Origin of the sequence: Chimaeribacter californicus (genome assembly GCF_002858675.1) — a bacterium.
Taxonomy (GTDB): domain Bacteria; phylum Pseudomonadota; class Gammaproteobacteria; order Enterobacterales; family Enterobacteriaceae; genus Chimaeribacter; species Chimaeribacter californicus.
In genome coordinates this window covers 1-56,581 of sequence record NZ_PJZF01000011.1, presented here as the reverse complement: position 1 = coordinate 56,581, position 56,581 = coordinate 1, and the positions used below count along the sequence as shown (strand labels likewise).

Below are 56,581 nucleotides of genomic sequence, written 5' to 3'. Positions count from 1 at the left end.
TGAGCAGCACCCGCAAGAGACGCCGGAAGCGATCAGCGCCGAACAGCTGGAGAAGACCTTCCGCACTAACTTCTTCTCGATGGTTTACCTGGTGCAGGCGGCGCTGAAGCACCTGCCGGAAGGCGGGGCGATCATCAACACCAGCTCCATTACCGCCTATCGCGGCAACCCCAAACTGATTGACTACTCCTCCACCAAAGGGGCGATCACCGCCTTTACCCGCTCGCTCTCCACCAACCTGCTGGAGCGCGGCATCCGGGTGAACGCCGTGGCACCCGGCCCGATCTGGACACCGCTGATCCCGTCTACCTTTGATGAGGAGCACGTCTCACAATTTGGCCTGGAAACGCCGATGAAACGCCCCGGCCAGCCCTCTGAACTGGCGGCGGCCTACGTCTACCTGGCCTGTAAAGACTCTTCTTACGTCAGCGGCCAGACGATCCACATCAACGGCGGCGTCGTGATTAACGGCTGACGTCATGATCAGCGGCCGATCGCCGCAGGCATAAAAAAGCCGGGCCATAACGGAGCCCGGCTTTTTTGTGGCCGCCGGTTACGGGATGCGGTTTTTCAGGGCGTCGTGCTGTTTGTCCTCTTCGCGCTCGCGTTCGGCCAATGCCTCAAACGCGGTGGCGGTGGCCGGGTCAAACAGTGACAGCGTCTCGATCTGGTTGAGCATGATCACCTTGCGGAAATAGAGCGCGGAGATCGGCTCAGAATCCGGCAGAATGCCGTGCTGCTGGTAGTAACTGGCGTAGTTGTGCTCTACCTGCATCTTCTGGGTTTCCGGGTCGCGGTAGCCGCTGACCATCGGGATCAATACCACGTTGTCCGTGGAGCCGCTCTCGCAGCGCAGGGTATGCACCATGCCGATGTAGACGCGGCGCGAACGCAGCGTAATAAATACCAAATCGCCCTGGTCCATACACTGATAGAGCAGCCCTTCCACGCCGTTGGAGCGTGTCAGCTGCTGGTAGAGGCTTTTGCGCCCGGCCGGGTCGAGCTGCATACTGCGTGACCACGAAGTGCAGGAGAGGCACAGCAGCACCGAGACCGCCAGCATGATCACCACCGGGGCCTGAATCCCCAAGAAGCTCCACATGATGAAGTCACGTTGCAGCTGGAGGTCATGCCCGATTATCCACGGGAACTGGTTCATCAGCCCGGAGAAGCCCCACAGCAACAGGTAGACGACGGCGATCACCAGCAGCCCCTGCAACACGAAAATACAGCCGTACAGCGCCACCACGAAGTAGACGTCCCAGCCAAAGGTGCGCTTGAGTTTGAAACGCGAAGAGACATCGCGGGTGGTGTACCAATAACCGCACACCATCAAAACCATAAAAATTGCCGTTGCCATCAGTGCGCGCCCTCCCTGTTTCCGGCACGAACCGGTAAGTCACATGGCGCGGGTAACGCTCTTTGCATAGATCCTCCTTGTTGTCTGGCCCATCATGGGCAAAGCTGTCATCAACCCCTGAGTGTGACGCCGAAAACCGGCCGGGGTTGCCCCGGATTAATCCGGAAGTGACCGCCTCCGCCGGGCGGCTCCCGGTTAAGCATAGCTAACTCACTGGATAAACGGCGGATTTTCTGCCCACTCTGCGCGCGTCCGGCCGTTGGCTGCGCGATCTCACCTTGTCCTTTATCCCTCACCGGGGTAGTTTTATCTCCGGGATGAATGATTTTATGTCTAGAATTAACAGAGATATCCGCAGTTAACCGGCATTCAGGAGGCGTGGCAATGGCATTGCAACAAGAGATTATCGAGGCACTCAAGGTAAAACCCCAGATTGACGCGCAGGAGGAGATCCGCCGCAGCGTTGACTTCCTGAAGGAATATCTTCAGGCTAACCCGGCACTGAGGGCGCTGGTGCTCGGCATCAGCGGCGGCCAGGACTCCACCCTGACCGGCAAACTCAGCCAGATGGCAATCACTGAACTGCGTGAAGAGACCGGTGACGACAGCTACGAATTCATCGGCGTGCGCCTGCCGTACGGCAACCAGGCGGACGAGGCCGACTGCCAGGACGCTATCGCCTTTATCCAGCCCAACCGCGTGCTGACGGTGAACATCAAAGAGTCAGTGGTTGCCAGTGAAGCGGCGCTGCGCAAGGCCGGCATTGAGCTGTCGGACTTCGTCAAAGGCAATGAAAAAGCGCGTGAACGGATGAAAGCGCAATACAGCATTGCCGGCATGTCGCGCGGGCTGGTGGTGGGCACTGACCACGCGGCTGAGGCGGTCACCGGGTTCTACACCAAATACGGCGACGGCGGCACCGACATCAACCCGATTTTCCGCCTTAACAAGCGCCAGGGTAAGGCCCTGCTGGCGGCCCTGGGCTGCCCGGAGCACCTCTACAAGAAAGTGCCGACGGCTGACCTGGAAGAGGATCGCCCCGGCCTGCCGGATGAAGTGGCGCTGGGTGTCACCTACGAGATGATTGACGACTACCTGGAAGGCAAACCGGTGGAGCCGAAGGTCGCGGAGATTATCGAGCGCTGGTATACCCGCACCGAGCACAAACGCCAGTTGCCGGTCACGGTCTTTGACGACTTCTGGAAAACAACCTAAGCGCAAGGTGCCGCTGCCGGCACCCCCCGCTCTGTGATTGACGCGCCGCCTGTTATGCGGCGCGTTTCTTTTGCCGGTTACGGCACGATGATGATGAGGACGTTATTCTTACGCTATGCAAAAATTTTTACTGCTGCTGCTTTCGATTGTCTTGCTTGGCCCTCTGGGCATTGATCTTTACCTGCCGACCATTCCTGCCATTGCTGCCGGGCTGGGCAGCCCGCAGGCGGTGATTCAGGCAACGATTTCCCTGTTTATCCTGGTGCTGGGCGCCGGGCAACTGGTGGCCGGGCCGCTGGTGGACAACTATGGCCGCAAACCGGTGGCGCTGGCCGGGATTGCCCTCTACCTGGCCGGGGCGGCGCTGGCGGCGCTCTCCGTCAGCCCGGCGATGTTTATCGCCTCCCGGCTGGTGCAGGGACTGGCAGTCTGCTGTACCGCCGTGGTGGCGTTCAGCGGCATCCGTGACCGCATGAACGGCGAAGAGGCCGCCCGCGCCTTCGGCTTCCTGAACGGCACGCTGAACATTGTGCCGGCGATGGCCCCGCTGCTGGGTGGGCTGCTGGCGGAGGCGTTTGGCTGGCGTGCGCCGTTCTGGTTCCTGGCCGGCTATGCCGCCGTGGTGTTTGTGGTGATCGCCACCCTGCTGCCGGAAACGCGCCCGGCAGACACCCAGCCGGTACGCGGCCTGCCGCTGCGGCAATACGGCGCCATCCTGCGCGATCGCCGTTTCCGCACCTTCAGCCTGGTGAATGCCGGGGCGATGGGCATGGCGCTGACCTACGTCTCGCTCGCCCCTACGGTGCTGATGGGTACCGGCGGGCTGTCGCCGCTGCACTTTTCGCTGGCGTTTGGCGCCAACGGCTTCTGGATTTTGTTTGTGAGTTTCTTCGCCAACCGCGTGATCCATAAACTCGGCCGCCCGGTCTGCCTGGCGGTCGGCAGCCTGCTGATGCTGCTGGGTGCGCTGGGGCTGGTGGCGGGCGTGCTGCTGTTGCCGCAGGCGGTGCAGGTGCAGTGGTGGGTTTACATGCTGCCGGTGGCGGCGGCCTGTGCCGGGCTGGCGTTTATGATGGGGCCGGCCACCAGCTACGCGCTGGAGCCGTACGGCAGCGAGGCCGGAGTCGCCTCGGCGCTGGTAGGCTTTGTGCAGATGGCAGGCGGCTCGTTGCTGGGGCTGGCGGCGATGGCGCTGCCGCTGTCACCCAAGCTGTCGCTGGCGGTGATGATGCTGGCCGGTTGCCTGCTGGCGCTGCGTGCGCGCCTGCTGAGCAAGCAGCTGCGCGGGACGTTAACCTCCCTGACTAAACCATCCTCCCCAGACCAGGGCGCGTAACCGCGCCCTCTCCTTCAGCGGGTGCCTGCATCAGTTTTCGTAGCGGAAAGGCACCCGCGCCGTGACCGCCGTCAGCAGTTCATAGCCCAATGTGCCGGCGGCGGCAGCCACCTCATCCACCGGCAGTTGCGCCCCCCATAACTCCACCGGCGTGCCGATCCCGGCCTGCGGGCATGGGGTCAGGTCCACCGCCAGCATATCCATGGAGACGCGCCCCAGCGTGCGGGTCATCACGCCGCCCACGCAGACCGGGGTACCGGTCGGCGCGTGCCTGGGGTAGCCATCCGCATAGCCGCAGGCCACCACGCCCAGGCGTTGCGGGCCGGTGGCGGTGTAAGTGGCACCATAGCCGACGCGGTCACCGGCGCTCAGCTGTTGCAGGCCGATTATCTCACTGGTGAGGCTCATGCCCGCTCGCAACCCGGCCGGGGCGATATCCTGCGCCACGCCGCTCGGCGACGCGCCATACAGAATGATGCCCGGCCGCACGGCCGCGTGGTGGGTGTGCGGGTGCCAGAGGGTGGCGGCCGAGTTGGCGAGGCAGCGCGGCAGCGGCACCTCCGCCCCCACCCGCTCAATCACCGCGTACTGCCGGCTGACGCCTTCCGGGCCGTCAGCCACGGCGAAATGGCTCATCAGCGTTATCGCGCCCACCTGCGGCAGCGCCCTGAGCTGCTGCCAGGCCGCCGCCAGCTGTTCCGGCGGGAAGCCGAGGCGGTTCATGCCACTGTTGAGTTTCAGGTAGACATCAACCGGCGCATCCAGCCGCGCTGCGGCCAGCGCCTCAATCTGCCAGGCGCTGTGCACGGCGGTGGTGAGCCGGTAACGATCCAACAGTGCCAGATCCGCCGCGTGGAAAAACCCCTCCAGCAGCAGAATCGGCCCCTGCCAGCCCGCTTCCCGCAAGGTTATCGCCTCTTCATAGTTGAGCAGCGCATAACCATCGGCCTGATCAAACGCCTGCCACATCCGGCGCAGGCCATGGCCATAGGCGTTGGCTTTGACCACCGCCCAGAGGTGGGCGGACGGGGCGTGGCGGCGTACTGCGGACAGGTTGTGACGCAGGGCGTCAAGGTGCACGGTGGCAACGATCGGACGGGGCATGGCAAGGCTCTCAGTTAACACTGCTCGATAAATAAAAAGGGGTAAACCGCCGCGCGCGGGCACGCGCGGCAAGGCACCGGCTCAGCTGACCGGGTGAATGCGGGGGCGGCCCGGCGGGGTACCGGCCGCAAAGCCCTGCTGATAACGCGCCACCGACAGATCCTCGCAAGGGATCGCCGGGGTCACGCCGGAGATAATATCCGCCAGCAACTGGCCGGAGCCGCAGGCCATGGTCCAGCCCAGGGTACCGTGGCCGGTGTTGAGGTAGAGGTTTTTCAGCGGGGTTTTGCCGACAATCGGTGTGCCGTCCGGCGTCATCGGCCGCAGGCCGGTCCAGAAGGTCGCCTGCTCCACGTTGCCGCCGTGCGGGTAGAGATCTTTTACCACCATTTCCAGCGTCTCGCGCCGCGCTTTTGCCAGCCCGGTGTTAAAGCCGACAATCTCCGCCATGCCGCCGACGCGGATGCGGTTATCAAAGCGGGTAATGGCAATTTTGTAGGTTTCATCCAGCACCGTGGAGTATGGCGCGGCATCCGGGTCGGCGATCGGGATGGTCAGCGAGTACCCTTTCAGCGGGTAGACCGGAATCGACACCAGCCCTTCCAGCAAGGCGGTGGAATAGGAGCCAAACGCCACCACATAGCTGTCGGCGGTGAGGATGTCATTGCCGCACTGCACGCCGCGCAGGCTGTTGCCCTCCACCAGCAGGCGATCCACACTGCGGTTAAACAGGAATTTTACCCCGGCCTGCGTCGCCATCTCCGCCAGCTGGCGGGTAAAGAGCTGGCAGTCCCCGGTTTCATCATTCGGCAGGCGCAGGCCGCCGGTCAGCTTATGCGCCACGCCGGCCAGCGCCGGTTCCACGCTGGCGAGCCGGGCGGATTCCAGCAACTGGTACGGCACCCCCGCCTCCTGCAACACGGCGATATCTTTGGCGGCGTTCTCATACTGCTGGGCGGTGCGGAAGAGTTGCAGCGTGCCGCCCTGCCGCCCTTCATAACGGATGCCGGTGTCACGGCGCAGCGCTTTCAGGCAGTCGCGGCTGTATTCGGACAGGCGCACCATGCGGCCTTTGTTGGTCTGGTAGTGGCGCATGTCGCAGTTACGCAACATCTGCCACATCCAGCGCAGCTGGAAGCTGCTGCCGTCCAGGCGGATCGCCAGCGGCGCATGGCGCTGGAACATCCACTTAATCGCCTTGAGCGGCACGCCGGGCGCCGCCCAGGGCGCCGCATAACCGGGGGAGATCTGGCCCGCGTTGCCGGCACTGGTCTCCTCCGCCGGGCCGGGCTGGCGGTCTACCACGGTGACCTCATGCCCCGCTTTCGCCAGATACCAGGCGCTGGCCACGCCCACCACGCCACTTCCTAATACCAAAACCCGCATAGTGACTCCACCTCAAGGCATTAAAAGCACAATCTTCTGTTAACGTTAAATTAACTCAACAGAAATGACCGTCCAACAATATCCGCAATAGTCGTGATAATTTTCACAAATATTTATCCTTTATCCCCCCGGCTTTTTCAATAGGCGTCATGAAATAGCGATAAGATCCCGTGAAACGGCCACTCGCGCAGAAAAATCCCCGCTTTTTGACAGCAATGACAGCATTGCCCGCACCAAACAGATCGGGATGCCCGGCCCCGCGTTTCACCACAGATAGTGCTGGGTGATTTGCTTAACGACAGAATGAAATGCTGCCTCTGCGCGCTAATTCCCCACACTTCATACCCGTGCCGGTGGGCAGCCGGCCGGTGAAGGGCGTAGGATAGGCTCTGGCCCGGCCGGGCGCGGGCTGCCGCGCCGTGGGCCGGAAGCCTGCCGCCGCAGTAAATGGCTGCTTTTGCACGGCAATCACGGGCCGAATGGCTGGTTTACCGGCAGGCGGCCTGCCCGATGCATAAAGTTTGAGCTACGATTGATAGGAGGCCGGACGATCAGGCCTGACAACAATGAGGGTGCGCTGATGACTATGACGCAAGAGCAGATTAAACAGGAACGCCTGAGTGATGGCCCGGACTGGACGTTTGAACTGCTCCAGACCTATCTTGAGCAGATTGACCGGGTTGCCAAACATTACCGGCTGGATACCTACCCGCATCAGATTGAGGTGATTACCTCTGAACAAATGATGGATGCCTACTCCAGCATCGGGATGCCGATCAACTATACCCACTGGTCGTTCGGCAAAAAATTCATCGAGACCGAGCAGCGTTACAAACATGGCCAACAGGGGCTGGCGTATGAGATCGTGATTAATTCCGATCCCTGCATCGCCTACCTGATGGAAGAGAACACCATGACCATGCAGGCGCTGGTGATGGCCCATGCCTGTTACGGCCACAACTCCTTCTTCAAAAACAACTACCTGTTCCGCAGCTGGACGGATGCCGGCTCCATCGTGGATTACCTGCTGTTTGCCCGCCACTACATCAGTGAGTGCGAGGAGCGCTACGGCGCAGTAGAGGTGGAGAAGCTGCTCGACTCCTGCCACGCGCTGATGAATTACGGCGTTGACCGCTACAAACGGCCGCAAAAAGTCTCCTTGCAGGAGGAGCGCGCCCGGCAGAAAAGCCGCGAGGAGTACCTGCAAAGCCAGGTGAATTCGCTGTGGAAAACCCTGCCGCGCCGCGAGCGCGAGGCGATCCCGGAGGTGGCGCGCCGCTTCCCGGCTGAGCCGCAGGAGAATTTACTCTACTTTATGGAGAAGAATGCGCCGCTGCTGGAGCCGTGGCAGCGTGAGGTGCTGCGCATCGTGCGCAAAATCAGCCAGTATTTCTACCCGCAGAAACAGACGCAGGTAATGAACGAGGGCTGGGCGACTTTCTGGCACTACACCATCCTTAACCATATGTATGACGAGGGGCTGGTCACGGAACGCTTTATGCTGGAGTTCCTGCACAGCCACACTAACGTGGTGTACCAGCCACCCTACAACAGCCCCTATTACAGCGGCATTAACCCCTATGCGCTGGGCTTCGCGATGTTCCAGGACATCAAACGCATCTGCCAGACCCCGACCGAGGAAGACCGCTACTGGTTCCCGGACATCGCCGGTTCTGACTGGCTGGACACGCTGCACTTCGCGATGCGTGACTTCAAGGACGAGAGCTTTATCAGCCAGTTCCTGTCACCAAAAGTGATGCGTGACTTCCGCCTGTTCACCGTGCTGGATGATGACCACAACAACTTCCTGGAGATCGCGGCGATCCACAACGAAGAGGGCTACCGCGCCATCCGCCAGGAGCTGTCAGCACAATACAACCTCAGCAACCATGAGCCGAATATCCAGGTCTGGAATGTTGACCTGCGCGGTGACCGTTCGCTGACGCTGCGTTACATTCCGCATGAGCGCGCGCCGCTGGACAAGAGCCGCCGTGAGGTGATGAAGCATATCCATCGCCTGTGGGGGTTTGACGTGTATATGGAGCAGAAAGGCGATGACGGCAGCATCGAGCTGCTGGAGCGCTGCCCGGCGCGTACGACACCGCTGTGACAACGACACCGTTGTGACAACCACACCGCTGTAACGCGGAGCATCGCCCGGTATAAAAAAAGGCACCCCCGGGTGCCTTTTTGCTGTTTAACGTGCCGGACGTAACACTCAGCGGCGGGTTTCGGTCGTCAGCGTGCTTGGCATGGTGCCCTGCATACTGTGCCAAATCGCCCCGCTCTCTTTGCCGTAATTACGCACACACTCCATCACCTGATCGTAGAGTTTGTCCTGGCTCAGCTCCGCCAGCCGGGCATAAAACGCCAGCGCCAGTTTGCGCGCCTCCGGGTTGGAGAAGTAGTAACGGCCGACGCGCATATACAGCCCGCGCAGCCCGTTCAGAATCAGGCCGTAGATCGGGTTGCCGGAGGCGAAAGCCAGCCCGCGGAAGATGCCGTAATCCAGCTCGCTGAAGGCGTCTGCATGGTCATCCACGCTGCCGGCCTGCGCCAGGATTTCCTGGGTTTTTTCCGGGTGCTGACGCACCGCGGTGCGGATAAAGATCGAGGCGATGTTGGTACGCACCGCCAGCAGGTTATCAATCAGCTGCGGCACGCTGTCATGATCCAGCCGGGCCAGCGTCTCCAGGATGTTCAGCCCGGAGGTCTCCCAGAAATTATTGACCCGGGTCGGTTTGCCGTGCTGGATGGTCAGCCAGCCATCACGGGCCAGACGTTGCAGAACTTCGCGCAGCGTGGTGCGGGTGACCCCGATCAACTCTGATAACTCACGCTCCGCGGGCAAAATAGAGCCAGGAGGGAAGCGATTATTCCAGATACTTTCGATAATGTACTCTTCCGCGAAACCGGCAGGACTTTGCGCCTTAATAACCATGTGTTTAACGTTCCGTAGCGACGAATGTAAGCCATAAAATTCAGCTCATCATACCAGACGTCTTTGGCCGGTTATAGCACCAAAAGCTAACATTCAGGCAACCTGTACAGTCACTGCCCGATTTTGTGCGGTCACGCTTTCTTTTTGTGGCGCAGCACACTGGCTGGCGGCCTCACCTTCCCCGCTTTTTACGCATATTTGCTTTGCGGTAGCTGGCAGCGCGGCTGAATTGGTTTACACTGCCGATCAGGCATTTACTGCAGGGATAACCACGATATGTTGCAATTTCTTAACCAATGCTCACGCGGGCGCGGTGCCTGGTTACTGCTGGCGCTGACGGCTCTGGCGCTGGAGCTGGCCGCGCTCTATTTTCAGCATGTGATGCTGCTGAAACCGTGCGTGATGTGTATTTACGAGCGCTGCGCCCTGCTGGGGGTGTTCTTCGCCGGGGTGGTGGGCGCGCTGGCCCCGGCCACACCGCTGCGTTATGTGGCGCTGCTCGGCTGGATCTACAGTGCCTGGGAAGGCCTGCGCCTCGCCTGGGAACACACAATGATTCAGCTTCACCCTTCCCCCTTTACCACCTGTGATTTTGCCGCCCGCTTCCCCAGCTGGCTGCCGCTGGACAAATGGGTGCCGGGGATGTTTGTCGCTACCGGTGACTGCGCCGAGAAGCAATGGGAATTCCTGTCACTCGGTATGCCGCAGTGGCTGGTGGTTATCTGCGCGGCTTATCTGCTGGTGGCCCTGCTGGTGGTGGTGGCGCAATTCTTCCCACCGCGCAAACGTGACCTTTTTGGCCGCTAAGCCGCAAAACACCCCCTCTTACGGCACCTTCAGGGTGCCGTTTTTATGGCCGGTGTTCTCTGCCTGCCGGCGGGTTGATTAAAGCCGCCTATTAAATCAATAGCGTTAACCGATTTACCTCTTTAGCAAAAATATGACAATCTATTTCCAGACAGCAACGAAACGCGATGTCTGCCCCACACCAGGTATTATAAAAAAAGCAGTAATATAAAAAAATAACCCGCCTATGAGCGGGTTTTTACTTTCCTTTTCCCCTCCCGCAAAAAATTCAGCCATGAAAAGCAAAAAAAAGCCGGATTTATCCTAAAAATCCATTATTTTCAAAGCGTTATTGATTTAAATATCACATGCGTTATTATTTCGCGGTGATTATTACCCCCCTTTAATAATCACGCTATAGGAGCCTCTTGTAGCGGATAATTTTCCGGCCCGCCCCGATGGCGGGTTTTTTTTGAGATTTCTGCCAGTTTCAATCTCCGGGTAAGCTGTCTACTATCAAGGGGTGGGCGCAGATCCACGTAATGATCGGTACTATCCCTACGCCCGCTCTCCGTTGTGGGCTTTTTTTCGCCTGCATTATGCAAAGGTATTCCCCTGATTTTCCCCGCTTAACGCAAATTACTTTCCCTGCCAGCAAAGCTTTCTAAACAAACGCTTAACATACGCAAATAAACCGCCTGCCGGGGCTGATTTTACTCACGTTACTGAACTATCACGCCGATACCCTTGTTGTCACCTGTAAGGATGACGCCATGACCAGTACGCAGGGCCGGCGAAGAAAGGATGCGTTTGCGTCCAACAGGCGCCGCCTGCCCTGCGGGTATCCTGAGAGACAGACGCTGTATCCGGTATGGACCTGCTCTCTTTTTGCGCTCTAATAAATAGGTAACACCATGGGCATTATGCCGACACCCCGCACCCGCTCTGATTTTCTCGGCTCGCTGCTGCCCACAGGGCGCAGCCGGCCGGCCAGCGGTGTTTTTGATTGCGGCGCGTTACCCGCCTCACTCAGTGCACTGGGCCTGCCCGATAAGGGCGGCCTGTTAATGACCTTTACCCCACCAGGCGCGGATTTCCCCCACGTCAATGCGGCCTGGCAACGCCTGGCCGCGCCCAACCGCACCGTGCTGGCGCTCTCCTCCTACGGGGCGCTGGGCAACCAGGCGCAAGGCTCCACCTATTGTGACCAGAACAGCCGCCAGGGCAGCTGGCTATGGCTGCCGCAGAGCCTGATCACCCGCCATGAAGTGCATGTGGTCGATTTGCAGGTCCGCAACGGGCTTTCGGCCCGGCAACGGGTCACGGCCATCCGTGGCGAGCTGGAGCGCGTGCGCGTCAGTATGCCGCTCTCCGCGGACCGGACGTTTGCGATGGTCTATTGTGACGGCCTTTCCGCCTCGGAAGGCTTCCTGATGCAGGCCTGGTACGCCTCCGGCCGTTTCCCTTGCCTGGCTATCGGCGGCTCGGCCGGGGGATCGCTGGAGTTTGACGGCACCTATATCGGTACCGGCAATGCCGTGCTGCAAGGCAAAGCGGTGATTGTGTTCTGCCAAATCGCGGAGGGGAAATCTTTCGCACCGTTCAAAAGCCAGAACTTTGAGCCGACCGCGCAAAGCTGGCTGGTCGCCCAGGCTGACCCGGTGGCCCGTACCCTGAGTTCGGTATTTGATGCCGATGGCCGCCCGCAACCGATCCTGGAGGCGCTGGCCGCCTATTTGCGCTGCGCGCCGCATCAGGTCAGCGAACGGCTGACCGGGCTGACGTTTGCCGTGAAGGTTGACAATGAATATTTTATCCGTTCCATTGCCACCTTCCAGCCGGACCATCTCACCTTTTTCTGCGATCTGGAATTTGGTGACCGGCTCTATCTGCTCAAGGCCACGGACTTCAAAGGCACCACCCGGCGCGACTGGCAGGGGTTTGTCAGCCAGCACGGCAAACCCTCCGCCATGCTGCTGAATGACTGTATCCTGCGGCGCGTCGGGAATACCGCCGAGCTGCCCGGCGCACGTTTTTTTGAGGATGTGCCGGCAGCCGGGTTCTCCAGCTTTGGTGAGATTCTGGGGGTGCCGATCAACCAGACGCTCTCTGCGCTGGTGTTCTTCGATCATCAGGTCAATGCCATGACCCGTTTCCCGATAGAGTACGCCAACTACGCGGCACACTATACCCAGCGCGCCTTACGCCGCTGGGAGGCGCTGCACGGGATCCAGTCGAAGGTGATTGGCCGGGTGGTGGAGTACCAGCATGGCCTGGCCCCGTTGATGACCACCCTGCCGCAGCTGGAGCATGCCACCGTCAGCCAGAGCGAGACGCTGTCGCTGGCGGAGAGCAGCATCCGCGCCATCAGTGATGCGGCGATTGAAAGCCGGGAGGCACAAGGCCGGCTGGAAAGCGGGCTGAACGATCTCGAGCAGATCTCAGCCGGGATCACCACCATCACCGGCGGCATCAGCACCATTGCGTTCCAGACTAACCTGCTGGCGCTGAATGCGGCGGTCGAAGCGGCCCGGGCCGGTGAGGCCGGGCGCGGGTTCGCGGTGGTGGCCGGTGAAGTACGGCGGCTGGCGCAGTCTGCCAAAGAGCAGGCTGACGCCACCCGCAAGCACATCAATGAGGCCGTCGTGACCATCTCCCGCATCCGGTCCGTGGCCACCACCACGGTGGAGACCACCCAGGGGATGGCCGACCAGAGCATTTCAGCCGCAGACCAGATTGCGGCGATGAGTGCCGATACCGGCCGCGAGCGTAATGACATTGCCGCTAACCTGGGGCAGCTGAAATCGCTGGCCGGGGGCATGGATGCGATGGACGAAGCCGTTACCCAGTTGACGCTGTTGCAAAAACTGGCCTCCAGCTAAGCGTTACCCTTCCCAAACCGCCGTCAGGCGGTTTTTTTTCGCCTGCCTGCACCGGCATATTCTTTTCTGCTGCCGCCCGACGCCTAAGCTGCTGAATTTACGCCACTCTACCCGCCGCGCTTTACTCGTTAAAGCCTGGTTTATCAAATCAAATATTCGATTGAAACCATAAATATCAGGCATATACTGCCAGCCTACCCAACAAGAGGTAATAAAAATGTTAAGAGATCACCTGCAATTAACTGACAGCGATACCCTTAAAAAAATTGACCATGTGCGCCTGCCGAATCAGGGCCAGGAAGAGATCACCGTCTACCAGATCACTGACCGGCATGGCGTGGTTAAAGGGAAAGTCTCGGTGTATGACAAGCTCAATACGCGCCGCTCCTACCCGGTAGATTGCCGGATTACCCAGCATGACGCTCAGGGGCGGGTGATTGTCGATAAATTAACGGAGTCGTGGTAACGCGGGAAAAGCGTGAATAGGGCTGGCTGAACACCCCGCCCGACGGGCGGGGTTCACGACAGTCAGTTTTGCAATTGGTAATCCAGCGTAATCTCTGCGCTGATGAGCTGGGAGACCGGGCAGCCCGCTTTGGCCTTGTTGATAATTTTATCAAACGTCTCTTTTTCAATGCCCGGCAGCTTCACGGTGCTGGTCAATGCCACTTTGGTAATCGCATAGCCGCCACCCACTTTATCCAGTGACACGTCTGCGGTGGTATCGATGCTTTCCGGCGTATAGCCCTCTTCACCCAACATCAGTGACAGCGCCATGGAGAAGCAGGCGGAGTGCGCCGCACCAATCAACTCTTCCGGGTTGGTACCGGCTTTGCCTTCAAAACGGGTGTTAAAGCCGTAGGGCTGTTGATTCAGCGCCCCGCTTTCCGTGGAGATATACCCCTTACCCTGTTTGATATCGCCTTCCCAGTGTGCCTGACCTTTCTTATGAATCGTCATTGTTATCCTCCGGTGGGTTGTAGGTAAATGAAGTGTACATAGGTGATAAGTATAGTTAATTTTCCCGGCTATACCGGCATGCCGGCAAAAAAGGGGCCGCCGCCACACGGCTGGCCCCCTCTCCTTCCCGGCTGGCGCGCCTTGGCGGGGAAGCGGCGCGAATGCAACAAGACGTAAACAGCAGGCATGGCCGGCTTTTTTTCCTGTTGTCATCAGTTTGTCATGCGCGATGCCTATTCTGCCGCAGCGCTACGGCGCCTCGTCTAATTATAAAATGATGATAGCAACCACCTGACCGGTCTTCGCGCCGGTTTTTTTTATGGCTGTTCGCGCCGCACGAATAAAAAAGGCCACGCACCCGCGCGGCCTGAGAAAAGAGTGACGGTATGCCGTTATACCGGCTGCTCCGGCGGCACACCGCTGATCTGCTCCTGTTGCGCACCGGAACCCGGCCGGGCATTGCCCAGCAGCGGCTCGCTCCCCAGCAGTTCCGGCTCCTGTTTGGCGGTAAACTGACCCCGGCCATCATAAGAGGGCCCCTGGCTCCAGCGGCCTTCCGGTAACGGTTTATCCAGCGAGGTATTCAGGCAATAGTAAGAATGCTCGTTGGCTTCCCCTTCCGGCGGGAAGCTGTTCGGAATCGGCAACGACGCCCCAATACCGCCCATCTCCTCAATCACCGCCAGCCACTGCTGCTGGTGCATGGTGTCGCGGGCAATCAGGAAGGAGAGGAAATCTTTCATTCCTTTATCTTCCGTGAAGTTATACAGCCGGGTTGCCAGCACCCGCCCGGTCGCCTCCGCCGTGACATTCGCCAGCATATCCGCTGCCACATTGCCCGAGGCATAGATATGGCTCATATCAAACGGCACACCATTGGCGTTTACCGGCATGGCGGACAAGCCGGACGAGAGAATATGCCGCGGGTTCATACCGCCCAGTATGGCGTTAACCACTGGGTCCTGGGCTGAGGCTTCCTGATAAGAGAGCGGCGCACCTTCAAGATTTAATGCGACAGCGTAACCAAGCATTTCGATATGCGCTAACTCCTCGGTTGCTGTCGAAATCAATAAATCTTTGATTCTGGCGTCGCCACGTGCGCCCATCGCCTGGAAGAAATACTGCATCGCCACGCGGATTTCGCCTTCTACCCCGCCGATGGCCTGTTGCAACAGCATGGCAAACTCAGGATCGGGTTTGTCTACGCGTACCGGATATTGCAGTTTCGATGAATGGTGAAACATACCAACCTCCTCTCATTGCACTGATTAAATATTGAACAACAAGCATGGAAGGGGATGGGGAAAAACGCAAAAAGAAAAGAGAAAGATTCTCATTTAGTTCAGTGTGAGGCGCCAGCGTCTTGTTCTGTCAGGAAAAGCAGACCCGGCATACCTCTGCCGGTTAGCCGGGTAAAGGCTTACGTGCCTCACACAGCGCTGGCGACCGGGTAAAATACTATTTCCTCCTGATTGCTTATTCCGGGTAATGTTTTGACTCTCACGCCGGCCTCTGCCGGGCAGGGATTAAAGCACCGCATTAAAAAGAATAAATGCCCCAAAGCCCCAGGTAACCAAAGTTGTAACCCAGAACGCTGTGCCGCTTTCCCCGGCGAACCCTTTTACCACCTGGTAAATAACCGCTGAGGAGATAAGCCAGGAAATGATGGCGGTCATTACAAAGCTTGTCATAAAGCCTCCTGATAACATCGCAAATGCCTTAATAGAGTAGCAATGCTAATAGACTCAGCAATATAAAAAACATCATTACTTCACCGTATTTATCCGTGATATTTTATAGGTAATCTCGCTGAGCTTTTATGTGATGAAAAATAGCCGTAATCTTTTTAGAACAGATGAATTATTCTGGTGATGCCATTGCCGGGTGCCAGGGTTATCAATCTTTTAGCCATAAAAAACCCGCCGAAGCGGGTGAAGGACGTACCCCTGACAGGGCTATTTCTCTTCCTTAAGGTGATCCCCTCTTTTTTTCGCCACGGGTGCGGCTGTGAAAGGGTACACGTTCGGTGTTTTGGAGAGCATAAAAATAAGCGTCTCCTGGTTTTCCACCATCTGTTTAAGTAATTCCATATGTTGATTGGCACGTACTGCGGCGCGAATCAGATAAAATACCACGAAAAGAAGCGCCAGCCAGGAAAGCAACGTAAAGAACCCATTTCCAGTCATAAAACCCCCTGCTTATATAAGACAACCTGATGATAGCAAGCGGGCGGGCTGATGCTATTATTGGCGCATCACAAACGGCCATATTCTCTTTATGATATTTTTTAGGGCCGGTTATGCCGGCCCCCGCGGTATTATTGCGCTTTCATTCTCTGGCAGAGCCGTGGTGTGTCTCAGAAATTAATCTGTACGCTCAGTACCGTAATGACCGGCAGAATAAAGCCTGCCCGCAGGCCCACGTAACGGTTAACATTGTATTTAACCCCGTGATAGATATAGGGTGCGAAACCCACGCCGGTAGCCTTTTTTATATCGTGGTAGGCGCCGGAATCACCACAATGCGAGAAGGATTTGAAAAAGAATTCACCGGCATACAGGTAAATCCCCTCGACATCCCACTTATTGTATTGCGCCCATTTTTTATCAACACCGAGCAACACGCAGCGGTCGCCTTCGCTGTTAATCATGGTACCGGCATAGAGGCTGTAGTCCGAGGTGCTGTTCATGCGCCGCTCAACCGCAATCAGCTCATTTTTAAAATATTGCTCATAACGATCTTTGGGCGCAAACGCGTGATAGACAAACGACGCAGTATGAATGGAGTAAAGATCCAGGTCGTCAGCGAGAGCGGTTGATACAGGGCAACACAGGGCAGCGAGTGACACCAACCCGACAAGAGTGCATTTCATCGTCACGTATTCCTTACACAACAATAACGGTATCGTTCTTTTGTTAACCGTAAGCCGCGAGCGCACATCTTCATAACGGCATAGGGGTTAACCGCGTTTTTTGAAATTAACCGACGTTTTTCCGTCGCTTATCCTTACCCGTAATGTGCATAAGATAATAGGGGTGCCTTTTACTGTTAACAAGCAGTTAATCTGCGTTTACTGATCTGTGTCTTCTGTGCGCATAAAAAAGGCTGCCGATGGGCAGCCCTTCAGGTTAAGCGTTCTGCCGGTTGCCGCTTTGGCCTGCTGGGCAGGCTGCAGGCTGCGGGGCAGAAAAAGCCTTCAGTAAGGCAGTGAGATATAGTGCCGCCCCAGTTCGGAGAGTTCGCCATCGCCCTCAAACAAGCGCTGAAAATGGGGGTCGGGATTCACCCGCCCGGTAAACCATGCATAACGGAAAACATCTTCCCGCCGTTCGCATAACGCCACCATTTCACTCATCTGGGCTTTCTGTTTTTCCAGCGAGTCAATCTGCGCCCCGTCCTGCTGACTGTGGGCATTGGCAAACTCCGTTACCCAGAAAGGCTTGCCAAACCGGGCGAGCAGAGTGAGTTGATCGTCCAGCCCATAGTCGTACCAGTGGAAGCCCAGGAAATCGATTTGCGGCTGTCTGCCCTCGTTTGCTGCCGCATAGGCGGCGATAAACGCCTCCAGCCAGTCCGCCGGGGCCTGATAATCCGGCATGGTGCCCCAGGTCACCTGCGGGCCGACAATATTCACCCCGGCCTGCCGGGCGATATTCTCAAACTTCGGCCAAAGCTCCGCTGCCCGCTGCGGCTCGGTGTAAGCCTGCAAGCCGATGGTCGGCTCGTTCAATACCAGCATATATTTTATGCCGGGGTTCTCTTTAAAGAATTTTAATACTGACGGCTCATGGAAGTTTTCATTCCATAACATAGGAATATAATCAACACCGCGGGCAGCAGAGAGGGAATATGGCAGACCGGCGTTGGGAGCCGTACCCCAGTTGTAATACCAGGAAATGCCATCCGACATCGCGTTGAGATCGTTAATACTTGAGAGATCGTAAGCAATTCCACGCTTTTGACTTTTAGAAACCATAATGAAACTCCTTCGTGCGTTAGGCGGGCGGCCCTTATACATGGTTTTCCTGACGGGCACACCCGGATGCAAGGAGATTATTTTGTCACGGTGAATATAATCCCTAATCTTTTTTATTCTCTATTTATCATCCACCCATTATTCAGCCGGTTATTTTTTATCATTATTATGATTGAGAATAAATGAAGTTTTCCGGTACACCCGTGCAGAGAGATAAAGGTACCGAATGGCTAATCAATTAAGGGCGAATGGGGCACCCTGCCAGACAGCATGGCTTATGGGTTTGGGCAGTAACGGCAGGCGTGAACCTGACATTAAAAAAGGTGAAGCAAAGACTGGCTGGTCGCTGCCACCGGGCGGTACATACTAACCGCTAAAGCAAGCGGAAATGTCCGGCCAGTCTTTTAACACGGCTGAGTTATCAGAATGCCCGATATTCAGGCCAGGCTTTCGATAGTCTGGAAGAATACCTCTTCAGTCAGGAGGAGGCTGTCTGCGGAAGCCTGGCCTTCATCACGAATCAGCCAGCCGCTTTCAGGGGCCATGCGTAAATAGAATTTTTGTTTCCCCGATGCGCCCGCGGCGGTGTCAATGGTCAGCGTCACACAGCCTTTATCCCCCGCCCGCCAGAGTTGCTCCGGCATAATCGTGACGCTTCGCAGCCCATGGCGGAGGGTGATCGTGGTGATTTCATAACAGACAGAACCGCTGTTGAGGCTAAAGCCAATGGTACTCAGGTCATGGAGATATTTTCTCGATACGATGACCTCAATGCCGGAGCCTTCAAACCATTGGCGCACTTGCCGGGCGAAATCCTCCATCCGCCGGCAAAATGCTTGTATATCCGCTTCCACTGACCGTTCATCAGTCACCGTCATCGTGTTATTTTGCTGTACCTTTTTAAAGAAACGCGCTTTAGTTGACACACTCCCTCCTTTAACCTGCTCACTAAAAATTGCCGGGTAATTTACCACTCTTATTAAAAAGGAAAAATATTTAAGGCCTGAAAAACATGTTTAAGGGGATGAGAGGCGGCGAGATAAGATATTTCTGTATCAAACATCCTGATAAAAACATATACCGGCGTTATGTGAATGGAAAAACCGATAGATATGACGCCGCTGTTAACTTTATGTCAGGGCGTGTATTATAAATGCTATTTATAAAACGCATGGCCAGGAATGAATTATTTCCTTTGCTGAATGTGTCAGATGTAAAAAAGCGGCCTCTGTAAAAGAGGCCGCTTATAATAAGGTGTCATATTATCTGCGCCGGTGAAGAAGAAAAGGCGCAGCCATGAAAGGGGTGATGCTTAACGCGCCCAGTCCGGTTTATTTAAAATGTGATCCTGCCAGTCCACCACGTCACTTTCACGCACGGCAATGTTGCGCACGGAAATGCGTTCGCCATGCATGGCGGATTTGGAGCCGGTCAGCAGCGGGTGCCAGGGCAGCAGCGCTTTACCTTCACCAATCAGGCGATAGGCGCAGGTCGGCGGCAGCCAGTCAAAGGTGGTGAGGTTTTCCCGCGTCAGTTTGATGCAATCCTCTTCCAGGGAAAAACGCCGGTCATAGTTGCGGCACTGGCAGGATTTAATATTGAGCTGGTTACACGCCACATTGGTGAAGTAGATTTCGTCTGTGTCTTCATCAATCAGCTTGTGCAGGCAGCATTGCCCGCAGCCGTCACACAACGATTCCCATTCGTCGTCCGACATCTCAGACAAAGATTTTTGCTGCCAAAAGGGAAGTTGGGACATACGCGATACCTGATAAGTAAAAAGACGCTGCCTATATAGTCCTTTTACCCGGCAGATGCAAGTTTTCCGCCCGGCCAGCGGGCGGAGGAGAGTTACAGCACGCGGGTAGTCAGTGTCTTGCCATTCAGGGAAATTTCCAGCGTGTCACCGCCGGCCATCGGCCCTACCCCTTCCGGCGTGCCGGTCAGGATGATGTCCCCCGGGCGCAGGGTGAAGAATTTGCTCATGTAGCTGATAAGCGGCAGGATCGGGGTGATCATGTCGGCGGTGCTGCCGTCCTGGCGGACTTCGCCATTCACCGTCAGCGTCAGGTGCGCCTGCTGCGGGTCGCCAAACTCGGCCACCGGAATAAAGCCGGACACCGGGCAGGAGCCGTCAAACCCTTTGGCTTTCTCCCAGGGCTGGCCTGCTTTTTTGAACTCTGCCTGCAAATCACGCAGGGTCAGATCCAGCGCGACCCCATAACCGGCCAGGGCGTTGGCTACCCGCTCCTCACTGGCCTGCTTCAGAGGCGAGCCAATCAGCACCGCCAGCTCAACTTCATGGTGTACCGAGCCAAACTCTTTCGGGATCGACAACGGCTGGCGCAGATCGCATAACGCGGTCTCCGGCTTGATAAACACCACCGGCTCAGCCGATACCTTGCTGCCCATCTCCTTGATATGTTTCGCATAGTTACTGCCAACACAGACTACTTTACTGACCGGGTAGTCCAGCAGGCAACCCTGCCAGTCACGATGTTGATACATGCCCTTCTCCTGCGTAAACGCGTTCATGATGAGGCCCGCCCGGCCCACCGGGCAGGCAGTTCCGGAGTTACCCGGCCACGCCGTCGGCCATCATGCCGATGCTGATGGCGAAGTAGTACGAGCGGTTCCAGTGCATAATGGTGCGGAAATTATCGTAAACCATAAATGCCCGGCCCTGTTGATCATCCGGAGTGATAATCCAGGCGCGGGTGGTATTACCCGGCAATGGTTTGGCATCTGCCGGTGTCACGCCGAGTTGCTGCCACTGCGCCACGCTTTTGGCCTGATTTGTTTTTGTCCCGGCCAGATCGGTGCTGAAGCCCGCCGGCAGGCGCACTTCCTGCCCCCAGCTCTCCCCGGGCTTCCAGCCTTCGGTCGCCAGGTAGTTGGCCGCCGAAGCGAACACATCACTCGGGTCATTCCAGATGTCGATGCGGCCATCGCCATCGCCGTCTGCCCCGTAGGTCAGGAAGGAGGTCGGCATAAATTGTGACTGCCCCATCGCTCCGGCCCAGGAACCTTTCATCTGGTCGGCTGCAATGTGGCCCTGCTGGATAATCTTCAGCGCCGCCATCAGCTCTTTGGTAAAGAAGGCTTCACGCCGCCCCTCAAACGCCAGGGTGGCGAGCGCGGAGACCACATCCTCCTTGCCCTGGATTTTGCCGAAGCTGCTCTCCATACCCCACAACGCCACAATATAGTTCGGCTGAACGCCGTAGCGTTGCGCGGCGGCATCCAGCTGCGCCTGGTGGTCGCGGTACTGGGTTTTGCCCTGTTCAATTTTCCAGGCCGGCAGCACGCGGGCCAGGTAGTCATCCAGGGTGATTTTCTTTTCCAGCTGATTGCGATCGGATTTAATCACCCGATCAACAAAATGAATATTGGCGAAGGCGCTGTTGAGGGTGGTGTCACTGATGCCCTGCGCACGCGCCTGCTGCTTCAGTTGCTCCACATAGGCCGGGAATTCGGCCGGGTCGCGCCCCTGGTCGGCCAGCGTGGTCTGTGTGGCGGCTTTCGGAGCCAGCATCCCGCCGGAGGGGGCAGCCGGCTGGGTTGCCGGGGCAGCGGCGGGCGCGGCCTGGTTTTTACCGGCGCAACCGGCGAGGGTCAGTGCGCCGATAAGGGCGGCCACAGCTCTCTGTTTCATACCTGTCGTCCTTTTATGTCAATCAGATCCTTCAGGATAGACCAGCACCGGGATGGCGGAAATGCGCGGCGTGCGATCGTTCAATGCGTCACCGTTCACATTTCCGGCAGAAATTACGCTGCAACCTGCTTATCGCCGATTATTCCGGCTTATTATCCAGGGGTTGTTTCAATAATGATTCAACCGGCGGCGGTAACTGTAAATAATAGCCCTGCTCTGCTAATGCTTCGCGGACTTTTACAATATCGGCGCTGGCTAATTTTTGACGCCCGGCCAGATTGATGGCCATCGAAAACTGGGGTTGGCCGAAACTTTTCATCAACGCCTCCGGCACACGGGAGAAATCGTCTCTTTTTTCGATGTAAAGATAAGTTTGGTCGCGTTTTGAACTTCGATAAATCATGCAAAGCATTTTTTTAACTCTTTTTAATGGGGGCGGTGTCTTGCCTAGATATACCGGTGACTATAACATGCTTAGCGTACATCGGAATATCGCCCCCCGGGTGCTGTTCCGGGGATTTACGTTGCTGAAACTGAGTCAGGATAGATGTCACAATCGCCCATTGAGCTAAAAGGCAGCAGTTTTACCCTGTCGGTGGTTCACTTACACCATTCGCAACCTGAGGTAATTCGTCAGGCACTACAGGATAAAGTCGATCAGGCCCCGGCTTTCCTCAAGGATGCCCCTGTTGTCATCAACGTGGCCTCCCTGAGCGGTGAGGTTAACTGGAGAGAGATTCAACAGGCTGTTGCTTCTGCAGGTCTGCGTGTTGTCGGCATCAGCGGATGTAAAGATGAGCAGTTAAAACGCGCCATCATGCGCGCCGGGTTGCCGTTGCTGAGTGAAGGCAAGGGCCAGAAAGCGGCGCCGCCCCCGGCCCCCGTGGTGCCGGAGAGTGTGCCGGTCAAAACGCGCATCATTAATACCCCTGTCCGTTCCGGGCAACAGATTTATACACGTAACAGTGATTTAATCGTCACCAGCAGCGTCAGTGCCGGGGCGGAACTTATCGCCGACGGCAATATCCATGTTTATGGAATGATGCGCGGCCGGGCACTGGCGGGGGCTTCCGGCGACGCGCAATGCCAGATTTTCTGCACGCATCTGAGTGCTGAGCTCGTGTCTATTGCCGGGCAGTACTGGCTGAGTGACCAGATCCCGCCGGAATATGCCGGCCAGGCAGCGCGCCTCAGCCTGATAGAAAACGTGTTAACCATACAACCTTTAAACTAAGCCCTTTTACAAGGAATCTTTTCATGGCACGCATTATTGTTGTTACATCGGGTAAAGGGGGCGTTGGCAAGACTACATCAAGCGCGGCCATTGCTACCGGCTTAGCCCAGAAAGGGAAAAAGACCGTTGTCATCGATTTTGACATCGGGCTGCGTAATCTTGATTTGATCATGGGGTGTGAGCGCCGCGTGGTCTATGATTTTGTCAATGTTATCCAGGGCGATGCGACCCTGAACCAGGCGCTGATCAAAGACAAGCGCACCGAGAGCCTCTATATTCTGCCGGCCTCGCAAACCCGTGACAAAGATGCCCTGACCCGGGAAGGCGTGGAAAAAATCCTTAACGACCTGGTGGCGATGGAGTTTGATTTCATCATCTGTGACTCCCCGGCCGGGATCGAAACCGGTGCGCTGATGGCGCTCTACTTCGCGGATGAAGCGATCATCACCACCAACCCGGAAGTCTCCTCTGTGCGTGACTCCGACCGCATCCTGGGCATTCTCTCCTCCAAGTCCCGCCGTGCCGAACAGGGTCAGGGGCCGATCAAGGAGCACCTGCTGCTGACACGCTACAACCCTGGGCGGGTGAATCGCGGTGACATGCTGAGCATGGAAGATGTGCTTGAAATCCTGCGTATTCCCCTGGTGGGCGTGATTCCGGAAGATCAGTCGGTACTGCGGGCGTCCAACCAGGGCGAACCGGTGATCCTTGACCAGGAATCAGACGCTGGTAAAGCGTATGATGACACCGTGGCGCGCCTGCTGGGCGAGGAGCGTCCTTTCCGTTTCGTCGAAGAAGAGAAGAAGGGCTTCCTGAAACGCCTTTTTGGGGGATAAATCATGGCATTGTTAGACTTTTTTCTGTCCCGCAAAAAATCGACAGCCAATATAGCCAAGGAACGGCTGCAAATCATCGTTGCTGAACGCCGCCGGGGGGACTCAGAGCCCCCGTATTTACCGGATCTGAAACGCGACATTCTGGCGGTGATTTGTAAATATATTCAAATCGATCCTGAGATGCTTCACGTACAGTTTGAACAGAAAGGGGACGATATTTCGGTACTGGAACTCAACGTAACCCTGCCGGATACAGAAGAACCACCGAAATGAGTGTAGCGGGTTAATCTCCCCCTGTGTTGATGCAGGGGGCAGTGTAAGGCCCGGATATTACCGTTTTATTACTGTACGGACATCCAGCTAATAACAGGTATGTGTTACGGCTTCCCTTAATAAGGCGGCGGCGACCCATTAAGACTTATCCCAAATACGCTGGCGACCTGCTGCGTTATTCTTATCTTCGCCGCCCTTCCCTGTTTACCCTATTATTTCACCGCACGCTTTTTCAGCGGCCAAAAAGATTCCCTTCCTTTCAGCCTGCTTATTATCAGAACTCTTTTAATATGGCCGTTAATTTTTCAGCCAATAGGGTACCGCGCCAGCCGGACATTAATTCAGGTTGATTATCACCCTGTTTTAATCCCCAGTGCCAATTCAGCAGTTGGTTAATTTGTCGCCGTGAGGCGATCAATTCAACACTCAGCTTACTGGTTTCGCTGACGTCCTGAATAACCGCTTTCAGCTCTTTGAAGGCGCGCTTATACCCCGGCTGGTCGATAAGGTTAGTGACCGGGGCCGGTAACGCCTCTTCAGGTACCGCATTGCCCTCTTCCACCAGCGCCAGCAGCGTCCGCCCGTGGTAACGGATCTCCGGGCCACTCAGCCCCAGGGTGTCCAGCTCGGCCAGCGAGGTTGGCTGGTAACGTGCTACCTGCCAGAGGTTCTCCTCACGCACCACAAAGTTCACGGCCAAATCGCGCTGGCGGGCCTGTTGCAGGCGCCAGCAGGCCAGTTTTTGCAGGCAGGCCAGCTGGCGGGTGCGCAGTTGCCAGGCGTTACTGATCTCACGGTAGGCCAGTTCCGGCGCCAGTACCTCGCTGCGGCGGCGGCAGAGCGCGCGGCACTCGTCCAGCGCCGCCTCCAGCCAACCCGCCTCTTTGGCTTCCTGCTCTAAACGCAGCGCCATCGGCAGTAAATAGAACACATCTGCGGCGGCATAGTCACACTGGCGGCTGCTCAGCGGCCGCGCCAGCCAGTCGGTGCGTGATTCGCTCTTGTCCAGCTCCACGCCCATGTATTCTGCGACCAGTTTGGCAAAGCCGCAGGAGAGCGGGCGACCGGTGAACGCCGCCAGGATTTGGGTGTCAACCATCGGCGTCGGCAGGGCGTTAAAGGCGTTCAGGAACACCTCCAGATCCTCACTGCCGGCGTGCAGGAACTTGATCACCTGCTCGTCTTGCAACAGATCGCGGAAGGGTTGCCATTCAGTAATGGTCAGCGGGTCAATCAGGGAGAGGCGCTCACCGTCAAACAGCTGGATCAGCCCCAGTTGCGGATAGTAGGTGCGGGTACGGACAAACTCCGTATCCAGGGCGATGCGCGCATGTTGACGGGCATGAAGGCAAACTTCTTCCAGCTCAGGATTGGTGGTGATCAACTGATAATTCAAAACGTCACTCTCTTACGGATAAAGGATGATACGTGACAACGCCGGCACAGGCCGGCGTTGTGGAATGGATGACAAGCCCGATCAGGCGGCGGCATTCTGCCTGGCTTTCACATGTTCGTCGCGCAGTTCACGGCGCAGGATCTTACCGACATTCGATTTCGGCAGCTCATCACGGAATTCAATAATTCTCGGCACTTTATAGCCGGTCAGGTGGCGGCGGCAGTGGGCCAGCAGCTCCTCTTGCGTCAGGGATGGCTCTTTGCGCACCACACAGACTTTCACCGCTTCCCCGGAGGCCTCGCTGGGCACGCCGATGGCGGCGGCTTCCAGCACTTTCGGGTGCTGCATCAGCACGTCCTCAATCTCATTCGGGTACACATTGAACCCGGAGACCAGGATCATATCTTTTTTGCGATCCACAATCCGCAAAAAGCCCTGTTCGTCCACTGTAACGATATCACCGGTCGAGAGCCAGCCCTCTTTCAGCACTTCCGCTGTAGCATCAGGCCGTTGCCAGTAACCGCGCATCACCTGCGGGCCACGGATCAGCAGCTCGCCCGGTTCGCCCATCGGCACATCACGCCCCTGGTCATCCACCAGCCGGATATCCGTAGACGGCACCGGCAGGCCGATGCTGCCGCTGTAGTGCTTAAGATCGTAGGGGTTGCCGGTAACCAGTGGGGCGCACTCGGTGAGGCCATAGCCTTCAAGCAGGTGCTTGCCGGTGAGTTTTTCCCACTTTTCTGCCACCGCGCGCTGCACCGCCATGCCGCCGCCCACCGAGAGCCGCAGCGTGGAGAAGTCCAGCGCCTGGAATTCCGGGTTGTTCAGCAGCGCATTGTAGAGGGTATTGACGCCGGTCAGCGCCGTGAACGGGTATTTCGCCAGCTCTTTGACCAGCCCGCTGATATCCCGCGGATTGGTGATCAGCAGGTTACTGCCGCCCCGTTCAATAAACAGCAGGCAATTCACCGTCAGGGCGAAAATGTGGTAGAGCGGCAGCGCCGTCACCACCAGCTCATGCCCGGCGCGCAACAGCGGGGCGTAAGCCGCTTTCGACTGCTCCAGGTTTGCCTGCATGTTGCGGTGCGTCAGCATCGCGCCCTTCGCCACGCCGGTGGTGCCGCCGGTGTATTGCAGGAAGGCCAGATCGTCATTGGTGATGTCCGGTTTGACGTACTCCAGCTGGCGGCCGCGCTGTAACGCCGTGCGGAAAGAGACGGCGTCCGGCAGGTGGTATTTCGGCACCAGCCGTTTGATGTATTTCACCACGAAGTTGACCAGCGTGCCTTTGGCCGCCGAGAGCTGGTCACCCAGCCGGGTCAGGATCACATGCCGCACCTGGGTGTTATAGACCACTTTTTCCAGCGTGTGGGCGAAGTTGGAGACAATCACAATGGCGCCGGCACCGCTGTCATTGAGCTGGTGTTCCAGTTCGCGCGGGGTATAGAGCGGGTTAACGTTGACCACCACCATCCCGGCCCGCAGCACGCCGAACAGGGCGATTGGGTATTGCAGCAGGTTGGGCATCATCAGGGCAACGCGATCGCCCTTCTTCAGTTTCAGGTCATGTTGCAGATAAGCGGCAAAATCGCGGCTGCGCTCCTCAAGCTTGCGGAAGGTCATCACCTCCCCCATGTTGATAAACGCCGGTTGGTCAGCGTAGCGAAGCACCGCATTTTCGAACATCTCAATCAATGAGCCGTGGCGATCCGGGTCAATCTCGGCCGGAACGTCAGAGGGATACCGTGTTAGCCAAACCTTTTCCAAGGTATTACTCCTGAATCATTATGTGTCGTCATGTTTGCCGATCTGAATCGTCGGTTTAACAATATTTTAACTCAGCTTACCAGTTAGTTTTTAAACAATTTCCATGTTGCGAACCGGGTCACTAATTTGCTGAGGCCCCCACCGGGGCAAAAAAGAAGGCGGCTTGCGCCGCCTGAAATTATGCTGTCTATTCAGTGACTACCGTTTGCACCTGGGCAGGCACCGGAGAGTACCAGCCCCCGCCGCCGTAGAAGCCCGGCCCCCAGCCGGGGCCACCCCAGCCAGGGCCGCCCCAGCCCCATGGGCCGGTCGGGCCGGGCGGCATCACGACCTGCTGTTGCAGCCGCCAGCGTTTGTAGCTGTTGGCGTTCATCACCACAAAGGTGTAGTCAGTCTGGCCGATTTTACCGCGCTCGGAACCGGTAATCGGGCCGACCACCGTCACCAGTTGGCCGCGCAGGTCAACCGGGTCCACAAAGCCGTTGATGTACGCCACCAGCCGCCCGGTAGAGCGCTCGCCCAATACCGGCCGGGCGGCCGAATCGAGCGGTACCGCCGCGATTTCAAGGCGGGTGCGGCTCTTCTCATTGGTCATATTGACCACGGAACCGCCGAAGCGGGCCTCCTGCCCCACATAGAGCTGGGGCGCATTCTGGACTGCCGCCAGATTCTGTTGCGGCGTGGCAGTGGTACCTTTAATTACATCCGGCACCGTGACACACCCTGTCAGTGACAGGGCAGCCAGGCTGAGGATGCCGACAAAAACGGGGCCTTTCATAGACGGCTTACGCATTACCTGCTCTCCGGGTTGAATCTGACTCTTTGACCACATCACCGGGTATAAGTTGCCGAGCATCAGCGGCCGGGAAGTTTCTTCCAGGTCACTTCATTACGCAGATAGACCGGTTCAGCCTGGTCGACCGCCACGATACGCTTCGCAGACCAGGCATCCAGGGCCGGCGGCAGCATATCTTCAGCATGGGGCAACTGCATGTCGCCATCGTTCAGCGTCAATGCGGCACCTGCCACCAGATCAGGATAGCTCGTCCAGCCGGTTCCGGCTGTGGCCCAGTGCCCGGAAAGCGCCTGCGCGCGTGCCAGCGCCTGGGTGGGCGTGAGCACGGCCTCACTCTCTTCGCCCAGCCAGGCGCCGTGTTCCGTACGGCAGTATTCGCCCCAATAGACTTCGCCCATCCGCGCATCAATGGCCGTCAGCACGCGGGTTGCGCCGGTGCGGCGGAAAGCGCCCTGCGCCATGGTCTGCAGGGTGGAGACGCCAATCATCGGCAGATCGGCCCCCAGCGCCAGCCCCTGCGCAATACCGATGCCGATACGCACGCCGGTAAAGCTGCCCGGCCCGCGGCCAAAGGCCAGGGCGTCCAGTTGGGAGAGGGTCAGCCCAGCTTCCGCCAGGATCTGCTCCACCAGCGGCAGGATGCGCTGCGTGTGTTCACGTGCACAGAGTTCAAAATGGGCGAGGGTTTCGCCGTGGTTCCAGAGCGCGACGGAACAGGCTTCCGTGGCGGTATCAATGGCTAAAATTCGCGTGGACATGCCAACCTCAGGCAGGAAAGATGGGTTTCATTAAGGGCGCGCATGATAGCACAGGGCAGCTGCTATTGCTGCCCTGTGCCCTGCCGCAGAAAGGCGGCGGCCTCGGCCAGATCCCGGGTGCGCGGCGTCGGCGGCAGGCTGTTGAGGAACACCGCGCCGTAAGGGCGCATCACCAGCCGGTTGTCGCAAATCACCAGCACGCCGCGGTCATCGGTGTCACGGATCAGGCGGCCGACGCCCTGCTTCAGGGTGATCACCGCTTCCGGCAACTGCACATCGGCGAACGGGTCACCGCCGCGCAGGCGGCAATCCTCAATCCGCGCTTTGAGCAGCGGATCGTCCGGGGCGGTAAACGGCAGCTTGTCGATGATCACCAGCGACAGCGCATCCCCGCGCACATCCACCCCCTCCCAGAAGCTGCTGGTCGCCACCAGCAACGCATTACCGGCGGCGATAAACTGCGCCAGCAGCTGGCCTTTGCTGGTTTCACCCTGCACCAGCACCGGCAGCGTCATGCTGGCGCGGAACTCCTCCGCCAGCTGGCGCAGCATTTGGTGGGAGGTGCAGAGGAAGAAGCAGCGCCCGCCGTTGGCCTCAATCAGCGGTTTCAGCATCCGGGCCAGCTGGCGGCCGCCGCCCGGCTGGTTCGGCTCCGGCAGGAAACGCGGCACGCAGAGCAGCGCCTGGCGGGCGTAGTCAAACGGGCTGGCCAGCAGCAGCGACTCGGCGTTCTCCAGCCCCAGCCGGTCGGTAAAGTGCGCCAGTTTGTCATCCACTGACAGGGTCGCGGAGGTAAAAATCCAGCTGCCCGGCTTCTCTTTCATCACTTCGGTGAATTTGTCACTCACCGACAGCGGCGTCAGCGCCAGAATGAAATGGCGCGAGGTGCACTCGAACCAGTAACTGAACCCCGGCTGAGAGGTCTCTTTCAGCCGCTTCAGGCGGGCGCGGTAGAGGGTGGCGCGCTCAAAGGCGGCATCCAGCAACGCCGAGCGCCCCAGCGACAGCTTCACCACGTCGTAACAGAGCTCCAGCGCATCATCGAGCCGCACCAGCGCCCGCTGCACCTGCGCATCCTGTAACGCTTCCCGCAGGTTGCCGCGGTAGCCCGGCTCCCCTAACGCCAGCCGGAAATCCTGCGCGCTCTGCGCCAGCCGGTCAGCACTTTTCTGCAACTGGGCCGAGTCCCGCACTTCAGTGCGGTAAGCGATGGTGATATCTTTCGCCAGATCGAGCAACTGGCGGCTGGAGAGCTGCTGGCCAAAATACTGGCTGGCGATGTCCGGGATCTGGTGCGCCTCGTCGAAGATCATCACATCCGCCGCTGGGATCAGCTCGCCGAACCCGCCCTCTTTCACCACCATATCCGCCATAAACAGGTGATGGTTCACCACCACCACATCCGCGTCCATCGCCCGGCGGCGCGCCTTGACCACGAAGCACTCTTTATAGAGCGGGCAATCGCTGCCGAGGCAGTTGTCATTGGTGCTGGTGACCAGCGGCCAGACCATGCTGTCTTCGGTTACGCCGCCGCAGTTGCTGATGTCGCCGTCACTGGTTTCTGACGCCCAGCGCCGCAATTGCACCAGTTCGGCCAGCGCGGAATTCGCCAGTTCGCCCCCGGCCAGCGTCTGTTGCTCGAGCCGCTCCAGGCAGAGGTAGTTGGAACGCCCCTTGAGCAGCGCCAGTTTCCCGGTGTAGTTGAGGGCTTTAGCCACCGTCGGCAGGTCGCGGCTGTAAAGCTGATCCTGCAGGGCTTTCGACCCGGTGGAGATAATCACTTTACGGTCGGCACGCAATGCCGGGGCGAGATAGGCGTACGTTTTACCGGTGCCGGTACCGGCCTCGACCACCAGCGGCTGTTTGGCCGCAATGGCACCCGCCACGGCGGCGGCCATCTGTTGCTGGGGTTCACGGGGTTTAAAACCAGGGATATGTTGCGCCAGGGCGCCATCAGGGGCGAAATCGTCGGTCACACTGCCTCTCAGCCGGAAAAAATCAGCGCTGATTATGCCAATCCTTCTCCCCGGCTACCACACCCATCTTTGCCCCGGCTGTGGTACGCTTAGCCCGCCGCCGGGATGCAACCCGGCATCCCCTTGAAAAAACAGCCAAAGGAGCTGCCCATGACCATTGAGCGTTATCTGCCGGAGCACCGGATGTCCGAAGCCACGATTTTCAATGACACCATCTACTACACCAGCGTGCCGGAAAACCTGGACGCGGATGCCGAAGCGCAGACCGCCAACGCGTTGGCCACCATTGATGCCGTGCTGGCCACGCTGGGTTCGGACAAGAGCCGCATTCTGGATGCGACGATTTTCCTGGTCGAAAAAAGTGATTTCGCCGCGATGAACCGTGCCTGGGATGCCTGGGTCTCGCCCGGTAACGCGCCGGTGCGCTGCACGGTACAGGCCGGGCTGATGAACCCCGGCTATAAGGTGGAGATTAAGGTGATCGCTGCCCGCTGAGGCGCCGCCCTGAAACCGCCATAAAAAAAGCCATCCCGGAGGATGGCTTTTTAATAACAGTGCGTGGATCAGCTGCGGGCACCGGCTACCGCATCACGGGCAAGTTCCGTGATGCGGCCGTAGTCACCCTGCGCCAGCGCATCGGCCGGTACCAGCCAGGAACCGCCGATACACAGCACGCTTTTCAGCGCCAGGTAGTCACGGTAGTTGTTCGGCGTGATGCCGCCGGTCGGGCAGAAACGCACCTGCGGGAACGGCCCGGCAATCGCCTGCAACGCTTTCACGCCGCCATTGGCTTCCGCCGGGAAAAACTTGAACTCACGCAGACCGTAATCCATCCCCAACATCAGCTCAGACACGGTGCTGATCCCCGGGATAAGCGGGATCGGGCCGTCGGTGGCCGCTTTAAGCAGCGGCGCGGTCAGGCCCGGGCTGATGGCGAACTGCGCCCCGGCGCTGATCACCTCATCCAGTTGCTGCGGGTTGATCACCGTACCGGCGCCGATAATCGCGTCCGGCACCTCGCGGGCAATCGCCCGGATCGCTTCCAGGGCGCATTCGGTGCGCAACGTCACCTCCAGCACCTTCACACCACCGGCCACCAGCGCTTTAGCCAGCGGCACCGCGTGTTCCAGCTCATTGATCACAATGACCGGGACCACCGGGCCTGAGGTGAGGATCTGTTCCGCGCTGACTTTCCAGTTTTTCATCCGTTTACTCCATCTATGCCGTACCGGCATCGGTTGATATATGGCGCGCCCCTGCCACAGGGACCTGTCAGCACGCTGACAAGTGTCCGACCGCACCTTGTGCCATACATACACGTCTGCTGCGCAATACTGTCTGCTGCGCAATGCTGCCTGTTACGCAAACTGGCCGGTGCCGCGGCACCGGGTGCTGCATAACGCCGGTCAGGCCGTCCAGTAGACGTCGACCGGCGTCTGTTGCTGGTGCAGGATCGCCCGCACCGGCATCTCATTCACATCCTCACCCTGCTCGGCCCGCTCATACAGCTCGCGTTTGGCCTCACCTACCAGATACAGGTAGATGTGGCGGCTGCTGAGCAGCACCGGCAGGCTCAGGGTCAGCCGGGCCAGCGGCGCGGTCACCGGGGACATGGCAAAACAGCGCCGGCCGGAGCCCATATCCAGCGCCGCCGCCAGATTGGCCGCGCCGGGGAACAGCGAGGCGGTATGCCCGTCTGCGCCCATCCCCAGCACCAGCACATCGGCCGGCCAGGGCACCAGCGCCAGCGCCGCCTCGGTCACGGCCGCACCCTCTTCCGGCGTGGCACTGCTGTTTTTCAGGCCAACAAAGGTGGCGGCCGCGGCCGGGCCGGTCAACAGCGCGCGGCGAACCAGGCGCTCGTTGCTCAGCTCGTCACCCGGGTCTACCCAGCGCTCATCCGCCAGGGTAATCACCACCTTCTCCCAGGCGAGGGGCTGCTGCGCAAGCTGCTCAAACAGCCCCAGCGGCGTCCGCCCGCCGGAAACCACCAGGGTGGCATGGCCTCTCGCCTCGATCCCCTGACGCAAACTGCCGGCAACCTTTCGTGCAAAACTCTGGTTCAGCGTCAGTGCGCTGGGAAACTCGGCGAAATGTGCCATGCCCTGCCCTCTGTTATTCAAATTCGTTCCAGGAACGGCCGTCACGGGTAATCATCGCCACGGAGGCGACCGGGCCCCAGGTACCGGACTGGTAAGGCTTCGGCGCCTCATTGTCCGCAGACCAGGCCTGCATGATGGAATCAACCCATTTCCACGCCTCTTCCACTTCATCACGGCGCACGAACAGCGCCTGGATGCCGCGCATCGCTTCCAGTAACAGCCGCTCGTAAGCATCGGCGATATGCTGCTGGTGGAAGGTTTCGGAGAAGCTCAGGTCGAGTTTGGTGGTCTGCAGGCGGTGCTTGTGCTCCAGCCCCGGCACCTTGTTCAGCACCTGGATATCGATGCCTTCATCCGGTTGCAGGCGGATGGTGAGCTTGTTCTGCGGCAGCTGCTGGTAGGAATCCCGGAACAGGTTGAGCGCCGGATTCTTGAAGTAGACCACCACTTCAGAACATTTGGTCGGCAGGCGTTTACCGGTACGCAGGTAGAATGGCACCCCGGCCCACTGCCAGTTGTCGATGTCAACCCGGATAGACACAAAGGTCTCGGTGTTGCTGCTTTTGTTGGCACCCTCTTCTTCCAGGTAGCCCGGCACTTTTTTGCCCTGTACAAACCCGGCGGTGTACTGGCCGCGCACCGTGGTTTCACGCACGTTGCTCTGGTCAATACGGCGCAGCGAACGCAGCACTTTCACTTTTTCGTCACGGATGCGGTCGGTGGTCAGGTCAGCCGGCGGCGACATGGCGATCATGGTGAGGATTTGCAGCAGGTGGTTCTGGATCATGTCACGCATCTGGCCGGCTTTGTCGAAGTAACCCCAGCGGCCTTCGATGCCTACCTCTTCCGCCACGGTGATCTGCACGTGGTCGATGGTGCGGTTGTCCCAGTTGGTGGCAAACAGCGAGTTGGCAAAACGCAGCGCCAGCAGGTTCAGTACCGTCTCTTTGCCGAGATAGTGGTCGATGCGGTAAACCTGGGATTCATTGAAGAACTCTGCCACCTGATCGTTGATCACGCGGGAGGACTCCAGATCGGTACCCAGCGGTTTTTCCATCACCACCCGCGCCGGGTCTTTGTTCAGGCCCGCTTCACCCAGGCCGCGGCAGATCGCGCCGAAGGTGTTCGGCGGCATAGCGAAATAGTTGATGGTGACGCGGTTTTCCTGGTCGAGCATTTTGCCCAGGTTGGCAAAGTGTTCGCTGTCGTTGACGTCCAGGTTACAGAAGTCGAGTCGCGCGCTCAGGGTTTCCCACAGCGTGTCGTCGAGTTTTTCTTTCATAAACGTGGTCAGCGCTTCCTTCACCACCTTGATGTAGGCCGCTTTGTCCCAGTCTGCACGCCCGACGCCGATGATTTTGGTGTCCGGGTGGATGTGGCCGGCTTTTTCGAGCTGATAAAGCGAGGGGAGCAATTTGCGGCGGGCCAAATCGCCTTTCGCGCCGAAAATAACCAGGTCACATGCCTGGGCTGTAGAGGTTACCGCCATGTTCTTCTCCTCGTTGCAGGATATTTGTAATTTTCTTACATGAATAATGTACTCTGTTTGGCCGCGACCCGTAAACCCGGATCTAAAGCCTTAATAAACGTCCAGAAATTACACCCGGCAGCCCTGTGGAAAAACAGTGACCATTTTTTCCTGCCTATGATGTAATTTTCTGACGTTTTTGACACCCGTTTACCATTATGAAAGTTAGACACAGTTCAAATTCTGGTGAAAAAAGAGGAAATTATCCCTTCCGCCGGTGCCAAGCCCTTTCGGGTCGTTGTATATTTTCATTAAACCGGCATTGATTTCTCCTTTGATTGAAATCGACAAAACCCATGAGTGACCGCTAACGAATGAATACGCTGGACATTATCCAGACGCATCTGGAGATCCTGAGCAAGTCGGAGCGCAAAGTGGCCGAAGTGATCCTGGCCTCGCCCCAGACCGCCATTCACTCCAGCATTGCCACCCTGGCCCGCCTGGCGGACGTCAGTGAACCCACCGTCAACCGCTTCTGCCGCCGGCTCAACACCAAGGGCTTCCCTGATTTCAAACTCCACCTGGCTCAAAGTCTGGCTAATGGTACGCCATACGTAAACCGTAATGTGGATGAAGCGGACAGCGTCGCTGCCTATACCGATAAAATTTTTGAATCGGTAATGGCGAATCTCGACCATGTCAAAACCACGCTGGATATCGCCGCCATCAACCGCGCTGTGGATCTGCTGACTCAGGCAAAGAAGATCTCCTTCTTCGGCCTGGGTGCCTCTGCCGCTGTGGCCCATGATGCGATGAATAAATTTTTTCGGTTCAATATCCCGGTGGTCTACTTTGATGACATCGTCATGCAGCGCATGAGCTGCATGAATTCCAGCGAGGGTGACGTGGTGGTGCTGATTTCACACACCGGGCGCACGAAAAACCTGGTAGAGCTGGCGCATATCGCCCGCGAGAACGATGCCACGGTGATTGCCCTCACCTCCCGTGACACGCCGCTGGCCCAGGAGGCGACCCTGGCGCTGCTGCTGGATGTGCCGGAAGACACCGACGTCTATATGCCGATGATCTCCCGCATCGCCCAACTGACGCTGATTGATGTGCTGGCAACCGGTTTTACCCTGCGCCGCGGCACCAAATTCCGTGATAACCTGAAACGTGTCAAAGAGGCGTTGAAAGAGTCACGGTTCGACAAAGGAACAGCGCCGCCGCGCGAGCCCGGCAACGAGTAATATCGCTTCCCTCTGACAGCAGGCAAAGCCTCTGTTGCCCGGCGGGCGCCATGTTTCACCCGGGTGAAACACTTTTGTCGTAAAATTACAATTACTGCATTGTTTGGTTATCCTTATTTCAGGGAACAACCCATGCCTTACCAGTCAACGGAGTTATACATGTCCAGACGGCTCAGAAGAACCAAGATTGTAACCACGCTGGGGCCGGCTACCGACCGCGACAATAATCTGGAAAAAATTATTGCTGCGGGTGCCAACGTAGTCCGCCTGAATTTCTCCCACGGTACTGCTGAAGACCAGATGCTGCGCGCCAACAAGGTGCGTGAAATCTCGGCACGGCTGGGCCGCCATGTTGCCATCCTCGGTGACCTGCAGGGGCCGAAAATCCGGGTATCAACCTTCCGGGAAGGCAAGGTGTTTCTCAATATCGGTGATCGTTTCCTGCTGGATGCCAACCTGGCGAAAGGCGAAGGGGACAAAGAGCGCGTCGGCATTGACTACAAAGGGTTGCCGGGCGATGTGGTGCCGGGCGACATCCTGCTGCTGGACGACGGCCGTGTGCAGCTGAAAGTGCTGGAAGTTCAGGGCATGAAAGTCTTTACCGAAGTCACGGTGGGCGGCCCGCTCTCCAATAACAAAGGCATCAACAAGCTGGGCGGCGGCCTGTCGGCAGAAGCGCTGACGGAAAAAGACAAGGCGGATATCGTGACCGCCGCCAGAATCGGCGTCGACTACCTCGCCATCTCCTTCCCGCGTACCGGTGAAGACCTGCACTACGCCCGCCGCCTGGCGCGCGATGCCGGCTGCCATGCCAAAATCGTTTCCAAGGTAGAACGGGCCGAAGCGGTCGCCAGCGACGCAGCCATGGATGACATCATCCTCGCCTCGGATGTGGTGATGGTGGCGCGTGGTGACCTGGGGGTAGAAATTGGTGACCCGGAACTGGTCGGCATCCAGAAGAAACTGATCCGCCGCGCCCGTACCCTCAACCGCGCGGTGATCACTGCCACGCAGATGATGGAGTCGATGATAACCAACCCAATGCCGACCCGTGCGGAAGTCATGGACGTGGCTAACGCCGTGCTCGACGGCACCGATGCGGTCATGCTGTCAGCGGAAACCGCGGCCGGCCAGTACCCGGCGGAAACCGTGGCAGCCATGGCGCGCGTCTGCCTGGGCGCGGAGAAGATCCCCAGCATCAATGTCTCCAAACACCGGCTGGATATGCAGTTCGAGAACATCGAGGAGGCGATTGCCATGTCCTCCATGTATGCCGCCAACCACCTGAAAGGGGTGACGGCGCTGATCGCCATGACCGAATCCGGCCGCACGGCGCTGATGATGTCCCGCATCAGTTCCGGCCTGCCGATTTTTGCCATGTCCCGCCATGAGCATACGCTGAACCTGACCGCGCTCTATCGCGGTGTGACGCCGGTCTACTTTGACAGCAACAACGATGGCGTGGCGGCCGCGCACGATGCGGTGACCCTGCTGCGTGACAAAGGCTATCTGCTCTCCGGCGATCTGGTGATTGTCACCCAGGGGGATGTGATGAGTACCACCGGCACCACCAATACCAGCCGGGTGCTGCGCGTAGAGTGATGGCCCCAGCCGCTGCCTGAGCCGGCCCTGCGCCGGCTTTTTATTTTTTGCACGCTTTTCATTATTATTTTCCTGCCTGCCAGACCTTGCCGGATATTCCCTTACCCTGCCCACGGCTATTATTTTTCGGTAAACCGGAATACCACAAAATACCCTGATTATCACGCGGAGTAATGACAATTAGTTATCCGTAGCGTGAATGTTTTTTGAAATACTTTTCACGTTAAATAAACAGACAATTCTTATTTCATTCGTTTTTAGCCTTTCTTGATCTCGACTAAAAACGTGATGCACATCACATTTTCTTCTCTGTTTTCGTCTATTCCCTGCATTTCCCCAACTGATAACTTGAATGATAATGATTTGCATTTATAATGCTTCGCAACCGTTAAATGTTTGTTACCTCCCATTTTGTGAGGCTTTACCCACTGATTATTAACGAAATATATTTTAACGCCCGCTGACTGCTCTGCTTACCCTGGTGCAAAACCAGGGGGATGACACACGCCGGCATACCACACCTGCACATTTTTCTCTCTTTTTTAGGGCGGAACCCGCACGCGCCGGTGATGCCCCTAAAATAAAACAGGGCTCTATTATGTTTGATATTGATCACGCCATCGCCAGCTACGAAAGCCGGAAAAATAACAGAACAGCGGCTTCCTTTATTTTTAATCAGCAAAGTACGCAGGAATGGCAACAGCAAATTACCCAGGCCGCTGAATTGGTCACCGGACATATTAACGGCGCTGAGAAACCATTCAGCGGAATATTGCCCTCTGAACTGGTAGAGGAATTTACCCGGGTTGATCTGCACCAGCCGCTGGAAAGTACCGAGGCCGCGCTGGCCGAACTGGAGACGCTTTACCTGCGCGATGCGGTCTACTTCCATCACCCGAAATACCTGGCACACCTCAACTGCCCGCTGGTGCTGCCGGCCCTGTTGGGGGAAGCGATCCTCTCCAGCATCAACTCCTCGGTCGATACCTGGGATCAGAGCGCCGGCGGCACGCTGATTGAGCAAAAAGTGATTGACTGGACGCTGGACCAGATCGGCCTCGGCCCGCAGGCAGACGGCATCTTCACCAGCGGCGGCACCCAGTCCAACCTAATGGCGATGCTGCTGGCGCGTGACAGCCACAGCAAACGCGCCCACCCCGGCCACAGCATCAAATATCAGGGCCTGCCGCCGGACGCCGGTCGCTGGCGCATCTTCAGCTCCGGCGTCAGCCACTTCAGCATCCAGAAATCCGCCGCACTGCTGGGGCTGGGTTATAACGCCGTGGTGCCGGTCGCCAGCGACGACCGTTTCCGTATGGACCCACGCGCGCTGGACAACGCCATTGAGCAGTGCCTGGCTGAGGGCAATATTCCGCTGGCGGTGGTCGCCACCGCCGGCACCACGGATTTCGGCAGCATCGACCCGCTGAAGCCGATTGCAGAGATCTGCCGCCGCCACCAGGTCTGGATGCATGTGGACGCCGCCTACGGCTGCGGGCTGCTGGTCTCCCAGCGTTTCGCTGACCGGATTGACGGCATCTGCCACGCCGACTCCGTGACCGTGGACTACCACAAATCCTTCTTCCAGCCGGTCAGCTGCGGCGCGTTCTTTGTGCGTGACCACCAGCATCTGGAGCATGTGACCTGCCACGCCGACTACCTCAACCCGCTGAGCGCCAAACTGGAAGGCACGCCGAACCTGGTGAACAAAAGCATCCAGACCACCAAACGGTTCGACGCGCTGAAAATGTGGCTGACGCTGCGCATCATGGGCGAGAAGAAGCTGGGCGAGGCGTTCGATACCCTGCTGGATCGCACTGCCGAAGCGCACCTGACGCTGGCAGCCCACCCGCACATTGATGTGCTGCACCAGCCGCAGCTCAGCACTCAGGTGTTCCGCTTTGTGCCGCGCCAGTCGCTGGCCCCGGAAGTGATTGATGAGATCAACGCCAACATCCGCAAGGCGATTTTCCGCTCCGGTAATGCGGTGGTGGCCGGCACCAAAGTCGATAACCGCCAGTACCTGAAATTTACCCTGCTCAACCCGGCAACCCAGCTTGCTGACGTTGAAGAAGTGATCGACCTGATTGTGCATTACGGCAAGGAACTGACCGCCCAGCACCTCTCCCTGATGGCTACCGAGTAACTATTATGTCCAGCAAAATTTATGACTTTATCGCCATTGGCATCGGCCCGTTTAACCTGGGGCTGGCCTGCCTGACGGCACCGGTTGAGCAGCTCGATGGGCTGTTTGTTGACCAGAACCCCGGCTTTGACTGGCATACCGGCATGATGCTGGAGAGCGCGATGCTCCAGACGCCGTTCATGGCCGATCTGGTCACGCTGGCCGACCCGACCAGCCCCCTCAGCTTCCTGAACTACCTGAAAAAGAAGGGCAAACTCTACTCGTTCTACATCCGTGAAAACTTCTTCATGATGCGCAAGGAGTTTAACCAGTATTGCCAGTGGGCCAGCGAGCAACTGACCAACCTGCGCTTCAACACCCGCGTGGAGCATGTCAGCCATGATGCGGCGCTGAACTGTTACCGGGTGCGCACCCGCGACACCCAGAGCGGCGAGCGCACCGAATTGCTGACCCGCCGGCTGGTGCTGGGCACCGGCCCTGCCCCGTGGCTGCCGCCCTGTGCTGAAAAACTGGGCGACAAAGTCCACCACTCCAGCGCCTACCTGCCGAACAAAGAAGCGATGCAGCAGAACCGCTCAATTACCGTGCTCGGCAGTGGCCAGAGCGCAGCGGAGATCTTCTATGACCTGCTGGGCGACATCGATAAACATAATTATCAGCTGAACTGGATCACCCGCGCGCCGCGCTTCTACCCGCTGGAGTACAGCAAGCTGACGCTGGAGATGACCTCACCGGAATATATCGATTACTTCCACGCCCTGCCGATGGCGAAACGTGACCAGCTCAACCGCGAGCAGAAAGGGCTGTATAAGGGCATCAACAGCAGCCTGATCAACGACATTTATGATCTGATGTACACCAAACGGCTGGACGGCCCGCTGAACGTCAACCTCTATACCCATTCTGAGCTGACCGATCTGCACTGGCGCAGCAGCGGTGAGCTGGAGCTGGCGCTGATGCAGCAGGAGCAGCAGGTGGCTTACACCCACCGCACCGATTCCCTGATCCTCGCCACCGGTTACGCCTACCGCCAGCCGGACTTCCTGGAAGGGGTCAATGAGCGCATCAACCGCGATGACAAAGGCCGCTTTGCCGTTAACCGCAACTACAGCATTGACGATCACAACGAGATTTTCGTGCAGAACGCCGAGCTGCACACCCACGGTTTTGTCACGCCGGACCTCGGCATGGCCTGCTACCGCAACAGCACGCTGATCCGTGAAATGGTCGGCCATGAAATTTACCCGGTGGAAAAGGCGATCGCCTTCCAGACCTTCTGCACCCACAAAATCGGAGGCCAGTGATGGAGAGCCACGCGCCTGATACGCTGTTTTGTGCGACACGCCCGGCCGGGGAATTCTGCCTGCGCCCGTTGCGCCTGCCGGAAGATGCCGCCCTGCTGCACCGCTGGATGACCCAGCCTTACGCCCAGTTCTGGGGAATGCTCGACAGCACCCTCGACGAGGTACAGCGTTTTTACCATGACCTGACGCGGGATAACCCGCAGGCCGCGTTGATCGGTGAACTGGCGGGCCGGCCGGTGTTCCTGATGGAATTTTACCGCGCACAGGAAGATGAGATTGGCCGCCACTACCCGGCACAGCCGGATGACCACGGCATGCACCTGTTGCTGGCCCCGGCAGACCAGCCGCTGCCGGGTTTCAGCTGGCAGGTATTTACCACCGTGATGGACTACATGTTCAGCCTGCCGCAGGTGGCACGGGTGGTGGTGGAGCCGGATGTACGCAATGAGAAAATCCACCGGCTGAACAAACGGGCCGGTTTCGCTTACCAGCACACCGTGACTTTGCCGAACAAAACCGCCTGGCTGGCGTTTTGCCGGCGCGAAGATTACCCGGGCTATGTTGCCCCGGCTTCCGGTTTCCCCGCATTACAGGAGCAGACTGCCATGACTATCACTACCACCGACCCACGTGAAGCTGACTTACAGGCCGGTAAACATCTTGAGCCTCAGCGCTGGGCGCACGCCAACGCGTTGCTGCTGCGTAAAGCGATCTCAGAGTTCGCCCATGAGCGGCTGATTACGCCGGAGCTGCTGGGGTCGGATCAGGGCTGGAACCACTACCGCCTGCCGGTGCCGCACTCGGAGGTGGAGTACCGGTTCAGCGCCAGCCTGCTGCCGCTCAATGACTGGCTGATCGACCTGCCCTCCCTTACCCGGCTGGAAAACCTGACCCCGGTGCCGCTGGACGCGCTGCAATTTATCATCGAATTCAGTGATCAGCTCGGCATCACCCAGGAGCTGCTGCCGACCTACATGGAAGAGATCACCAGCACGCTGGCCGGCAGCGCCTTCAAGATGGCGCGCCACGCCCCGGATGCCGCCGCCCTGACCCAGGCGGATTTCCAGACGGTGGAAACCACCATGAGTGAAGGCCACCCCTGCTTTATCGCCAACAATGGCCGCATCGGTTTTGATGCCGGCGACTACCTGCACTATGCGCCGGAAGCCGCCTCACCGGTGGCATTGATCTGGGTGGCGGTACATGACAGCAAAGCGACCTTTGCCAGCATCGACGGCCTCTCCTATGCGCAACTGATGCGTGAGGAGCTGGGCGAGGCGCAGGTTGAGGCGTTCACGGCCCACCTGCACCAGCAGGGGGTTGACCCGGCGCGCTACTTCTTTATGCCGGTTCACCCCTGGCAGTGGCAGAATAAATTGCTGACGGTGTTCGCACCGGACATCGCCGCCCAATCGCTGATTTACCTCGGCACGGGCGAGGATCACTACCTGGCGCAGCAATCCATCCGTACCTTCTTTAACGTCAGCCAGCCGCAGAAACGCTATGTAAAAACCGCGTTGTCGATTCTGAACATGGGCTTTATGCGCGGCCTGTCACCTTATTACATGGCGACCACGCCGGGCATCAATGAGTGGCTGGCGGAACTGGTAGCGGGGGATGCCTGCCTGCAATCCTGTGGTTTCGGCATCCTGCGGGAGGTGGCATCCATTGGTTACCGCAACAGCTACTTTGAGTCGGCGATCAAGGCAGACAGCCCATACAAGAAGATGTTCGCCGCCCTGTGGCGGGACAACCCGGTCACACAGCTGCCGGAAAACCACCGTCTGATGACCATGGCCTCCCTGCTGCATGTGGATGACGCCGGGCATGGCGTACTGCCGGCAATGATTGCCGCCTCGGGCCTCAGCGCCACGGACTGGCTGTCGCGCTACCTGCGTTGCTACCTGACGCCGCTGGTGCACTGCTTCTTCACCTACGACCTGGTGTTTATGCCGCACGGTGAGAACCTGATCCTGGAGTTTGAGCACAATATTCCGGTACGCGCCTGGATGAAAGACATTGCCGAGGAGATCGCGGTGATGAACCCGGATGCCATCCTGCCGGAAAAAGCAAAACGCGTGGCGGTCGAGGTGCCGGAGCCGCTGAAGCTGCTGTCGATCTTTACCGATGTGTTTGACTGTTTCTTCCGTTTTATGGCGCGCATCCTCCATCAGGAGCGCACCCTGCCGCAGGATCAGTTCTGGCAGACCGTGGCGCAGACCATCACGGATTACCAGCAACAGCACCCGGAACTGGCGGCCAAATTTGCCCGTTACGACATGTTCTCGGAGGAGTTTGCCCACTCCTGCCTGAACCGCCTGCAACTGGCGAACAACAAGCAGATGATTAACCTGGCCGACCCGGCGCAGAACCTGAAATTTGCCGGCACCCTGAAGAACCCGATCGCGGCATTCCGCCCCTGATTGCAGCCTTCAGTATAACCATAATGATGCGCGGCCCCCGGGTCGCGCTTTTTCCGTTTCAAGACTGACTGGATGCACTCATGACTCCCCCTTTCACGCCGGCCGTGACCCTGACCCGCCGGCATTTACTGTTCCCTCTTTCCCTGGTGTTGTTCGAATTCGCCACCTATATCGCCCACGATATGATCCAGCCCGGCATGTTGCAGGTGGTAAGTGATTTCAGCGCCGGCAGTGACTGGGTCTCCACCTCGCTGACTGCTTACCTGCTGGGCGGCATGACGCTGCAATGGCTGCTTGGCCCGCTCTCTGACCGGCTGGGGCGGCGCCCGGTGATGCTGGCGGGCGTGGCACTGTTTGTGGCCACCTGCCTGCTGACGCTGTGGGTGAACAGCATTGAGCAATTTATCCTGATGCGCTTTTTACAGGGGGTCAGCCTCTGCTTTATCGGCGCGGTGGGGTATGCCGCCATCCAGGAAGCTTTTTCCGAGACGCTCAGCATCAAAATAATGGCGCTGATGGCCAATGTGGCGCTGATCGCCCCATTGCTGGGGCCGGTGGCGGGCGCGGCGTTTATCCATGTCGCCCCGTGGAAAGCGATGTTTGCCCTGTTTGCGCTGATCGCCGCCTTCTCCTTATGGGGGCTGTGGCGGGCGATGCCGGAAACGGCCGGCCACACCGGGGAGCGCTTCTCTGCGTCCCGGCTGCTGGCGGATTACCGACAGGTGCTCAGCAACCGCCGCCTGATCTGCGGCGCGCTGGCGATTGGCTTCTCTGCCCTGCCGCTGCTGGCCTGGGTGGCGCAGTCACCGGTGATCCTGATGCAGGATGGCGGCATGACGCCGCTGCAATACGGGCTGGTGCAGGTGCCGATTTTCGTTTCGCTGATTATCGGCAACCTGGTGCTCAGCCGCCTCAGCGGCCGGGTGACGATTGAGAAGCCGCTGTGGCTGGGAGCCTGGCCGATTATGCTGGGCCTGGCAATGGCCGCCGTGGCCGCGCTGAGCGACCCTCACCAATGGGTGGTCAGCGTGATTGGCCTGAGCCTCTACGCCTTCGGCACCGGCTTGATTAATGCCGGGCTTTACCGCCTGACGCTGTTTGCCAGCCCGGTCGGCAAAGGCACGGTGGCCGCGGCGGTGGGGCTGATTATACTGGCGCTGTACGCCGGGGGGATTGAGACAGCGAAACAGCTCTACATCAGCGGGGGAAATGGGGCGTTTTCACTGTGGAATATGCTGGCAGGCATTCTGTGGCTGCTGCTGTTGCGCTATTTCCTGCAAACGCGCCCTGCCACCGCCTGATCCCGGCGCTCCTGATACCGGCACTTGAGGCATAAAAAACCGGCGCAGAGTATGCGCCGGTTTTTTTCACCAGAACTGCCTTTTTTCGCGAAGGCCGGGCGTTTGCTCAGCGTTTCTTTTTCGGGTAGAGCTCATCGCGGCTATACGGCTCTTTCTCACCGGGGCGGCGGGTCTTCAGGAGTTTGAGGATCCAGGTGTATTGTTCCGGGTTCGGCCGTACCACATTTTCCACTTCCTCATTCATCCGGCGGGCGATGTACGGGTCGTCCGCGTCGGCCAGATCGTCCATCGGCGGGCGGATGTGGATGTCGAGGCGGCTTTCTGCGGCGTTATAGACCGGGAACAGCGGCACAATCGACGCGCGGCAGACTTTCATCAGCCGCCCGACCGCCGGCAGGGTAGCCTTATAGGTGGCAAAGAAATCCACGAACTCGCTGTGTTCCGCGCCGTGGTCCTGGTCCGGCAGGTAGTAGCCCCAGAAGCCTTTACGCACCGAACTGATAAACGGCTTGATGCCGTCATTACGCGCATGGAGTTTCCCGCCGAAACGCAGCCGCACACTGTTCCATAAATAGTCCACCAGCGGGTTGCTCTGGTTGTGGAACATCCCGGCCACCGGTTTGCCCTCCGCCGCCAGCAGCATCGCCGGAATATCAATCGCCCAGCCGTGGGGCACCAGCAGAATAATGTTTTTCCCCTCGGCATGCAGTGTGTCCAGCACCTCGCGGCCATGCCAGTGGATACGGTCCTGTACTTTTGCCGGGGTGCGACAGGCGACTTCCGCCATCAGCACCATAGATTGCGGCGCGGTGGCAAACATCTGGTCAATAATCCGTTCGCGTTCTGCTTCCGGTACCTCAGGCATGCAATAGAGCAGGTTAATCTGCGCCCGGCGGCGGGCGCTGCGTGCGTATTTACCAGCCAGTTTACCGAGCTTGCCCAGCAACGGGTCACGGACGCGGGGCGGCACATAACCCAGCGCGGCCATCACGCCGGTGCCCAGCCAGACCCCCCAGTAACGTGGATGGTAAAACGCTTTCTGGAACTGCGGAATGAACTCCGCGTTCGATTTATTCTCTGTTTGCATGCGAAAACTCAATGTCTTTTCAATCGGCTAATGATAATTGCGGGGAAAATTTTTGCAATCTACCTTCGCTACACCAAAAAGTGCCCGCGCCACCAGCGGCCCTGCCGGCGGGCGAAATGAAATTGTGAAAACCGCAGGGTGAAATGGCCTGCGGCAAATGAAACCGGGGTTAATCCAGCTGCAACTGCGGGATCACCTCTTTCGCGGTGGCCAGGTAATCACTGCGATCCTTGCCGCTCAGCCCTTCAGAGCGCGGCAGCTTGGCGTACAGCGGATTGACCGCCTGCTGGTTAATCCAGATTTCATAGTGCAGATGCGGGCCGGTGGAGCGGCCGGTATTGCCGGAAAGCGCAATGCGGTCACCGCGTTTCACTTTCTGCCCCGGTTTCACCAGGATTTTGCGCAGGTGCATGTAACGGGTCATGTACTGGCGGCCGTGGCGGATCGCCACATAGTTGCCTGCCCCGCCGCTGCGTTTCGCCACCACCACTTCGCCGTCCCCTACCGCCAGTACCGGGGTACCGACCGGCATGGCGAAATCCACGCCTTTATGCGGCGCGATGCGGCCGGTTACCGGGTTGGTACGGCGTGGGTTGAAGTTGGAGGAGACGCGGAACTGTTTCACCGTGGGGAAGCGCATGAAGCCGCGCGCCAGGCCGGAACCCTGGCGGTCGTAGAATTTGCCGTCTTCGGCGCGGATCGCGTAGTAATCTTTGCCGCCGCTGCGCATCCGCACACCCAGCAACTGGCTCTGTTCGCTTTTCCCTTCAAAGTTTTCCCGGGACATCAGCACCGCGAACTCATCGCCTTTGCGTAACTTCTTGAAATCAAGCTGCCATTGCAGGGCTTTGGTGACCGCACTGATGTCGCTGCTGCTCAGGCCGGCGGCGCGGGCGCTGCCGACAAAGCTGCCGTCCAGCCGGCCGCGGATGACGCTGTTTTGCCATTCACCCTGCTGGGTCTGAACCGAGGATTTAAAACCGTTGGCGGTACGGTCATAGGTGCGGGTTTCGCGGCGGGACATTTCCCAGGTGAGGCGTTGCAGATCGCCGTCATTATTGAGGGTCCAGGAGAGCTGCTGGCCCACTTTCAGGTTACGCAACTCGCTGTTTTGCTGGGCCAGCACCGAAATGTCAGACATCTCGATGCCGTACTGGGTAAGGATGCTGCCGAGGGTGTCGCCGGTCGAGACCACGTACTCGTGTACGCCCTGCTCGCCCTCAACTTTTTCATCAATTTCATCCTGCGGGATGTCATCTTCCGGGGCCGGCTGGTCAATGGGCTCACTGGCTTCCGGCAGCAATGACCGGAGCTGTTCGGCATCCAGCTCCACATTGCGTACGATCGGGTTCTGTTCCGGGTGGTAAACAAAAGGCCGCCAGACAGCGACGGCCAGAGTTACCACGGTAAGCGACCCCAGCATTACCCGGTGAGGTCGCGGTAAGTTGTTGTATGCCAAGGCAATAGCGCGGGCTAGTTGCTGCACGTGATGTTATCCTCTGATGTTACTTCAGGCAGCTCACGTACTGGTTGGCTATCTGTGACAGGAACGTCATGTAGCTCGTTTTATCCAGTGGCAGCCCGGTGCCAAGTGGATCAAGGGTGCCCATCCGGACACCGGTCCCTTGCGCAACGGCCGCAATGACGGCTGGCCTGAATTGTGGTTCAGCGAAAACGCAGACCGCTTTACGCTCAACCAACTGTGTTCGAATGTGATGTAAACGCTGTGCGCCGGGCTGTATTTCCGGGTTGACCGTGAAGTGCCCCAACGGGCTCAGGCCAAACTGTTTTTCGAAGTACGTGTACGCATCATGAAAAACGAAATAACCCTTGTTTTGCGCGGGCGCAAGCATAGTAGCAATATTCTGCTGGCTTTGCGCGAGGTTAAGCTCGAAGTCGCGCAGATTCGCGTCTAGTTTGTCCTTATTTTGCGGCATGAGTTCCAATAATTTGTCGTGAATCGCGATAGCCGCCTGTTTTGCAATCGCCGGTGAGAGCCAGAGGTGCATATTGTATTCACCATGATGGTGATCTTCGTCATGGTCATGCGCATGATTTTCTGCCGCTTCTCCCGCGTGATCGGCCGCTTCTTCGCCATGCTCATCATGATCGTCCTCACCGCGCAATAACAGCGGTTTTACGGCCGGCAATGCCGCCAGGGACAGTTGCCGTTGTGCCGGTTGCTGCGCCAGGGATTTGGTCATAAACGCTTCCATCTCCGGGCCGACCCATACCACCAGATCGGCCTGTTTGATGCGCAGCACATCGGTCGGCCGCAGCGCATAGTCATGCTCGGAGGCCCCGTCCGGCAGCAGCACGTCGGTAGGCGTAACGCCGTCTGCAATTGCCGCGGCAATAAACCCCAGCGGCCGCACAGAGGTCACCACCGCTGCCTCCGCGCTGTGTACAGAAGCAGCAGCCATCAGGGACGCGCCGAAAAAGGCGCACGGCAACCCGCGTTTTTTTTGTATCATAATGAGTTATCTCGTCGTTTTATTTTGTGAAACGTAATATTATAACATCCGAATTTTACTGCAAGACGTAATCACTATGTCCACATTGGTCACCCTGGAGAACGTGTCGGTGAGCTTCGGCAACCGGCGGGTGCTCTCCGATATATCACTCGCGCTTCAGCCCGGCCGGATATTGACCCTGCTCGGCCCGAACGGGGCGGGTAAATCAACGCTGGTTCGCGTGGTGCTTGGCCTGGTCGCCCCTGACAGCGGTTCGCTGGTGCGGGAGGCGGGCCTGCGCATCGGCTATGTGCCGCAAAAATTGCACCTGGATGCTACCCTGCCGCTGACCGTCAGCCGCTTTATGCGCCTGAAGCCGGGCGTCAAAAAGGCGGACATTTTACCGGCGTTGCAGCGGGTCAAGGCGGCCCACCTGCAACACCAGCCGATGCAGAAACTCTCCGGCGGGGAGACCCAGCGGGTGCTGCTGGCGCGTGCGCTGCTGAACCGGCCGCAATTGCTGGTGCTGGATGAGCCGACCCAGGGGGTCGACGTCAACGGCCAGCTGGCGCTGTATGACCTGATCGACCAGTTGCGCAAGGAGCTGGGCTGCGCGGTGCTGATGGTCTCCCATGACCTGCATCTGGTGATGGCGAAAACCGACGATGTGCTCTGCCTTAACCAGCACATCTGCTGTTCCGGTTCGCCGGAAGTGGTGTCGATGCACCCGGAGTTTATCGCCATGTTCGGCAGCCACGGGGCGCAACAACTGGCGATCTACCGCCACCACCACAATCACCGCCATGATTTACAGGGCCGAATCGTGCTGAAAAGCCAGGCGGCACCGCGCACAGGGGAACGTGAAGCATGATTGAACTGCTGTTACCCGGCTGGCTGGCCGGGGTATTGCTGGCGGCCGCTGCCGGGCCGTTAGGGTCGTTTGTGGTATGGCGGCGCATGTCCTATTTCGGTGACACGCTGGCCCACGCCTCGCTGCTGGGCGTGGCGTTTGGCCTGCTGCTGAACGTTAACCCGTTTTATGCAGTAATCGCCGTGACCCTGGTGCTGGCGCTGGCGCTGGTCTGGCTGGAGCGCAAACCGCACCTGGCGGTGGACACCCTGCTCGGCATCCTGGCCCACAGCGCGTTGTCGCTGGGGCTGGTGGTGGTGAGCCTGATGTCCAATGTCCGTGTTGACCTGATGGCCTACCTCTTCGGCGATCTGCTCTCGGTAACGCTGAGTGATATCTGGATGATTGGTGCCGGGGTGGTGGTGGTGCTGGCGGTGCTGTGCTGGCAGTGGCGCGCCCTGCTCTCCATGACCATCAGCCCGGAGCTGGCGCATGTGGATGGCGTTAACCTGCAACGGGTGCGCATTGTGCTGATGCTGGTGACGGCGCTGACCATCGGGCTGGCGATGAAATTCGTCGGTGCGCTGATTATTACCTCACTGCTGATTATTCCGGCGGCCACCGCCCGCCGCTTTGCACGCACGCCGGAGCAGATGGCCGCCGTGGCCGTGGGCGTCGGGATGATTGCCGTCACCGGCGGCCTGGCCTTTTCCGCGCTGTATGACACGCCCGCCGGGCCGTCCGTGGTGCTCTGCGCCGCCCTGCTGTTCTTGCTGAGCCTGAATAAAAAACAGCCCGCCTGACCGGGAGCGCGTCATTGATAACCGATGTGAAAAAGGAGCCTCGCGGCTCCTTTTTTATTATTTCACTTGCGGCATGTTATTCCGGCCGGGCAATCCCGAAATGGCGGTAAGCGTGGAGGGTGGCGATGCGGCCGCGCGGAGTACGCTGGATAAAGCCCTGCTGGATCAGGAAGGGTTCCAGCACATCCTCAATGGTTTCGCGCTCTTCACCAATGGCCGCGGCCAGGTTGTCCAGCCCGACCGGGCCACCGGTGAATTTATCAATGATCGCCAGCAGCAGTTTGCGGTCCATGAAATCAAAGCCTTCCGCATCCACGTCCAGCATATCCAGCGCCTTGTTGGCGACGTTGCCGTCAATGTTGCCGTCTGAACGCACTTCGGCAAAGTCCCGCACCCGGCGCAGCAGGCGGTTGGCGATACGCGGCGTACCACGGGCGCGGCGGGCAATCTGGTGCGCGCCTTCCTCTGACAGCGACAGCCCCAGGCAGTTGGCGCTGCGGCCGACGATGTGTTGCAGATCCGCCACCTGATAAAACTCCAGCCGCTGCACAATGCCGAAACGGTCACGCAGCGGCGAGGTCAGCGAGCCGGCGCGGGTGGTCGCCCCTACCAGCGTAAAAGGCGGCAGATCCAGCTTGATGGAGCGCGCAGCCGGGCCCTCGCCAATCATGATGTCGAGCTGGTAGTCCTCCATCGCCGGGTAGAGCACCTCTTCCACCGCCGGGGAAAGCCGGTGAATTTCATCAATAAACAGCACATCGTGCGGCTCAAGGTTGGTGAGCATCGCCGCCAGATCGCCGGCTTTCTCCAGCACCGGGCCGGACGTGGTGCGCAGGTTGACGCCCATCTCGTTGGCCACAATGTTGGCCAGCGTGGTTTTGCCCAGCCCCGGCGGGCCGAAAATCAGCAGGTGATCCAGGGCATCGCCGCGCTGGCGGGCCGCCTGGATGAAGATCTCCATCTGTTCGCGCACATGGGGCTGGCCCACATATTCGCTGAGCAGCTTGGGGCGGATGGCCCGGTCAATAATCTCTTCTTCATTGATCACGGTGGAGGAGATCAGGCGATCGGCTTCAATCATGGTTTACCTCACAGCGCGGCGCGCAGGGCGTCACGGATCAATGTTTCGCAATCAGCGCCCGGTTTGGCGGCTTTGCTGACCAGGCGGCTGGCTTCCTGCGGTTTGTAACCGAGTGCCACCAGCGCCGAGACCGCCTCAGATTCCGCATCCGCTTCCTGGCGAGCCTCTTCCGCCTGCGGCAGCGTGATGTCGCTGACGCTGTTGAACAGGTCGCCGTTCAGGCCCTTGAAGCGGTCTTTCATCTCTACCACCAGCCGCTCAGCGGTTTTCTTGCCGACGCCCGGTAATTTCACCAGCGCGGTGATCTCCTCTTTCTCCACCGCCCGCACAAACTGCTGGGCCGACATGCCGGAGAGAATCGCCAGCGCCAGTTTCGGCCCGACGCCGTTGACTTTAATCAGTTCGCGGAACAGCGCGCGCTCCTGCTTGTCATTGAAGCCGTACAGCAACTGGGCATCTTCGCGCACGATAAACTGGGTGAAGATCACGGCTTCCTGCCCCAGTTCCGGCAGCTCATAGAAACAGGTCATCGGCATATGCACTTCATACCCCACGCCCTGCGTTTCCAGCAGCACCAGCGGTGGCTGCTTCTCCAGAATAACTCCCCTGAGACGACCGATCACACTCTTCCCCTTCGCAAAAAATGCCTGCCGGCCATCCCGTTTGCCGGGTATGGCAGACGGCCGGAATAACTAACTGCGCTGTTTATAACATAAAAAAGGCTGGATGAATATCCAGCCTGTGGTCAGCGCAATCTGCCGCGCGCTAACTGAAGCCTGTCGCTGCTCATCTTAAGCGTATTCTGGCTCAGATGGCAGTGGGTAATCGCGATCGCCAGCGCATCCGCGGCATCGGCCTGCGGGTTGGCGGGCAGCTTGAGCAGCGAACGCACCATGTGCTGCACCTGGCTTTTTTCCGCGGCCCCGGTGCCGACCACCGTTTGTTTCACCTGACGCGCGGCATACTCAAACACCGGCAGATCGTGGTTGACCGCGGCGACAATCGCCACGCCGCGGGCCTGGCCGAGTTTCAGCGCCGAATCGGCATTTTTGGCCATAAACACCTGTTCAATGGCGAAAAAATCGGGCTGGAACTGGGTGATGATTTCACAGACTCCGGCGTAAATCAGTTTCAGGCGGCCGGGCAGATCGTCCACCTTGGTGCGGATACACCCGCTGCCGAGGTAGCTGAGCTGGCGGCCCTGCTGGCGGATCACGCCGTAGCCGGTAATACGTGAACCGGGATCGATACCCAGAATAATTGCCATAGGAGTGGGTCGCCCTGTCGGGGTGCGGCTGCACCCGGTGTAAAAAAAGATGCCGGACAAGCGTCCGGCATCGGGTCGTGCAGCGGGCGGACGGGCGCTTAGAGCGTCGCGGCCACTTCGTCGGAAATTTCACCGTTATGGTAAACTTCCTGCACGTCGTCACAATCTTCCAGCATGTCGATCAGGCGCAGCAGTTTCGGCGCGGTGTCGGCGTCCATGTCCGCTTTGGTGGACGGGATCATCGACACTTCAGCTGACTCAGCTTTGAAACCAGCGGCTTCCAGCGCGTCACGCACCTCGCCCAGGCTCTCCCAGGCGGTGAACACATCAATTGCGCCGTCATCGTAGCCAACGATGTCTTCCGCGCCCGCTTCCAGCGCCGCTTCCATCACCGTGTCTTCATCCAGGCCCGGTGCAAAGGAGATCACGCCTTTGCGGGTAAAGAGATAGGCCACGGAGCCGTCTGTGCCGAGGTTGCCGCCGGTCTTGGTGAAGGCGTGGCGCACTTCAGACACGGTACGGTTACGGTTGTCACTCAGGCACTCAACCATCACGGCGGTGCCGCCGGGGCCGTAACCCTCATAAATGATGGTTTCCATGTTGCTGTCATCTTCGCCGCCCACGCCGCGCGCAATCGCACGGTTCAGCGTGTCACGGGTCATGTTGTTGGACAGCGCCTTGTCGATGGCGGCACGCAGACGTGGGTTCGCGCCCGGGTCGCCCCCGCCCAGTTTGGCCGCTGTCACCAGCTCACGGATGATCTTGGTGAAGATTTTACCGCGTTTGGCATCCTGTGCCGCTTTGCGGTGTTTTGTGTTGGCCCATTTACTGTGACCTGCCATAAGCATCTCCAAATAGTCTGTTCAGACTGAATAATTAACAAACTCTTCTATTGCCTGCCGGTTGCTCCATGACTTGGTCAGGGCAGCCGCCTCGGGGGCGGCCAGCCACCGGTAGGCATGGTGTTCCGTAATCACTACCTCACGCTGCGCGGGCAGCGCCAGGCAGAACCAGTGCTCCTGGTTCCGGAACACCCCAGGGGCATAGCGGTGGCGCAGGTGCGGGAAGATCTCAAACTCAATGCAGCGCCGGCAATCCACCAGCGGCAGGTTCTCCCCGGCAATATCAATGCCGGTTTCTTCCAGCACCTCACGCTGCGCGGTATGCAGCGGCGGTTCGCCCTCTTCCAGGCTGCCGGTCACCGACTGCCAGAAATCAGGGTCATCCCGCCGCTGAAGCATCAGCACCCGGCCGGTGGACTGGGCGTAAATCACCACCAGCACCGATTCGGGGCGCTTATACGCCATTATGCGTTCTCTGCGCTGTCACTACCCTTTTTCACCACACTTATCGACAGCTCCTGCAGCGAGGCCGGGTTGGCGAAGCTCGGGGCTTCTGTCATCAGACAGGCGGCCGCGGTGGTTTTCGGGAAGGCAATCACGTCACGGATGTTGTCCGTGCCGGTCAGCAGCATCACCAGGCGGTCAAGGCCAAAGGCCAGGCCGGCGTGCGGCGGCGTACCGTATTTCAGCGCATCCAGCAGGAAGCCGAACTTCTCGCGTTGCTCATGCTCAGTGATGCCCAGAATGCTGAACACCGTCTGCTGCATTTCGCTGCGGTGGATACGCACCGAGCCGCCGCCCACTTCATAGCCGTTCAGCACCATGTCGTAAGCATTGGCAATGGCAGTGGTCGGGTCTGCTTTCAGCGCGTCCGGCGTCATGTCACGCGGTGCGGTGAACGGGTGGTGCATCGCGGCCAGGCCGCCTTCCCCATCCTCTTCGAACATCGGGAAGTCCACCACCCACAGCGGCGCCCAGGTGCCTTCACGGGTCAGCTTCAGGTCACGGCCCAGCTTCAGGCGCAGCGCCCCCAGGGCATCGGTGACCACTTTGGCGCTGTCTGCGCCGAAGAACAGCATGTCGCCGTCGGTGGCGCCGGTGCGCGCCAGCAGGGCCGCCAGCACCTCTTCACTGAGGAACTTGGCCACCGGGCTTTGCACGCCTTCCAGCCCTTTCGCCGCTTCATTGACTTTAATATAGGCCAGCCCTTTCGCGCCGTAGATCTCAATGAATTTGCCGTATTCGTCAATCTGCTTACGGCTCAGCTGGGCACCGCCCGGCACACGCAGGGCCGCCACACGGCCTTTGGCATCATTGGCCGGGCCGGAGAAGACTTTGAACTCAACGTTTTTCAGCAGGTCAGCGACGTCCACCAGCTCCAGCGGGTTACGCAGGTCCGGTTTGTCGGAGCCGAAACGGCGCATCGCTTCGGCGAAGGTCATGATCGGGAACGCGCCCAGATCTACCCCTTTCACTTCCTGCCAGAGGTTGCGCACCATTTTCTCCATCAGCTCGCGCACCTGTTCCGCGCTCAGGAAGGAGGTTTCCACGTCGATCTGGGTGAATTCCGGCTGGCGGTCAGCACGCAGGTCTTCGTCACGGAAGCATTTTACGATCTGGTAGTAACGGTCGAAGCCGGACATCATCAGCAGCTGCTTGAACAGCTGCGGGGACTGCGGCAGCGCGTAGAATTTACCCTTGTGCACCCGGCTCGGCACCAGATAGTCACGTGCGCCTTCCGGCGTGGCTTTGGTCAGCATCGGCGTTTCGATGTCGAGGAAGCCGTGGTCGTCCATAAAGCGGCGCACGAAGCTGGTGATTTTGGCGCGCGCTTTCAGGCGGTCTGCCATTTCCGGGCGGCGCAGGTCAAGGTAGCGGTACTTGAGGCGCTGCTCTTCGCTGTTTACCTGATTGGAGTCCAGCGGCAGCGGCTCAGAGCGGTTAATGATGTTAAGGCTGTGGGCAAACACTTCCACCCCGCCGGTCGCCATCTCTTTGTTAACCTGGCTTTCCGGGCGCGCACGCACGGTACCGGTAATCTGGATGCAGAACTCATTACGCAGTTCTGAGGCCTGGGCGAACGCGGCCTGGTGATCCGGATCGAAGAACACCTGGACGATCCCTTCACGGTCGCGCATATCAATAAAGATCAAGCCACCCAAATCGCGACGGCGGTTTACCCAACCACACAAAGTCACTTCCTGGCCCACATGGGACAAGTTCAGCTGTCCACAATATTCAGTACGCATAACGATATCCTTTAACTCAGCTGGGGGAGCGGCGGAACCGTGCCCCGCCGGTGCTGCTGTTTTTTAGTGTGCTGTTACTTCTCTGCGGCACCCTTGCCGGTATTGCTGCCGCCCGGCTTGAAGTCGGTGGCGTACCAGCCGGTGCCTTTCAGCTGAAACCCGGCCGCAGAGATGAGTTTGGTCAATGTCGGTTTGCCACAGGCCGGGCACTCGGTCAGCGGTGCTGCAGACACCTTCTGCAACTTTTCTAACCGGTGATCACAGGCCTGGCATGCATATTCGTAAATCGGCATCGCGTTATAGTGTCATAGCTGGTGAAAAAAGGCGGACATTATAAAGGAATTTCAGCCATCCGATAAGAGCGAACCCAGGGTCAGGCCGCGACAAAATTGCGCGCAGACGGTTGTCGCCACACATCATTTAACAAATTTGTTAACCCCACGTTCACCCATTTCACCGGGCAGTAGCATAAACTCGTGGCGGCCGGTTGTATAGCAACCCCCGGTACCGCGCCGGCCCTGTCGCCGGACGATTTTTCGCCCCCTTTTCAGGAGTCCCCCGATGCTCACATTATCCCCCTCAACCACTGCCCTGGTGCTCATCGATCTGCAAAAAGGCATTCTGCCCTTCGCCGGCGGGCCGCACAGCGCCCAACAGGTGGTGGACAACGCAGCCCGGCTCGCCGCGCGCTTCCGCCAACAGGGTTCGCCGGTCATCCTGGTGCGGGTTGGCTGGTCAGCTGATTTTTCTGAGGCGCTGAAACAGCCGGTAGACCAGCCCACCCCGGCCGGTGAATTGCCGGCAGACTGGTGGGACTTCGCACCGGAACTTAACGTGGCAGAGAGCGACATCCTGGTCATTAAGCGCCAGTGGGGCGCGTTCTACGGCACCGATCTCGACCTGCAACTGCGCCGCCGCGGCATCGACACCCTCGTACTGGCGGGTATCTCCACCAATATCGGCGTGGAGTCCACCGCCCGCAGCGCCTGGGAATATGGCTATAATCAGGTGATTGTGGAAGATGCGTGCAGCGCCCATAACGCAGAGCAGCATAACGGCAGCTTCACCGCGATCTTCCCGCGTATCGGCCGGGTGCGGTCCACAGATGAGGTGCTGGCCGCCCTGTCCGCGTAACACCCCGCCTGATCCTGCGCCGCCTGCGGGCGGCGCTTCAGCTTAAGGACCCTGCATGTATATCGGATTGCCGCAGTGGCAGCATACCGCCTGGCACCGCATCGGCCTGCATACCCTGGCCGACTACAGCCGCTACTTCACCTGCGTGGAGGGCAACACCACGTTTTACGCCCTGCCGAACGCGGAGACCGTGCTGCGCTGGCGTGACATGACCGGTGACGGCTTCCGCTTTTGCTTTAAATTCCCGGCCACCATCAGCCATCAGGCGGCGCTGCGCGACTGTGATGCCCTGGTGAGCGAGTTTTTCCATACCCTTTCCCCCCTTGAGGCGCGCCTCGGCCAGCTCTGGCTGCAACTGCCCGCCGCCTTCGGCCCGCAGGGGCTGCCGGCGTTGTGGCGCTTTCTGGATGCGCTGCCCGCCGGGTTCAGTTATGGGGTGGAAGTGCGCCACCCTGCGTTCTTTACCAAGGGTGAGGAGGAGCGGCAGCTGAATCAGGGGCTGGCTCAGCGCGGCATTAACCGCGTGATGCTGGACAGCCGCCCGGTACACCATGCCGACCCGGCCAATGCGGCCGTACG

54 protein-coding genes (1 of these 54 cut by a window edge) are annotated in these 56,581 nt (G+C 58.7%); 21 read left to right on the top strand and 33 right to left on the bottom strand.

All coding sequences use genetic code 11. The features are described 5' to 3' along the window. Positions 1-475, top strand: partial view of an SDR family oxidoreductase gene (locus CYR55_RS13535; RefSeq protein ID WP_101816653.1) — the 3' portion only. 380 nt of this gene lie to the left of the window's left edge; the window shows 475 of its 855 coding nt (coding positions 381-855); the start codon falls outside the window, past its left edge; its stop codon occupies positions 473-475. Between the two features lie 78 nt (positions 476-553). Here the strand turns inward: CYR55_RS13535 and CYR55_RS13530 are convergent, their stop codons facing one another. Further along, complete coding sequence (locus CYR55_RS13530) at positions 554-1,360, bottom strand: hypothetical protein (RefSeq protein ID WP_101816652.1); 807 nt, start codon at positions 1,358-1,360, stop codon at positions 554-556. Positions 1,361-1,744: 384 nt separating this feature from the next. Between CYR55_RS13530 and nadE the strand changes: the two genes are divergently transcribed. Then, complete coding sequence (gene nadE / locus CYR55_RS13525) at positions 1,745-2,575, top strand: ammonia-dependent NAD(+) synthetase (RefSeq protein WP_101816651.1); 831 nt, start codon at positions 1,745-1,747, stop codon at positions 2,573-2,575. Positions 2,576-2,690: 115 nt separating this feature from the next. Then, the gene (locus CYR55_RS13520; RefSeq protein WP_101816650.1) at positions 2,691-3,911 is read left to right on the top strand and encodes a multidrug effflux MFS transporter; all 1,221 of its coding nucleotides are present in this window, start codon (positions 2,691-2,693) and stop codon (positions 3,909-3,911) included. Between the two features lie 30 nt (positions 3,912-3,941). Here the strand turns inward: CYR55_RS13520 and dadX are convergent, their stop codons facing one another. Both dadX and CYR55_RS13510 read right to left on the bottom strand, forming a co-directional pair. Next, on the bottom strand, positions 3,942-5,015 hold the full coding sequence (dadX, locus tag CYR55_RS13515) for a catabolic alanine racemase DadX (protein WP_101816649.1): 1,074 nt from the start codon (positions 5,013-5,015) through the stop codon (positions 3,942-3,944). Between the two features lie 81 nt (positions 5,016-5,096). Beyond that, a complete protein-coding gene (locus CYR55_RS13510; protein WP_101816648.1) occupies positions 5,097-6,401 on the bottom strand; it encodes a D-amino acid dehydrogenase in 1,305 nt (434 codons plus the stop codon). A gap of 580 nt (positions 6,402-6,981) precedes the next feature. Between CYR55_RS13510 and CYR55_RS13505 the strand changes: the two genes are divergently transcribed. Continuing rightward, positions 6,982-8,511: a SpoVR family protein gene (locus CYR55_RS13505; protein ID WP_146000982.1), complete on the top strand. Its 1,530-nt coding sequence runs from the start codon at positions 6,982-6,984 to the stop codon at positions 8,509-8,511. A gap of 108 nt (positions 8,512-8,619) precedes the next feature. Here the strand turns inward: CYR55_RS13505 and fadR are convergent, their stop codons facing one another. Next, entirely contained in the window at positions 8,620-9,342 is a 723-nt protein-coding gene (gene fadR / locus CYR55_RS13500) for a fatty acid metabolism transcriptional regulator FadR (RefSeq protein ID WP_101816647.1), read from the bottom strand. Between the two features lie 276 nt (positions 9,343-9,618). On the opposite strand from fadR, the gene dsbB reads away from it, so the two are divergent. The 3 genes from dsbB (at position 9,619) to CYR55_RS13485 (ending at position 13,476) form a co-directional block, all read left to right on the top strand. Continuing rightward, on the top strand, positions 9,619-10,149 hold the full coding sequence (gene dsbB / locus CYR55_RS13495) for a disulfide bond formation protein DsbB (RefSeq protein ID WP_101816646.1): 531 nt from the start codon (positions 9,619-9,621) through the stop codon (positions 10,147-10,149). 902 nt (positions 10,150-11,051) lie between these two features. Beyond that, positions 11,052-13,010 carry a methyl-accepting chemotaxis protein gene (locus CYR55_RS13490; protein ID WP_241522153.1) on the top strand — a complete coding sequence of 653 codons (1,959 nt, stop codon included), beginning with the start codon at positions 11,052-11,054 and terminating at the stop codon, positions 13,008-13,010. 217 nt (positions 13,011-13,227) lie between these two features. Beyond that, positions 13,228-13,476, top strand: coding sequence for a hypothetical protein (locus CYR55_RS13485; protein WP_101816644.1), 249 nt, complete (start codon positions 13,228-13,230; stop codon positions 13,474-13,476). 62 nt (positions 13,477-13,538) lie between these two features. Here the strand turns inward: CYR55_RS13485 and CYR55_RS13480 are convergent, their stop codons facing one another. The 11 genes from CYR55_RS13480 to CYR55_RS13435 form a co-directional block, all read right to left on the bottom strand. Next, positions 13,539-13,970 carry an OsmC family protein gene (locus CYR55_RS13480; RefSeq protein ID WP_101816643.1) on the bottom strand — a complete coding sequence of 144 codons (432 nt, stop codon included), beginning with the start codon at positions 13,968-13,970 and terminating at the stop codon, positions 13,539-13,541. A gap of 392 nt (positions 13,971-14,362) precedes the next feature. Beyond that, positions 14,363-15,214, bottom strand: coding sequence for a manganese catalase family protein (locus CYR55_RS13475; RefSeq protein ID WP_101816642.1), 852 nt, complete (start codon positions 15,212-15,214; stop codon positions 14,363-14,365). A gap of 282 nt (positions 15,215-15,496) precedes the next feature. Continuing rightward, complete coding sequence (locus CYR55_RS23575) at positions 15,497-15,661, bottom strand: hypothetical protein (RefSeq protein ID WP_165699592.1); 165 nt, start codon at positions 15,659-15,661, stop codon at positions 15,497-15,499. A gap of 264 nt (positions 15,662-15,925) precedes the next feature. Continuing rightward, entirely contained in the window at positions 15,926-16,156 is a 231-nt protein-coding gene (locus tag CYR55_RS13470; protein ID WP_101816641.1) for a YebO family protein, read from the bottom strand. Between the two features lie 170 nt (positions 16,157-16,326). Further along, positions 16,327-16,842, bottom strand: coding sequence for a hypothetical protein (locus CYR55_RS13465; RefSeq protein WP_101816640.1), 516 nt, complete (start codon positions 16,840-16,842; stop codon positions 16,327-16,329). A gap of 324 nt (positions 16,843-17,166) precedes the next feature. Beyond that, positions 17,167-17,946 carry a glycosyl hydrolase gene (locus CYR55_RS13460; protein WP_101816639.1) on the bottom strand — a complete coding sequence of 260 codons (780 nt, stop codon included), beginning with the start codon at positions 17,944-17,946 and terminating at the stop codon, positions 17,167-17,169. A 437-nt stretch (positions 17,947-18,383) separates the two neighbouring features. Further along, on the bottom strand, positions 18,384-18,872 hold the full coding sequence (locus CYR55_RS13455) for a hypothetical protein (protein WP_101816638.1): 489 nt from the start codon (positions 18,870-18,872) through the stop codon (positions 18,384-18,386). Positions 18,873-19,258: 386 nt separating this feature from the next. Beyond that, positions 19,259-19,705, bottom strand: a complete 447-nt coding sequence (locus CYR55_RS13450) for a YcgN family cysteine cluster protein (protein WP_101816637.1) — start codon at positions 19,703-19,705, stop codon at positions 19,259-19,261. A 92-nt stretch (positions 19,706-19,797) separates the two neighbouring features. Continuing rightward, complete coding sequence (locus CYR55_RS13445; RefSeq protein WP_101816636.1) at positions 19,798-20,454, bottom strand: fumarylacetoacetate hydrolase family protein; 657 nt, start codon at positions 20,452-20,454, stop codon at positions 19,798-19,800. A gap of 67 nt (positions 20,455-20,521) precedes the next feature. Next, positions 20,522-21,601 (bottom strand): lytic murein transglycosylase, encoded by a 1,080-nt coding sequence (locus tag CYR55_RS13440; protein WP_101816635.1) that lies wholly within the window; start codon positions 21,599-21,601, stop codon positions 20,522-20,524. 139 nt (positions 21,602-21,740) lie between these two features. Continuing rightward, positions 21,741-22,013, bottom strand: a complete 273-nt coding sequence (locus CYR55_RS13435) for a YcgL domain-containing protein (protein ID WP_101816634.1) — start codon at positions 22,011-22,013, stop codon at positions 21,741-21,743. Between the two features lie 135 nt (positions 22,014-22,148). Between CYR55_RS13435 and minC the strand changes: the two genes are divergently transcribed. The 3 genes from minC to minE are packed head-to-tail and all read left to right on the top strand — an operon-like array spanning position 22,149 to position 23,944. Continuing rightward, on the top strand, positions 22,149-22,835 hold the full coding sequence (gene minC, locus CYR55_RS13430; protein ID WP_101816633.1) for a septum site-determining protein MinC: 687 nt from the start codon (positions 22,149-22,151) through the stop codon (positions 22,833-22,835). A 23-nt stretch (positions 22,836-22,858) separates the two neighbouring features. After that, the gene (minD, locus tag CYR55_RS13425) at positions 22,859-23,671 is read left to right on the top strand and encodes a septum site-determining protein MinD (RefSeq protein WP_101816632.1); all 813 of its coding nucleotides are present in this window, start codon (positions 22,859-22,861) and stop codon (positions 23,669-23,671) included. 3 nt (positions 23,672-23,674) lie between these two features. Further along, positions 23,675-23,944, top strand: a complete 270-nt coding sequence (minE, locus tag CYR55_RS13420; RefSeq protein ID WP_072930029.1) for a cell division topological specificity factor MinE — start codon at positions 23,675-23,677, stop codon at positions 23,942-23,944. A gap of 274 nt (positions 23,945-24,218) precedes the next feature. Here minE and rnd read toward each other — a convergent pair whose 3' ends face one another. The 5 genes from rnd to CYR55_RS13395 form a co-directional block, all read right to left on the bottom strand. After that, positions 24,219-25,340: a ribonuclease D gene (gene rnd, locus CYR55_RS13415; RefSeq protein WP_101816631.1), complete on the bottom strand. Its 1,122-nt coding sequence runs from the start codon at positions 25,338-25,340 to the stop codon at positions 24,219-24,221. Between the two features lie 81 nt (positions 25,341-25,421). Continuing rightward, positions 25,422-27,110 carry a long-chain-fatty-acid--CoA ligase FadD gene (gene fadD, locus CYR55_RS13410; RefSeq protein WP_101816630.1) on the bottom strand — a complete coding sequence of 563 codons (1,689 nt, stop codon included), beginning with the start codon at positions 27,108-27,110 and terminating at the stop codon, positions 25,422-25,424. Between the two features lie 187 nt (positions 27,111-27,297). Further along, positions 27,298-27,903, bottom strand: coding sequence for a Slp family lipoprotein (locus CYR55_RS13405; protein WP_101816629.1), 606 nt, complete (start codon positions 27,901-27,903; stop codon positions 27,298-27,300). Between the two features lie 62 nt (positions 27,904-27,965). Further along, entirely contained in the window at positions 27,966-28,664 is a 699-nt protein-coding gene (gene tsaB / locus CYR55_RS13400; RefSeq protein ID WP_101816628.1) for a tRNA (adenosine(37)-N6)-threonylcarbamoyltransferase complex dimerization subunit type 1 TsaB, read from the bottom strand. A gap of 62 nt (positions 28,665-28,726) precedes the next feature. Further along, on the bottom strand, positions 28,727-30,640 hold the full coding sequence (locus CYR55_RS13395; RefSeq protein ID WP_101816627.1) for a DNA repair helicase YoaA: 1,914 nt from the start codon (positions 30,638-30,640) through the stop codon (positions 28,727-28,729). A 150-nt stretch (positions 30,641-30,790) separates the two neighbouring features. On the opposite strand from CYR55_RS13395, the gene CYR55_RS13390 reads away from it, so the two are divergent. Further along, positions 30,791-31,135 carry a RidA family protein gene (locus CYR55_RS13390; RefSeq protein WP_101816626.1) on the top strand — a complete coding sequence of 115 codons (345 nt, stop codon included), beginning with the start codon at positions 30,791-30,793 and terminating at the stop codon, positions 31,133-31,135. A 68-nt stretch (positions 31,136-31,203) separates the two neighbouring features. Here the strand turns inward: CYR55_RS13390 and CYR55_RS13385 are convergent, their stop codons facing one another. The 3 genes from CYR55_RS13385 to zwf all read right to left on the bottom strand — a co-directional run bounded on the left by CYR55_RS13385 (position 31,204) and on the right by zwf (position 34,231). Then, entirely contained in the window at positions 31,204-31,845 is a 642-nt protein-coding gene (locus tag CYR55_RS13385; RefSeq protein WP_101816625.1) for a bifunctional 4-hydroxy-2-oxoglutarate aldolase/2-dehydro-3-deoxy-phosphogluconate aldolase, read from the bottom strand. A gap of 201 nt (positions 31,846-32,046) precedes the next feature. Continuing rightward, positions 32,047-32,742, bottom strand: coding sequence for a 6-phosphogluconolactonase (gene pgl / locus CYR55_RS13380; protein WP_101816624.1), 696 nt, complete (start codon positions 32,740-32,742; stop codon positions 32,047-32,049). Between the two features lie 13 nt (positions 32,743-32,755). After that, positions 32,756-34,231: a glucose-6-phosphate dehydrogenase gene (gene zwf, locus CYR55_RS13375; protein WP_101816623.1), complete on the bottom strand. Its 1,476-nt coding sequence runs from the start codon at positions 34,229-34,231 to the stop codon at positions 32,756-32,758. A gap of 353 nt (positions 34,232-34,584) precedes the next feature. Between zwf and CYR55_RS13370 the strand changes: the two genes are divergently transcribed. The 6 genes from CYR55_RS13370 to CYR55_RS13345 all read left to right on the top strand — a co-directional run bounded on the left by CYR55_RS13370 (position 34,585) and on the right by CYR55_RS13345 (position 44,236). Then, the gene (locus tag CYR55_RS13370) at positions 34,585-35,460 is read left to right on the top strand and encodes a MurR/RpiR family transcriptional regulator (protein ID WP_101816622.1); all 876 of its coding nucleotides are present in this window, start codon (positions 34,585-34,587) and stop codon (positions 35,458-35,460) included. A gap of 159 nt (positions 35,461-35,619) precedes the next feature. Beyond that, on the top strand, positions 35,620-37,062 hold the full coding sequence (gene pyk, locus CYR55_RS13365; RefSeq protein ID WP_101816621.1) for a pyruvate kinase: 1,443 nt from the start codon (positions 35,620-35,622) through the stop codon (positions 37,060-37,062). 598 nt (positions 37,063-37,660) lie between these two features. Next, positions 37,661-39,208, top strand: a complete 1,548-nt coding sequence (locus CYR55_RS13360; protein WP_101816620.1) for a pyridoxal phosphate-dependent decarboxylase family protein — start codon at positions 37,661-37,663, stop codon at positions 39,206-39,208. 5 nt (positions 39,209-39,213) lie between these two features. Further along, positions 39,214-40,512: a lysine N(6)-hydroxylase/L-ornithine N(5)-oxygenase family protein gene (locus CYR55_RS13355; protein WP_101816619.1), complete on the top strand. Its 1,299-nt coding sequence runs from the start codon at positions 39,214-39,216 to the stop codon at positions 40,510-40,512. Beyond that, complete coding sequence (locus CYR55_RS13350) at positions 40,512-42,935, top strand: GNAT family N-acetyltransferase (RefSeq protein ID WP_101816618.1); 2,424 nt, start codon at positions 40,512-40,514, stop codon at positions 42,933-42,935. The genes CYR55_RS13355 and CYR55_RS13350 overlap by 1 nt, the downstream gene beginning before the upstream one ends. An 80-nt stretch (positions 42,936-43,015) precedes the next feature. Next, entirely contained in the window at positions 43,016-44,236 is a 1,221-nt protein-coding gene (locus CYR55_RS13345) for an MFS transporter (protein WP_101816617.1), read from the top strand. A gap of 106 nt (positions 44,237-44,342) precedes the next feature. On the opposite strand, the gene lpxM is transcribed toward CYR55_RS13345, so the two are convergent. The 3 genes from lpxM to znuA form a co-directional block, all read right to left on the bottom strand. Beyond that, complete coding sequence (lpxM, locus tag CYR55_RS13340) at positions 44,343-45,323, bottom strand: lauroyl-Kdo(2)-lipid IV(A) myristoyltransferase (RefSeq protein ID WP_101816616.1); 981 nt, start codon at positions 45,321-45,323, stop codon at positions 44,343-44,345. 169 nt (positions 45,324-45,492) lie between these two features. Then, the gene (gene mepM, locus CYR55_RS13335; RefSeq protein ID WP_101816615.1) at positions 45,493-46,809 is read right to left on the bottom strand and encodes a murein DD-endopeptidase MepM; all 1,317 of its coding nucleotides are present in this window, start codon (positions 46,807-46,809) and stop codon (positions 45,493-45,495) included. A 19-nt stretch (positions 46,810-46,828) separates the two neighbouring features. After that, a complete protein-coding gene (znuA, locus tag CYR55_RS13330) occupies positions 46,829-47,797 on the bottom strand; it encodes a zinc ABC transporter substrate-binding protein ZnuA (protein ID WP_101816614.1) in 969 nt (322 codons plus the stop codon). Between the two features lie 76 nt (positions 47,798-47,873). Between znuA and znuC the strand changes: the two genes are divergently transcribed. Together znuC and znuB are read left to right on the top strand one after the other, a co-directional pair. Then, positions 47,874-48,647: a zinc ABC transporter ATP-binding protein ZnuC gene (gene znuC / locus CYR55_RS13325; protein ID WP_101816613.1), complete on the top strand. Its 774-nt coding sequence runs from the start codon at positions 47,874-47,876 to the stop codon at positions 48,645-48,647. Then, the gene (gene znuB, locus CYR55_RS13320; RefSeq protein WP_101816612.1) at positions 48,644-49,429 is read left to right on the top strand and encodes a zinc ABC transporter permease subunit ZnuB; all 786 of its coding nucleotides are present in this window, start codon (positions 48,644-48,646) and stop codon (positions 49,427-49,429) included. The genes znuC and znuB overlap by 4 nt, the downstream gene beginning before the upstream one ends. Before the next feature lie 76 nt (positions 49,430-49,505). Here the strand turns inward: znuB and ruvB are convergent, their stop codons facing one another. The 7 genes from ruvB to CYR55_RS13285 all read right to left on the bottom strand — a co-directional run bounded on the left by ruvB (position 49,506) and on the right by CYR55_RS13285 (position 55,161). Further along, positions 49,506-50,510 carry a Holliday junction branch migration DNA helicase RuvB gene (gene ruvB / locus CYR55_RS13315; RefSeq protein WP_101816611.1) on the bottom strand — a complete coding sequence of 335 codons (1,005 nt, stop codon included), beginning with the start codon at positions 50,508-50,510 and terminating at the stop codon, positions 49,506-49,508. Positions 50,511-50,518: 8 nt separating this feature from the next. Next, positions 50,519-51,133: a Holliday junction branch migration protein RuvA gene (gene ruvA, locus CYR55_RS13310; protein ID WP_101816610.1), complete on the bottom strand. Its 615-nt coding sequence runs from the start codon at positions 51,131-51,133 to the stop codon at positions 50,519-50,521. Between the two features lie 122 nt (positions 51,134-51,255). After that, positions 51,256-51,777: a crossover junction endodeoxyribonuclease RuvC gene (gene ruvC / locus CYR55_RS13305; protein WP_101816609.1), complete on the bottom strand. Its 522-nt coding sequence runs from the start codon at positions 51,775-51,777 to the stop codon at positions 51,256-51,258. 98 nt (positions 51,778-51,875) lie between these two features. Further along, a complete protein-coding gene (locus CYR55_RS13300; protein WP_101816608.1) occupies positions 51,876-52,619 on the bottom strand; it encodes a YebC/PmpR family DNA-binding transcriptional regulator in 744 nt (247 codons plus the stop codon). 21 nt (positions 52,620-52,640) lie between these two features. Continuing rightward, positions 52,641-53,084, bottom strand: coding sequence for a dihydroneopterin triphosphate diphosphatase (gene nudB, locus CYR55_RS13295; RefSeq protein ID WP_101816607.1), 444 nt, complete (start codon positions 53,082-53,084; stop codon positions 52,641-52,643). Then, positions 53,084-54,868 (bottom strand): aspartate--tRNA ligase, encoded by a 1,785-nt coding sequence (gene aspS, locus CYR55_RS13290; protein ID WP_101816606.1) that lies wholly within the window; start codon positions 54,866-54,868, stop codon positions 53,084-53,086. The genes nudB and aspS overlap by 1 nt, the downstream gene beginning before the upstream one ends. A gap of 74 nt (positions 54,869-54,942) precedes the next feature. Further along, positions 54,943-55,161 (bottom strand): FmdB family zinc ribbon protein, encoded by a 219-nt coding sequence (locus CYR55_RS13285; RefSeq protein ID WP_072931076.1) that lies wholly within the window; start codon positions 55,159-55,161, stop codon positions 54,943-54,945. A 268-nt stretch (positions 55,162-55,429) separates the two neighbouring features. Between CYR55_RS13285 and CYR55_RS13280 the strand changes: the two genes are divergently transcribed. After that, positions 55,430-56,002 carry a hydrolase gene (locus CYR55_RS13280; protein WP_101816605.1) on the top strand — a complete coding sequence of 191 codons (573 nt, stop codon included), beginning with the start codon at positions 55,430-55,432 and terminating at the stop codon, positions 56,000-56,002. Between the two features lie 55 nt (positions 56,003-56,057). Further along, positions 56,058-56,581 (top strand): DUF72 domain-containing protein (locus CYR55_RS13275; protein WP_146000981.1); only part of this gene is annotated, 524 nt, incomplete at its 3' end.

Bases quoted from the DNA above. Each gene is read 5' to 3' on its own strand.
- CYR55_RS13530 (WP_101816652.1), bottom strand. From the start codon at position 1,360: ATGGCAACGGCAATTTTTATGGTTTTGATGGTGTGCGGTTATTGGTAC.
- nadE (WP_101816651.1), top strand. From the start codon at position 1,745: ATGGCATTGCAACAAGAGATTATCGAGGCACTCAAGGTAAAACCCCAG.
- CYR55_RS13520 (WP_101816650.1), top strand. From the start codon at position 2,691: ATGCAAAAATTTTTACTGCTGCTGCTTTCGATTGTCTTGCTTGGCCCT.
- dadX (WP_101816649.1), bottom strand. From the start codon at position 5,015: ATGCCCCGTCCGATCGTTGCCACCGTGCACCTTGACGCCCTGCGTCAC.
- CYR55_RS13510 (WP_101816648.1), bottom strand. From the start codon at position 6,401: ATGCGGGTTTTGGTATTAGGAAGTGGCGTGGTGGGCGTGGCCAGCGCC.
- CYR55_RS13505 (WP_146000982.1), top strand. From the start codon at position 6,982: ATGACTATGACGCAAGAGCAGATTAAACAGGAACGCCTGAGTGATGGC.
- fadR (WP_101816647.1), bottom strand. From the start codon at position 9,342: ATGGTTATTAAGGCGCAAAGTCCTGCCGGTTTCGCGGAAGAGTACATT.
- dsbB (WP_101816646.1), top strand. From the start codon at position 9,619: ATGTTGCAATTTCTTAACCAATGCTCACGCGGGCGCGGTGCCTGGTTA.
- CYR55_RS13490 (WP_241522153.1), top strand. From the start codon at position 11,052: ATGCCGACACCCCGCACCCGCTCTGATTTTCTCGGCTCGCTGCTGCCC.
- CYR55_RS13485 (WP_101816644.1), top strand. From the start codon at position 13,228: ATGTTAAGAGATCACCTGCAATTAACTGACAGCGATACCCTTAAAAAA.
- CYR55_RS13480 (WP_101816643.1), bottom strand. From the start codon at position 13,970: ATGACGATTCATAAGAAAGGTCAGGCACACTGGGAAGGCGATATCAAA.
- CYR55_RS13475 (WP_101816642.1), bottom strand. From the start codon at position 15,214: ATGTTTCACCATTCATCGAAACTGCAATATCCGGTACGCGTAGACAAA.
- CYR55_RS23575 (WP_165699592.1), bottom strand. From the start codon at position 15,661: ATGACAAGCTTTGTAATGACCGCCATCATTTCCTGGCTTATCTCCTCA.
- CYR55_RS13470 (WP_101816641.1), bottom strand. From the start codon at position 16,156: ATGACTGGAAATGGGTTCTTTACGTTGCTTTCCTGGCTGGCGCTTCTT.
- CYR55_RS13465 (WP_101816640.1), bottom strand. From the start codon at position 16,842: ATGAAATGCACTCTTGTCGGGTTGGTGTCACTCGCTGCCCTGTGTTGC.
- CYR55_RS13460 (WP_101816639.1), bottom strand. From the start codon at position 17,946: ATGGTTTCTAAAAGTCAAAAGCGTGGAATTGCTTACGATCTCTCAAGT.
- CYR55_RS13450 (WP_101816637.1), bottom strand. From the start codon at position 19,705: ATGTCCCAACTTCCCTTTTGGCAGCAAAAATCTTTGTCTGAGATGTCG.
- CYR55_RS13445 (WP_101816636.1), bottom strand. From the start codon at position 20,454: ATGTATCAACATCGTGACTGGCAGGGTTGCCTGCTGGACTACCCGGTC.
- CYR55_RS13440 (WP_101816635.1), bottom strand. From the start codon at position 21,601: ATGAAACAGAGAGCTGTGGCCGCCCTTATCGGCGCACTGACCCTCGCC.
- CYR55_RS13435 (WP_101816634.1), bottom strand. From the start codon at position 22,013: ATGCTTTGCATGATTTATCGAAGTTCAAAACGCGACCAAACTTATCTT.
- minC (WP_101816633.1), top strand. From the start codon at position 22,149: ATGTCACAATCGCCCATTGAGCTAAAAGGCAGCAGTTTTACCCTGTCG.
- minD (WP_101816632.1), top strand. From the start codon at position 22,859: ATGGCACGCATTATTGTTGTTACATCGGGTAAAGGGGGCGTTGGCAAG.
- minE (WP_072930029.1), top strand. From the start codon at position 23,675: ATGGCATTGTTAGACTTTTTTCTGTCCCGCAAAAAATCGACAGCCAAT.
- CYR55_RS13405 (WP_101816629.1), bottom strand. From the start codon at position 27,903: ATGCGTAAGCCGTCTATGAAAGGCCCCGTTTTTGTCGGCATCCTCAGC.
- tsaB (WP_101816628.1), bottom strand. From the start codon at position 28,664: ATGTCCACGCGAATTTTAGCCATTGATACCGCCACGGAAGCCTGTTCC.
- CYR55_RS13390 (WP_101816626.1), top strand. From the start codon at position 30,791: ATGACCATTGAGCGTTATCTGCCGGAGCACCGGATGTCCGAAGCCACG.
- CYR55_RS13385 (WP_101816625.1), bottom strand. From the start codon at position 31,845: ATGAAAAACTGGAAAGTCAGCGCGGAACAGATCCTCACCTCAGGCCCG.
- pgl (WP_101816624.1), bottom strand. From the start codon at position 32,742: ATGGCACATTTCGCCGAGTTTCCCAGCGCACTGACGCTGAACCAGAGT.
- zwf (WP_101816623.1), bottom strand. From the start codon at position 34,231: ATGGCGGTAACCTCTACAGCCCAGGCATGTGACCTGGTTATTTTCGGC.
- CYR55_RS13370 (WP_101816622.1), top strand. From the start codon at position 34,585: ATGAATACGCTGGACATTATCCAGACGCATCTGGAGATCCTGAGCAAG.
- pyk (WP_101816621.1), top strand. From the start codon at position 35,620: ATGTCCAGACGGCTCAGAAGAACCAAGATTGTAACCACGCTGGGGCCG.
- CYR55_RS13360 (WP_101816620.1), top strand. From the start codon at position 37,661: ATGTTTGATATTGATCACGCCATCGCCAGCTACGAAAGCCGGAAAAAT.
- CYR55_RS13355 (WP_101816619.1), top strand. From the start codon at position 39,214: ATGTCCAGCAAAATTTATGACTTTATCGCCATTGGCATCGGCCCGTTT.
- CYR55_RS13350 (WP_101816618.1), top strand. From the start codon at position 40,512: ATGGAGAGCCACGCGCCTGATACGCTGTTTTGTGCGACACGCCCGGCC.
- CYR55_RS13345 (WP_101816617.1), top strand. From the start codon at position 43,016: ATGACTCCCCCTTTCACGCCGGCCGTGACCCTGACCCGCCGGCATTTA.
- lpxM (WP_101816616.1), bottom strand. From the start codon at position 45,323: ATGCAAACAGAGAATAAATCGAACGCGGAGTTCATTCCGCAGTTCCAG.
- znuA (WP_101816614.1), bottom strand. From the start codon at position 47,797: ATGATACAAAAAAAACGCGGGTTGCCGTGCGCCTTTTTCGGCGCGTCC.
- znuC (WP_101816613.1), top strand. From the start codon at position 47,874: ATGTCCACATTGGTCACCCTGGAGAACGTGTCGGTGAGCTTCGGCAAC.
- znuB (WP_101816612.1), top strand. From the start codon at position 48,644: ATGATTGAACTGCTGTTACCCGGCTGGCTGGCCGGGGTATTGCTGGCG.
- ruvB (WP_101816611.1), bottom strand. From the start codon at position 50,510: ATGATTGAAGCCGATCGCCTGATCTCCTCCACCGTGATCAATGAAGAA.
- ruvC (WP_101816609.1), bottom strand. From the start codon at position 51,777: ATGGCAATTATTCTGGGTATCGATCCCGGTTCACGTATTACCGGCTAC.
- CYR55_RS13300 (WP_101816608.1), bottom strand. From the start codon at position 52,619: ATGGCAGGTCACAGTAAATGGGCCAACACAAAACACCGCAAAGCGGCA.
- nudB (WP_101816607.1), bottom strand. From the start codon at position 53,084: ATGGCGTATAAGCGCCCCGAATCGGTGCTGGTGGTGATTTACGCCCAG.
- aspS (WP_101816606.1), bottom strand. From the start codon at position 54,868: ATGCGTACTGAATATTGTGGACAGCTGAACTTGTCCCATGTGGGCCAG.
- CYR55_RS13285 (WP_072931076.1), bottom strand. From the start codon at position 55,161: ATGCCGATTTACGAATATGCATGCCAGGCCTGTGATCACCGGTTAGAA.
- CYR55_RS13280 (WP_101816605.1), top strand. From the start codon at position 55,430: ATGCTCACATTATCCCCCTCAACCACTGCCCTGGTGCTCATCGATCTG.